This window comes from Promicromonospora sp. NPDC110617, assembly GCF_055598465.1.
In genome coordinates this window covers 1,145,555-1,203,225 of the sequence record NZ_JBVKBM010000001.1, presented here as the reverse complement: position 1 = coordinate 1,203,225, position 57,671 = coordinate 1,145,555, and the positions used below count along the sequence as shown (strand labels likewise).

At 72.7% G+C, this 57,671-nt stretch carries 45 protein-coding genes and 1 riboswitch (2 of these 46 running past the window's edge); of the genes, 24 read left to right on the top strand and 21 right to left on the bottom strand.

Annotated features, from left to right (window positions below):
* Together ACZ7LE_RS05170 and ACZ7LE_RS05165 are read left to right on the top strand one after the other, a co-directional pair.
* Positions 1-1,309, top strand: partial view of a DEAD/DEAH box helicase gene (locus ACZ7LE_RS05170; RefSeq protein WP_470402249.1) — the 3' portion only. The gene continues 359 nt to the left of window position 1, outside the view; the window shows 1,309 of its 1,668 coding nt (coding positions 360-1,668); its start codon lies beyond the left edge, outside the window; the stop codon is at positions 1,307-1,309.
* Between the two features lie 50 nt (positions 1,310-1,359).
* Positions 1,360-1,665: a DUF1905 domain-containing protein gene (locus tag ACZ7LE_RS05165; protein WP_470402248.1), complete on the top strand. Its 306-nt coding sequence runs from the start codon at positions 1,360-1,362 to the stop codon at positions 1,663-1,665.
* A 17-nt stretch (positions 1,666-1,682) separates the two neighbouring features.
* Here ACZ7LE_RS05165 and ACZ7LE_RS05160 read toward each other — a convergent pair whose 3' ends face one another.
* Both ACZ7LE_RS05160 and ACZ7LE_RS05155 read right to left on the bottom strand, forming a co-directional pair.
* Complete coding sequence (locus ACZ7LE_RS05160; protein ID WP_470402247.1) at positions 1,683-2,318, bottom strand: MarC family protein; 636 nt, start codon at positions 2,316-2,318, stop codon at positions 1,683-1,685.
* Positions 2,315-3,163 (bottom strand): PHP domain-containing protein, encoded by an 849-nt coding sequence (locus tag ACZ7LE_RS05155; protein WP_470402246.1) that lies wholly within the window; start codon positions 3,161-3,163, stop codon positions 2,315-2,317. The genes ACZ7LE_RS05160 and ACZ7LE_RS05155 overlap by 4 nt, the downstream gene beginning before the upstream one ends.
* 172 nt (positions 3,164-3,335) lie before the next feature.
* Here ACZ7LE_RS05155 and ACZ7LE_RS05150 point away from each other — a divergent pair, with 172 nt between their 5' ends.
* Positions 3,336-4,169 (top strand): alpha/beta fold hydrolase, encoded by an 834-nt coding sequence (locus ACZ7LE_RS05150; RefSeq protein WP_470402245.1) that lies wholly within the window; start codon positions 3,336-3,338, stop codon positions 4,167-4,169.
* Positions 4,170-4,181: 12 nt separating this feature from the next.
* The gene (locus ACZ7LE_RS05145) at positions 4,182-5,723 is read left to right on the top strand and encodes an aminopeptidase P family protein (protein ID WP_470402244.1); all 1,542 of its coding nucleotides are present in this window, start codon (positions 4,182-4,184) and stop codon (positions 5,721-5,723) included.
* Between the two features lie 109 nt (positions 5,724-5,832).
* On the opposite strand, the gene ACZ7LE_RS05140 is transcribed toward ACZ7LE_RS05145, so the two are convergent.
* The gene (locus ACZ7LE_RS05140; RefSeq protein ID WP_470402243.1) at positions 5,833-6,729 is read right to left on the bottom strand and encodes a YflT domain-containing protein; all 897 of its coding nucleotides are present in this window, start codon (positions 6,727-6,729) and stop codon (positions 5,833-5,835) included.
* A gap of 73 nt (positions 6,730-6,802) precedes the next feature.
* Here ACZ7LE_RS05140 and ACZ7LE_RS05135 point away from each other — a divergent pair, with 73 nt between their 5' ends.
* Positions 6,803-8,116, top strand: a complete 1,314-nt coding sequence (locus ACZ7LE_RS05135) for a magnesium transporter MgtE N-terminal domain-containing protein (RefSeq protein WP_470402242.1) — start codon at positions 6,803-6,805, stop codon at positions 8,114-8,116.
* A complete protein-coding gene (locus tag ACZ7LE_RS05130) occupies positions 8,109-8,627 on the top strand; it encodes a DUF1003 domain-containing protein (protein WP_470402241.1) in 519 nt (172 codons plus the stop codon). Before ACZ7LE_RS05135 ends, ACZ7LE_RS05130 begins: the two co-directional genes overlap by 8 nt.
* On the opposite strand, the gene ACZ7LE_RS05125 is transcribed toward ACZ7LE_RS05130, so the two are convergent.
* Entirely contained in the window at positions 8,582-10,516 is a 1,935-nt protein-coding gene (locus ACZ7LE_RS05125) for a hypothetical protein (RefSeq protein ID WP_470402240.1), read from the bottom strand. The two genes, ACZ7LE_RS05130 and ACZ7LE_RS05125, sit on opposite strands and share 46 nt — an antisense overlap.
* Positions 10,517-10,620: 104 nt before the next feature.
* Between ACZ7LE_RS05125 and ACZ7LE_RS05120 the strand changes: the two genes are divergently transcribed.
* The 9 genes from ACZ7LE_RS05120 (at position 10,621) to ACZ7LE_RS05080 (ending at position 22,901) form a co-directional block, all read left to right on the top strand.
* Positions 10,621-11,760, top strand: a complete 1,140-nt coding sequence (locus ACZ7LE_RS05120; protein WP_470402239.1) for an Mrp/NBP35 family ATP-binding protein — start codon at positions 10,621-10,623, stop codon at positions 11,758-11,760.
* A 266-nt stretch (positions 11,761-12,026) separates the two neighbouring features.
* A complete protein-coding gene (locus tag ACZ7LE_RS05115) occupies positions 12,027-13,016 on the top strand; it encodes an NAD-dependent epimerase/dehydratase family protein (protein WP_470402238.1) in 990 nt (329 codons plus the stop codon).
* A 61-nt stretch (positions 13,017-13,077) separates the two neighbouring features.
* The gene (locus tag ACZ7LE_RS05110) at positions 13,078-14,214 is read left to right on the top strand and encodes a Fic family protein (RefSeq protein ID WP_470402237.1); all 1,137 of its coding nucleotides are present in this window, start codon (positions 13,078-13,080) and stop codon (positions 14,212-14,214) included.
* Positions 14,215-14,357: 143 nt separating this feature from the next.
* Positions 14,358-16,298 (top strand): glycosyl hydrolase 53 family protein, encoded by a 1,941-nt coding sequence (locus ACZ7LE_RS05105; RefSeq protein WP_470402236.1) that lies wholly within the window; start codon positions 14,358-14,360, stop codon positions 16,296-16,298.
* A gap of 37 nt (positions 16,299-16,335) precedes the next feature.
* Positions 16,336-18,411: a beta-galactosidase gene (locus ACZ7LE_RS05100; protein ID WP_470402235.1), complete on the top strand. Its 2,076-nt coding sequence runs from the start codon at positions 16,336-16,338 to the stop codon at positions 18,409-18,411.
* A gap of 93 nt (positions 18,412-18,504) precedes the next feature.
* Positions 18,505-19,737, top strand: a complete 1,233-nt coding sequence (galK, locus tag ACZ7LE_RS05095; RefSeq protein ID WP_470402234.1) for a galactokinase — start codon at positions 18,505-18,507, stop codon at positions 19,735-19,737.
* 148 nt (positions 19,738-19,885) lie between these two features.
* Positions 19,886-20,962, top strand: coding sequence for a permuted SH3 domain-containing protein (locus ACZ7LE_RS05090; protein ID WP_470402233.1), 1,077 nt, complete (start codon positions 19,886-19,888; stop codon positions 20,960-20,962).
* Positions 20,959-21,720 carry an ABC transporter ATP-binding protein gene (locus tag ACZ7LE_RS05085; RefSeq protein WP_470402232.1) on the top strand — a complete coding sequence of 254 codons (762 nt, stop codon included), beginning with the start codon at positions 20,959-20,961 and terminating at the stop codon, positions 21,718-21,720. Before ACZ7LE_RS05090 ends, ACZ7LE_RS05085 begins: the two co-directional genes overlap by 4 nt.
* Positions 21,717-22,901 (top strand): ABC transporter permease, encoded by a 1,185-nt coding sequence (locus tag ACZ7LE_RS05080; RefSeq protein ID WP_470402231.1) that lies wholly within the window; start codon positions 21,717-21,719, stop codon positions 22,899-22,901. The genes ACZ7LE_RS05085 and ACZ7LE_RS05080 overlap by 4 nt, the downstream gene beginning before the upstream one ends.
* A 24-nt stretch (positions 22,902-22,925) precedes the next feature.
* Here ACZ7LE_RS05080 and ACZ7LE_RS05075 read toward each other — a convergent pair whose 3' ends face one another.
* The 5 genes from ACZ7LE_RS05075 to glyA all read right to left on the bottom strand — a co-directional run bounded on the left by ACZ7LE_RS05075 (position 22,926) and on the right by glyA (position 27,388).
* Positions 22,926-23,750: an exodeoxyribonuclease III gene (locus tag ACZ7LE_RS05075; RefSeq protein ID WP_470402230.1), complete on the bottom strand. Its 825-nt coding sequence runs from the start codon at positions 23,748-23,750 to the stop codon at positions 22,926-22,928.
* 47 nt (positions 23,751-23,797) lie between these two features.
* On the bottom strand, positions 23,798-24,280 hold the full coding sequence (locus ACZ7LE_RS05070; protein ID WP_470402229.1) for a VOC family protein: 483 nt from the start codon (positions 24,278-24,280) through the stop codon (positions 23,798-23,800).
* A 93-nt stretch (positions 24,281-24,373) separates the two neighbouring features.
* On the bottom strand, positions 24,374-25,009 hold the full coding sequence (locus tag ACZ7LE_RS05065) for a flavin reductase family protein (RefSeq protein ID WP_470402228.1): 636 nt from the start codon (positions 25,007-25,009) through the stop codon (positions 24,374-24,376).
* 212 nt (positions 25,010-25,221) lie between these two features.
* Positions 25,222-26,103, bottom strand: coding sequence for a bifunctional methylenetetrahydrofolate dehydrogenase/methenyltetrahydrofolate cyclohydrolase (locus tag ACZ7LE_RS05060; RefSeq protein WP_470402227.1), 882 nt, complete (start codon positions 26,101-26,103; stop codon positions 25,222-25,224).
* 4 nt (positions 26,104-26,107) lie between these two features.
* Positions 26,108-27,388: a serine hydroxymethyltransferase gene (glyA, locus tag ACZ7LE_RS05055; RefSeq protein WP_470402226.1), complete on the bottom strand. Its 1,281-nt coding sequence runs from the start codon at positions 27,386-27,388 to the stop codon at positions 26,108-26,110.
* Between the two features lie 98 nt (positions 27,389-27,486).
* A riboswitch (ZMP/ZTP riboswitch) is annotated at positions 27,487-27,573 on the bottom strand.
* A 198-nt stretch (positions 27,574-27,771) separates the two neighbouring features.
* On the opposite strand from glyA, the gene ACZ7LE_RS05050 reads away from it, so the two are divergent.
* The 3 genes from ACZ7LE_RS05050 (at position 27,772) to ACZ7LE_RS05040 (ending at position 30,536) form a co-directional block, all read left to right on the top strand.
* The gene (locus tag ACZ7LE_RS05050) at positions 27,772-28,641 is read left to right on the top strand and encodes a hypothetical protein (RefSeq protein WP_470402225.1); all 870 of its coding nucleotides are present in this window, start codon (positions 27,772-27,774) and stop codon (positions 28,639-28,641) included.
* 165 nt (positions 28,642-28,806) lie between these two features.
* A complete protein-coding gene (locus tag ACZ7LE_RS05045; RefSeq protein ID WP_470402224.1) occupies positions 28,807-30,105 on the top strand; it encodes an NAD(P)/FAD-dependent oxidoreductase in 1,299 nt (432 codons plus the stop codon).
* 38 nt (positions 30,106-30,143) lie between these two features.
* Entirely contained in the window at positions 30,144-30,536 is a 393-nt protein-coding gene (locus ACZ7LE_RS05040; protein ID WP_470402223.1) for a PPOX class F420-dependent oxidoreductase, read from the top strand.
* 1 nt (position 30,537) lies between these two features.
* Here ACZ7LE_RS05040 and ACZ7LE_RS05035 read toward each other — a convergent pair whose 3' ends face one another.
* A complete protein-coding gene (locus tag ACZ7LE_RS05035; RefSeq protein WP_470402222.1) occupies positions 30,538-31,047 on the bottom strand; it encodes a GNAT family N-acetyltransferase in 510 nt (169 codons plus the stop codon).
* A gap of 88 nt (positions 31,048-31,135) precedes the next feature.
* Here ACZ7LE_RS05035 and ACZ7LE_RS05030 point away from each other — a divergent pair, with 88 nt between their 5' ends.
* The gene (locus ACZ7LE_RS05030) at positions 31,136-31,735 is read left to right on the top strand and encodes a GNAT family N-acetyltransferase (RefSeq protein WP_470402221.1); all 600 of its coding nucleotides are present in this window, start codon (positions 31,136-31,138) and stop codon (positions 31,733-31,735) included.
* Between the two features lie 9 nt (positions 31,736-31,744).
* Positions 31,745-32,605 carry a formyltetrahydrofolate deformylase gene (purU, locus tag ACZ7LE_RS05025; protein WP_470402220.1) on the top strand — a complete coding sequence of 287 codons (861 nt, stop codon included), beginning with the start codon at positions 31,745-31,747 and terminating at the stop codon, positions 32,603-32,605.
* 136 nt (positions 32,606-32,741) lie between these two features.
* Here the strand turns inward: purU and ACZ7LE_RS05020 are convergent, their stop codons facing one another.
* The 5 genes from ACZ7LE_RS05020 to ACZ7LE_RS05000 form a co-directional block, all read right to left on the bottom strand.
* On the bottom strand, positions 32,742-33,632 hold the full coding sequence (locus tag ACZ7LE_RS05020; protein ID WP_470402219.1) for a carbohydrate ABC transporter permease: 891 nt from the start codon (positions 33,630-33,632) through the stop codon (positions 32,742-32,744).
* Positions 33,632-34,507, bottom strand: coding sequence for a carbohydrate ABC transporter permease (locus ACZ7LE_RS05015; protein WP_285103182.1), 876 nt, complete (start codon positions 34,505-34,507; stop codon positions 33,632-33,634). Before ACZ7LE_RS05015 ends, ACZ7LE_RS05020 begins: the two co-directional genes overlap by 1 nt.
* A gap of 4 nt (positions 34,508-34,511) precedes the next feature.
* The gene (locus tag ACZ7LE_RS05010) at positions 34,512-35,861 is read right to left on the bottom strand and encodes an extracellular solute-binding protein (protein ID WP_470402218.1); all 1,350 of its coding nucleotides are present in this window, start codon (positions 35,859-35,861) and stop codon (positions 34,512-34,514) included.
* A 228-nt stretch (positions 35,862-36,089) separates the two neighbouring features.
* Positions 36,090-41,654 (bottom strand): pullulanase-type alpha-1,6-glucosidase, encoded by a 5,565-nt coding sequence (gene pulA / locus ACZ7LE_RS05005; protein ID WP_470402217.1) that lies wholly within the window; start codon positions 41,652-41,654, stop codon positions 36,090-36,092.
* A gap of 119 nt (positions 41,655-41,773) precedes the next feature.
* Positions 41,774-42,220 carry a GNAT family N-acetyltransferase gene (locus tag ACZ7LE_RS05000; RefSeq protein ID WP_470402216.1) on the bottom strand — a complete coding sequence of 149 codons (447 nt, stop codon included), beginning with the start codon at positions 42,218-42,220 and terminating at the stop codon, positions 41,774-41,776.
* A gap of 126 nt (positions 42,221-42,346) precedes the next feature.
* Between ACZ7LE_RS05000 and ACZ7LE_RS04995 the strand changes: the two genes are divergently transcribed.
* Entirely contained in the window at positions 42,347-43,825 is a 1,479-nt protein-coding gene (locus ACZ7LE_RS04995) for an MFS transporter (protein ID WP_470402215.1), read from the top strand.
* Positions 43,826-43,841: 16 nt separating this feature from the next.
* On the opposite strand, the gene ACZ7LE_RS04990 is transcribed toward ACZ7LE_RS04995, so the two are convergent.
* The 4 genes from ACZ7LE_RS04990 to ACZ7LE_RS04975 all read right to left on the bottom strand — a co-directional run bounded on the left by ACZ7LE_RS04990 (position 43,842) and on the right by ACZ7LE_RS04975 (position 51,711).
* A complete protein-coding gene (locus tag ACZ7LE_RS04990; protein ID WP_470402214.1) occupies positions 43,842-44,453 on the bottom strand; it encodes a dihydrofolate reductase family protein in 612 nt (203 codons plus the stop codon).
* 104 nt (positions 44,454-44,557) lie between these two features.
* The gene (locus ACZ7LE_RS04985; protein WP_470402213.1) at positions 44,558-48,202 is read right to left on the bottom strand and encodes an ATP-binding cassette domain-containing protein; all 3,645 of its coding nucleotides are present in this window, start codon (positions 48,200-48,202) and stop codon (positions 44,558-44,560) included.
* Between the two features lie 136 nt (positions 48,203-48,338).
* Complete coding sequence (locus ACZ7LE_RS04980) at positions 48,339-50,549, bottom strand: NADP-dependent isocitrate dehydrogenase (RefSeq protein WP_470402212.1); 2,211 nt, start codon at positions 50,547-50,549, stop codon at positions 48,339-48,341.
* A 172-nt stretch (positions 50,550-50,721) separates the two neighbouring features.
* A complete protein-coding gene (locus tag ACZ7LE_RS04975; protein ID WP_470402211.1) occupies positions 50,722-51,711 on the bottom strand; it encodes a malate dehydrogenase in 990 nt (329 codons plus the stop codon).
* A 208-nt stretch (positions 51,712-51,919) separates the two neighbouring features.
* On the opposite strand from ACZ7LE_RS04975, the gene ACZ7LE_RS04970 reads away from it, so the two are divergent.
* Positions 51,920-52,882 (top strand): MIP/aquaporin family protein, encoded by a 963-nt coding sequence (locus ACZ7LE_RS04970; RefSeq protein ID WP_470402210.1) that lies wholly within the window; start codon positions 51,920-51,922, stop codon positions 52,880-52,882.
* A gap of 137 nt (positions 52,883-53,019) precedes the next feature.
* On the top strand, positions 53,020-54,234 hold the full coding sequence (locus tag ACZ7LE_RS04965; RefSeq protein ID WP_470402209.1) for a septum formation family protein: 1,215 nt from the start codon (positions 53,020-53,022) through the stop codon (positions 54,232-54,234).
* 55 nt (positions 54,235-54,289) lie between these two features.
* Here the strand turns inward: ACZ7LE_RS04965 and ACZ7LE_RS04960 are convergent, their stop codons facing one another.
* Positions 54,290-54,727, bottom strand: coding sequence for a DUF3017 domain-containing protein (locus tag ACZ7LE_RS04960; RefSeq protein WP_400538865.1), 438 nt, complete (start codon positions 54,725-54,727; stop codon positions 54,290-54,292).
* Between the two features lie 109 nt (positions 54,728-54,836).
* On the opposite strand from ACZ7LE_RS04960, the gene ACZ7LE_RS04955 reads away from it, so the two are divergent.
* Positions 54,837-56,231: an NAD(P)/FAD-dependent oxidoreductase gene (locus ACZ7LE_RS04955; protein ID WP_470402208.1), complete on the top strand. Its 1,395-nt coding sequence runs from the start codon at positions 54,837-54,839 to the stop codon at positions 56,229-56,231.
* Positions 56,232-56,455: 224 nt separating this feature from the next.
* Here the strand turns inward: ACZ7LE_RS04955 and purH are convergent, their stop codons facing one another.
* Positions 56,456-57,671 carry the 3' portion of a bifunctional phosphoribosylaminoimidazolecarboxamide formyltransferase/IMP cyclohydrolase gene (gene purH / locus ACZ7LE_RS04950; RefSeq protein ID WP_470402207.1) on the bottom strand. Its footprint extends 437 nt past the window's final position, so 1,216 of the gene's 1,653 nt are visible here — the last part of the coding sequence; the start codon falls outside the window, past its right edge — the gene reads right to left on this strand; its stop codon occupies positions 56,456-56,458.

Sequence of the window (57,671 nt, the reverse complement as noted above, 5' to 3'; positions counted from 1 at the left end):
GCCGCAGGCCGTCGTCGTGGTCCCGACCCGCGAGCTCGCGGTCCAGGTCGCGAACGACCTGGCCACCGCGTCCGCCAAGCGCAGCGTCCGCATCGTCCAGGTCTACGGCGGCCGCGCGTACGAGCCGCAGATCGACGCGCTGAAGTCCGGCGTCGACGTCGTGGTGGGCACGCCCGGCCGCATGATCGACCTGCTCAACCAGGGCCACCTCACGCTGCTGCGCGCGGCGACCGTGGTGCTCGACGAGGCCGACGAGATGCTCGACCTCGGGTTCCTGCCCGACGTCGAGAAGATCCTCGCCCGCACCCCCGCGCAGCGGCACACCATGCTGTTCAGCGCGACCATGCCGGGCGCCGTCGTCTCCATGGCCCGCCGCTACATGAAGCAGCCCACGCACATCCGCGCCGCCGAGCCGGACGACGAGGGCGCGACCGTCAAGAACATCAAGCAGGTCGTGTACCGGGCCCACGCCCTGGACAAGGTCGAGGTGCTGGCGCGGCTGCTCCAGTCCGAGGGCCGCGGCCGCAGCATCGTGTTCGCGCGCACCAAGCGCACGGCCGCGAAGGTTGCGGAGGAGCTGCAGTCGCGCGGCTTCGCCGCCGGCGCCATCCACGGCGACCTGGGCCAGGGCGCCCGCGAGCAGGCGCTGCGCGCGTTCCGCAACGGCAAGATCGACGTGCTCGTCGCGACCGACGTCGCCGCCCGCGGCATCGACGTCGAGGACGTGACCCACGTGGTCAACTACCAGTGCCCCGAGGACGAGCGCACGTACCTGCACCGTGTGGGCCGCACCGGCCGCGCCGGCAACACGGGTACCGCCGTCACGTTCGTCGACTGGGACGACGTGCCGCGCTGGTCGCTCATCGACAAGGCGCTGGAGGTCGGCTTCCCGGAGCCGGTCGAGACCTACTCGACGTCGCCGCACCTGTACGCGGACCTGAACATCCCCGAGGGCACCAAGGGCCGCCTGCCGCGGTCCGCGCAGCACCTCGCCGGCCTGGACGCCGAGGAGCTCGAGGACCTGGGCGAGACCGGCAAGCGCAACAGCGGCTCGCGCCCGTCCGGCGGGCGCTCCGGCGGCGGCCGTTCGGGCGGTCAGCGCTCCGGCGGGCGCCAGGGCGGCTCGCACGGCGGGTCGCGCTCCACGTCCCGGCCCGACGGCGAGGCCGTGACCGGGTCGAACGACGGCGCACCGGCCGACCGTCCGGCGTCGGGCGGGGACGAGGACGGCCAGCGCCGTCGTCGGAACCGCAACCGCCGCCGCACGCGCGGCGGGCGCCCGGCCGAGGGAACGCAGACCGAGTCCTGAGGACCGTGTCAGACCCACAGGTCACCCCGGTGACCTGTGGGTCTGACAGTATGGGGACGGTGCAGATCGAGTTCGCCGCTCCCCTGTGGCAGTGGCAGGTGCGTACCGACTCCTGGTGGTTCGTGACCGTGCCCCCGGAGCACTCCGACGAGCTGGCCGACCTCCCACTGCCACCCCGCGGCTTCGGCTCGATCCGGGTGCGGGTCACGGTCGGCGGGACCACCTGGACCACGTCCGTCTTCCCGAGCGACAGCAACGGCGGCTACGTGCTGCCGATGAAGAAGAAGGTGCGGGAGGCCGAGAAGCTCGTCCCGGAGAAGCCGGTCCAGGTCACCCTGGAGACGGTCGACGTCTGAGCCGGCCCGGCGGAGCCTCAGACCGTCCGCACGAACTCGATGACGCCGTTGGCGATCATCTGCACGGCGATCGCCGCGAGCAGCACACCCGCGATGCGGGTGACCAGGGTGACGCCGGAGTCCTTGAGCACGCGGTGCACGAGCCCGGCGAACCGCATCGCGGCCCAGGTGCAGATGCACACCGCGACGATGCCGACCCCGATCGAGGCGTAGTGCCCCACCGGCGACTCGCCGGCGCTCACGCCCTGCTGCACGAACACCATGGTGGCGACGATGGTGCCCGGCCCGGCCAGCAGCGGCGTCGCCAGCGGCACCAGGGCCACGTTCTTGGTCGACCCGCCGGAGTCGGTCTCGCCGGCGTCCATCTTGCCCATGAGCAGCTCGAGCGCCACGAGCAGCAGGAGCAGGCCGCCCGACGCCTGGAGCGCCGCGAGCGAGATGCCCATGTGCTCCAGCAGGAGCTGGCCGAACAGCGCGAACACCACGATCACGCCGAACGCCACGAAGATCGCGGTGCGCGCGGCCCGCTTGCGGTCCTGCGCCGTCATCCGCGAGGTGAGCGCGAGGAACACCGGCACCGTTCCCGGCGGGTCCATGATCACGAAGAGCGTCACGAACACCTCGGTGAACAGCGCGACGTCGAACCAGCTCACCCGAGCACCTCCAGGGCCCCCTGGTCCGCGATGGCCTCGAGCACGCCGGGCGCCGTGGTGTTCTCGCCGATCTTGTTCTGCTTGCCCGCCCCGTGGAAGTCGCTCGACCCCGTGACCAGCAGGTCCAGGGACTCGGCGAGGTCGCGCAGCCGCCGGCGTGTGTCGGGCGTGTGGTCGCGGTGGTCGACCTCGAGGCCCGCGAGCCCGACGGCGGCGAGCTCCTCGATCATCGAGTCCGGGACGATCCGGCCACGGGCGTCCGCCCCGGGGTGCGCGAGGACCGGCACCCCGCCCGCCGCGCGGACGGCGCGGACCGCGGCGACGGCGTCGGGCGCGTAGTGGCCCACGTAGTAGCGGGTGCCGGGCCGCAGGATGGTGGCGAAGGCCTCGTCCCGGTCGCGGACGACGCCCGCCGCCACCAACGCGTCCGCGAGGTGCGGACGGCCGAGGGTGGTACCGGGCTTCGTCTGTGCGAGCAGGTCGTCCCACGTGATCGGGAAGTCCTCGGCCAGCAGGTCCACCATGCGCCGGGCGCGCGACTCGCGGTCGGCGCGGGTGCGCTCGGTCTCGTCCAGCAGGTCGGGATGGGTGGGGTCGTGCAGGTAGGCCAGCAGGTGGACGCCGGTGCCCCAGCCCGTCGTCCCCGCGATCGCGGAGATCTCGGCGCCGCGCACCAGGCTCACGCCGTACCGGCCGGCGGCCTCGGCGGCCTCTGCCCAGCCCGACGTCGTGTCGTGGTCCGTGATGGCCAGCGTGCCGATGCCGGCGTGCGCGGCGACCTCCACCAGCCGCGCTGGCGAGTCGGTGCCGTCGGACGCGGTGGAGTGCGTGTGGAGGTCGATCACCCCCCAAGGGTAGAGATCCCCGGGCTGCGGGGAGGCACCGGGACGTGGTGAGGTGCAGCACGCCGCCCCCGCGGCGACAAGTCCGTGCGACAGCAAGCCCACACAGCACGTTCACGCGGTGTTCCGCCGTCGTACGCCGCGTGCCCAAGCCGGTCCCGCATCATCGAAGGCGATGAGCAGCAACCACGAGCCTGAGCACACCACCCCTACGAGCGTGGTCTTCGTGCACGGCATGCGCAGCTCCGGTGCGATCTGGGAGAACCAGGTCGAGCACCTGCGCGCGGCCGGCCACGAGGCCGTCGCGGTCGACCTGCCGGCCCACGGGTCGCGCCGCCACGACCGGTTCACCATGGACGGCGCCTTCGAGGCGGTGGACGACGCCGTCGCCTCTCTCCCGTCCGGTCCGGTCGCCCTGGTCGGCCTGTCGCTGGGCGGCTACACGTCGCTCGCCTGGGCCGCCCGGCCCGACACCACCGACCGTCTGGTGGGCGTGCTGGCCGCGGGCTGCACGTCCGACCCCAAGGGCAAGCCCGTGCGGCTCTACCGGGACGTCGCGCGGACCGTGGCGAACGCCGCCTACCTCTCCCGCCGCCTGACCGGCCGCGTCGTGCACCCGACCACGCACCGTGCGCGCCTCTCGGTGCCCGCGATGCCGTTCCGCCCGCTGCGGAGCGCCCCGGGTGGCGCGGACCTGCGGCAGATCGAGATCGCGCCGCTCCAGACCGCCGAGATGTACCGGCCCACCTGGGACGTCGTCACGGACGCCCTGACGCACCTCGCCGGGCGCTCCTCGGTCGCGAACGTGCGGGCCGCGCAGGTGCCGGTCTGGTTCGTCAACGGGGCGCGCGACGCGATGCGCATCGGGGAGCAGCGGCACCTCGCCGCCGCCCGCGACGGCGCCCTCGTCGTCGTCCCCGGCGCGGGGCACGACGTGAACACGGAGGCCCCCTCCGCGTTCAACCGGGTGCTCACCCGGGCGCTGGCCGACTTCGGACGGCGTGCGTGAAACACTGGGCGCATGAGCGAGCCCACGACCACTTCTCAGCCTGACGAGCAGGGGACCGCGGACCGCGGCTCCAACCGCTCGCACCGCCCCGCCTCGACCGCGTTCAAGAACTTCGTGATGTCGCAGTGGGCCCCGCGCGCCGAGCTCGGCCTGACGCCGTCGGACGCCGCGCCGTTCACCGTCGCCCGCCGCTCCGCGCTCTCGGAGCGCCTGCCCGGCGCGCGCCTCGTGATCCCGGCCGGCTCGCTCAAGCCCCGGTCGAACGACACCGACTACCGGTTCCGGCCGCACTCGGCGTTCGCGCACCTCACGGGTCTGGGCACCGACCGCGAGCCCGACGCCGTGCTGGTGCTGCACCCGGTCGAGGAGGGCACCGGCGACGCCGGCTCGAACCACCACGCCGTGCTGTACGTGCGGCCGCTGGCCCCGCGTGACAACGAGGAGTTCTACGCCGACGCGCGCTACGGCGAGTTCTGGGTGGGCGCCCGCCCGTCCCTGGCCGACATCGAGACGCTGACCGGCATCGAGGCCCGGCACATCGACGAGCTGGGCGACGCCCTGGCCAAGGACGTCGGCGACGGCGGCGTTCGCCTGCTCGTCGTGACCGGTGCGGACGACGCGATCGAGGCACTCGTCGAGGAGCTCCGCCTGGAGGCCGGCGAGACCGAGGACGAGCAGCTCCTCTCGGACGACGTGCTCGTCGAGGCCACCTCCGAGCTGCGCCTGGTCAAGGACGAGTACGAGATCGCGCAGATGCGCGAGGCCGTGGCCCGCACCATCGAAGGCTTCGAGGCCGTGGTCCGCGCGCTGCCCGCCGCCAAGGAGCACCGCCGCGGCGAGCGCGTCGTCGAGACCACCTTCGACGGGCACGCCCGCCTCGAGGGCAACGCCGTGGGCTACGAGACCATCGCGGCCTCGGGCGAGCACGCCACGACGCTGCACTGGATCCGGAACGACGGCGAGGTCCGGTCCGGCGACGTGCTGCTGCTCGACGGCGGCGTCGAGGTCGACTCCCTCTACACCGCCGACATCACGCGCTCCCTGCCCGTCGACGGCGAGTACACCGACGTGCAGCGCAAGATCTACCAGGCGGTGCTGGACGCGGCCGACGCCGCGTTCGCCGTCGCCAAGCCGGGCACCAAGTTCCGCGACATCCACGCGGCGGCCATGGAGGTCATCGCGGCCCGCCTCGAGGAGTGGGGCTTCCTGCCCGACGGCGTGACCGCCGCCGAGGCGCTGGACGAGGACGGCCAGCAGCACCGCCGCTGGATGGTGCACGGCACGTCGCACCACCTCGGCCTCGACGTGCACGACTGCGCGCAGGCGCGCCGCGAGCTCTACCTCGACGGCACCCTGGAGGCGGGCATGGTGTTCACCATCGAGCCGGGCCTCTACTTCAAGGCCGACGACCTCGCCGTCCCCGAGGAGTTCCGCGGCATCGGCGTGCGGATCGAGGACGACGTGCTGGTCACCGAGGACGGCTACGAGAACCTCTCGGCGGCGCTCCCCCGCCGCCCGGAGGATGTCGAGGCCTGGATGGCCTCGCTGCGCTGAGTCTGGGTACTTCGCACCAACTGACTTCGGTCGGTTGCCTTGAGACCGGTCAATTGATTGACCGGTCTCAAGGCAACCGACCGAAGTCACTGCCTGGGTGCGGAACGGCCTACTTCTGGTCGTCCGTCGGCGGCGCGTACGGGTTGGTCGGGGGCTTCGGGGCCTCGCCGGGCTCAGCCGGAGGGTCGGACGGGTCGTCCGACGGCGGGACCGGCGCGGCCGGCGCCACCGAGGTGTCCGACGGCGGGACCGGCGCGATCGGCGTTACCGAGTCGTCCGACGGCGGGACCGGCGCGTCGGCCGGCGTCGGCGTGCCCGCACCGCCCGCGCCCGCACCAGCCGCGCCCGGCCGCATCGCGCCGTAGCGGGGCTCGCCCGAGGGCGTGACCCAGCGCGGGTCCGGGGTCCGGGGCGTCGCCGGCGCGGGGGGCGCCGTCGGCGCGGCACCGGGAGCCGGGGCCGCAGGCGCGGTGGCTGCCGGGGCCGGGACCCCGACCGAGGCCGCCCCGCGGGCCTTGCCCAGGCCGCCCGGGGACTGCACGAGCAGCGCCCGCGCGTCGCTCGCGTGCTCGTGGCCGCAGAGGATCGCGTAGGTGGCGGCCACGATCTGCGACGACGACGTGAAGTCGCGCCGTCCGCCCGTGAACGAGTACGACAGGATCGAGAACAGCAGGCCGAAGCCCGCACCGAGCGCGATGCCGGCGAACATCACCTGAAACCCCGAGGAGCCCGCGAACAGCGTCAGCAGCAGGCCCACGAAGAACCCGAACCACGCGCCGGACAGGGCACCCGCGAGCGCCACCCGGCCGTAGGTGAGCCGCCCCGTGACGCGCTCGACCATGCGCAGGTCGGTGCCCACGATGGTGACGTTCTCGACGGGGAACTTGTTGTCGGAGAGGTAGTCGACCGCTTTCTGCGCCTCCAGGTAGGTGGAGTACGCGGCAACCTCGTCACCGGCCGGCAGGGTCGGGACCTTCGGGACGGCACCCGGGCGAGACATGCTCATACCCCATAGTCTCCCCTACCCGGACGATAGTGGCGAGGAGCGACGCCCCGACACGGGTCGTAGGCTGACCAGCGTGAGCGCCAGCACCAGGGTTTTCGTCGCACGTCTGGCAGGCACCGCGGTCTTCGATCCCATCGGCGACCAGGTGGGCCGGGTCCGTGATGTCGTCGTGCTGGTCCGGGCGAAGGGCGCGCCGCGGGCGGTGGGCCTGGTGGTCGAGGTCCCGGGCCGACGGCGGGTCTTTCTCCCGCTGACGCGTGTGACGAGCATCGACGCGGGCCAGGTGATCAGCACGGGCCTGGTGAACATGCGGCGGTTCGAGCAGCGGGCCATGGAGTCCGTGGTGCTGGGCGAGCTGCTGGACCGCCGGGTGCAGCTCAAGGACGGCTCGGGCGAGGTGACGATCGAGGACGTCTCGATCGCGCAGCAGCGCACGGGCGACTGGCTGGTGGACCAGCTCTTCGTCCGACGGCGGGCGACGCGCGGGTCGGCCCCGTTCCGGCGGGGCTCGACCCTGACCGTGCCGGTCGACGCCGTGCAGGACCTCACCAGCCGGTCGGCCGAGCAGGGCGCCGCGCGGCTGCTGGAGGCGTACGAGGACATGCGGGCGGCCGACCTCGCCGACGTGATCCGCGACCTGGGGACGGCACGGCGGCTGGAGATCGCCGTCGCGCTGGACGACGAGCGCCTCGCCGACGTGCTGGAGGAGCTCCCGGAGGACGCGCAGGTCTCCATCCTGTCGGGCCTGGACCGCGACCGTGCGGCCGACGTCCTGGAGGTCATGGAGCCGGACGACGCCGCCGACCTGCTGAACGAGCTGCCCGACGAGCAGGCCGCCCAGCTCCTGAACCTGATGGAGCCGGACGAGGCGGCCGACGTCCGCCGGCTGCTGGAGTACGCCGAGGACACGGCGGGCGGCCTGATGACCACGGAGCCCGTGATCCTGGGCGCGGACGACACGATCGCGACCGCCCTGGCCCAGATCCGGCGCTCCGAGCTGCCGCCCGCGCTCGCCTCGCTGGTGTTCGTGGTGCGGCCGCCGCTGGAGACGCCGACGGGGCGGTTCCTCGGCGTCGCGCACTTCCAGCGGCTGCTGCGGGAGCCGCCGCACGCGGCGGTCGCGTCGGTGCTGGACACGGAGACGGAGTGGCTGACCCACGACGCGTCGGTGGGCCGGGTGACGCGCCTGCTCGCGGCCTACGACCTGCTCGCCCTCCCGGTGCTGGACGCCCAGCGCCGGCTGCTGGGCGTGGTCACGGTCGACGACGTGCTGGACCACATCCTCCCGGACGACTGGCGCGGCAGCGACGACGAGCGCATGGAGGCGATCGCCGCGCAGTCGGCCCCGGCGCAGCGCGGCGGACGACGGGGGGCCGGCCGTGCCTGACCGTCTCGACACCCCGCTCGCGCAACGACGCGTCCCCCGGTTCCGGTTCGACGAGGAGGCCGTCGGCAAGGCCACGGAGGCCATCGCCCGGTTCCTGGGCACGCCGCGGTTCCTCATCTACCTCACGGTGTTCTGCCTGCTCTGGCTCGCGTGGAACATCTGGGCCCCGGAGAACCTGCGGTTCGACAGCGCGGCCAACGGGTTCACGGCGCTCACCCTGATGCTGTCGCTGCAGGCCAGCTACGCGGCGCCGCTGATCCTGCTGGCGCAGAACCGCCAGGACGACCGTGACCGCGTCACCGCGGAGCAGGACCGGCAGCGCGGCGAACGCAACCTCGCCGACACGGAGTACCTGGCCCGCGAGATGGCGGCGCTGCGGCTCGCCCTCTCGGAGGTCGCGACCCGCGACTTCGTGCGCTCGGAGATCCGCAACCTGCTGGAGGAGCTGGACGAGAAGGACCGGACTCAGGGCTCCACGTCGTCGTGGAGCACCACCCGCGACAGCTCGTAGGCGCCACCCGGCAGCTTCCAGTAGTGCAGCCTGCGGGCCGACGGCGTGTTCACCTGCAGCGACACCCGCCAGCACACGGCGCCGTCGTCCCGGTGCCGGAACGGGTCGTCCCCGCCGGCGCCCGTGCGGAGGCGGTGCACCTGCAGGCCGTTCATGTCGAGCGCGAGACCGGTCAGCACCATGACGAGCGTCCAGACCACGCGGTCGCGGCTCACGCCCTCGACCTCCGTCAGGGAGGCGAGGAATCGCGGGCCGAGCGTGTAGTCGGCCAGGGGGCGCCCGGCCTTCTCCGCCGCGGGGATCGCGCGGGCCCACTCGGTCAGCACCTCGAACCGGAGCTGCTCCTCGTCGTCGGCGAAGTACCGCTCCTCGGGTACCTCGACCCCGGCGTCGCCCAGCCGTCGGCGCAGGCGCGCGGTCTCCTGCCGGGCCTTGCGCAGGGCTGTGGCCTGCTGCTCCGCGCGGCGTTCGCTGCGGTCGAGCCGTTCGGTGAGCTCGCCGACGCGCCCCAGCAGGCGGTCGACCTCCAGCTCGACCTGGCGCCTCCTGACCTTGTCGTCCAGCAGCTCCTTCTCCAGCGCCCCCACCCGGGACCGGGCGGCGTCGAGGGACAGGCTGAGGTCGCGCGCTGCCTTGCCGGCCGGCTCCGGCGAGGCATCGGCCGCCGTCGGCGAGGGCAGGGCGTCGTGCCCGCCCGCGTGCCAGGCGGCCACGTCGCCGGGGGTCGGCTTCCGCTGGCCGTCGGCCGGCGTCGGCACCGGGCCGACGTCGGCGGGGCGCAGGCCGAACAGGTCCGCGGGGGTGGGCGGGCCCGACGACGGCGCGGGGCTGGTCCCGCCCAGATCGACGGGCTCGTGCGGCTCGGCCAGCGAACCCACCACCAGCGGGCCGTCGAGCCGGGCCAGCTCGGGCTCCGGCTCCGGGGGTTCGAGCCACGGCGGACCGCCGTCGAGCAGCGCGATCGCGGGGACGGGCCGGTCCTCGGACTCGTCGACGTCGTCCAGGCGCAGGGCCAGACCGTCCAGCGGCGCCGGCACCCGGCGGGCCAGGATCACCTCGCCCACCGTGAAGAGGTCGCTCAGCAGGTCCAGGTCGTTGCCGGTGATGTCGGCGCGGCGCACGCGCACGCGGACGCCGGGCGCCAGGGCGACGCGCACCGCATCGTCCTCGACGCTCTCCACCCGGCCCAGCACCACCTGCCCCACGCGGTAGGCGACGTGCACCGCCCGGCGCAGCGCATCGGCGTCGGGCAGCATGCCGCGCACGTCGAGGAGGCGGCGGACCGGGTCGAGCACACCCGTGACCCGCATCCCGGGCGCGAGCACGCGGGCGAGCGGCACGTCGGCCAGGACCAGCTCCTCCGCGACGGTGACCTGGCCGCCGTCGTCGGTGCTGACCAGGGCTCGCGTGCCGAGCACGCCCAGCACCCGGCCCTCGGTGGTCGCCGCGTCCGGGGCGGACCGCGCCGCGCCGACGATCCCGGCGCGCACCGCGAACCGCATGACGTCGCCGACCAGGCGTTCGCGCACGTGCGCGTCCTCGTCCGTCGAGTACGCGAAGTGCAGCGGCGAGCGCCGGGGCTGGTGCACCCACTCCAGCTCGGTGCCGTAGACGCGGGACGCGCCGCCGTAGACCTGCGTGTCGGGCGGCATGCCCGACGAGAACTCCCACGACACGTCGCCCGTGGGGATGACGACGACCTCGGCGAGCCCGGAGACGTCGTCGAGCACCCGCTGCGGGTCCACGAAGGGCACGGAATGGCCGGCCGGGGTCGAGATGACCACGACGGGCCATCGGCGACCCTGGCGCTGCAGCTCGGCGGCGAGCTCGCGTGCCTGGTCCTCGGAGGCGACACGCCGAACTCGCGCCGGCACGCGTGGCTCGGTCATCGGGCCTCCTCACCTCTGGTGGTGAGGCAGCGTACCGCCACCAACTGACGGGCACTGCAAGGACCATGCCGTGAGCGGGTCGAGGGCCCGCCTAAGATCGATTCATGACCGCAGTCGACTCCCCCGCGCTCGAGGCTCGTGTCCGCGACGCACTGACCGGCGTGCTCGACCCCGAGATCCGGCGCCCCATCACCGACCTGGGCATGGTCCGGTCGGTCGACGTCTCCGAGGGCGGGCACGTCGCCGTCGGCGTCGACCTCACCGTCGCGGGCTGTCCGATGAAGTCGACGCTGGTCAAGGACGTGACGGCGGCCGCGACGGCGGTCGAGGGCGTGTCCGGCGTCGACGTCGACCTGGGCGTGATGACGGCCGAGCAGCGGTCCTCGCTGCGCTCGATGCTGCGCGGCGGCGTGGGCGACCCCGTCATCCCGTTCTCGCAGCCGGGCTCAATGACCAAGGTGTTCGCGGTCGCGTCGGGCAAGGGCGGCGTCGGCAAGTCGTCCGTCACGGCGAACCTCGCGGTGGCCCTGGCCGCCGACGGGCTGTCGGTCGGCGTGATCGACGCCGACATCTACGGCTTCTCGATCCCCCGGATGCTCGGCGTGGACCGGCAGCCGACGCGGGTCGACAACATGCTGCTGCCGCCCATCGCCCACGGCGTCAAGGTGGTCTCGATCGGCATGTTCGTGCCGCAGGGCCAGCCCGTGGTCTGGCGCGGACCGATGCTGCACCGCGCGCTGGAGCAGTTCCTCGCGGACGTGTTCTGGGGCGACCTCGACGTGCTGCTCCTCGACCTGCCGCCCGGCACGGGCGACATCGCGATCTCGGTGGCGCAGCTCCTGCCGTCGTCCGAGATCCTGGTGGTCACGACGCCGCAGGCCGCGGCTGCGGAGGTCGCCGAGCGCGCCGGGTCGGTGGCGACGCAGACGTCGCAGGGCGTGGTGGGCGTGGTCGAGAACATGTCGTGGCTGGAGCAGCCGGACGGCACCCGCCTGCCGATCTTCGGCGAGGGCGGCGGCGAGCAGGTCTCGGCGCGGCTCACCCAGGTGATCGGCAAGAACGTGCCGCTGCTCGGCCAGGTGCCGCTCGATGTGGCCGTCCGCGAGGGCGGGGACGGCGGCACGCCGGTCGTGCTCGCCGACCCCGACTCCCCCGGTGCGAAGGTGCTGCGCGAGGTCGCCTCGGCGTTGGCGAGCCGCAAGCGGGGGCTCGCGGGGATGCAGCTGGGCATCAGCCCGGCGTGACGCAGCAGCGTCGGGCGGAACGCGGGCGGACGGAACGCGGGGCGGACGTTCGGTCCGGGGCTGCGGGACGTCGCCATCCGCGACTCCTCTTTGAGGCCCGGGTTTCTTCGCTTTCAGACGGCTGAAAGCGAAGAAACCCGGGCCTCAAAGGGGATCTGCTTCACGGACGTGCGCACCAGCCAGCTCCATCCCGGCTACGCCCGGCGAAGATTCGCCAGCAGCAGATAGACGTGCCCCGCCGCCCGCGATGCGGTTCGGTGGGCACCATGCGAATCCTGGTGCTCGGTGGAACCGTCTTCCTGTCCCGTGCGGTCGCGGCGGCCGCCGTCGCCCGCGGCCACGACGTCGTGTGCGCGGCGCGCGGCGTGAGCGGCACGGTGCCCGACGGCGCGACGCTGGTGCGCTGGGACCGGTCCGAGGCGGTGCCCGCGGAGCTGACGGACACGACGTTCGACGCCGTCGTCGACGTCTCCCGCATCCCCTCGCACGTGCGCCGCGCCGTCGCAGCCTTCCCGGACGCGCACTGGACGTTCGTCTCGACGGTCAACGTCTACGCCGACACGGCGACCGTGGGCGGCACCCCCGCGACGCTCCCCCTGCTCGACCCGGTCGAGACCGACGAGAACCCGGCATCCGGCCCCGAGGTGTACGGCGCCATGAAGGTGGCCTGCGAGAGCATCGTCCGCGCGGGGACGACGGCGGCCCTCGTGATCCGGCCCGGCCTGATCGTCGGGCCGGGCGACCCGAGCGGCCGGTTCACCTACTGGCCGGCCCGCTTCGCCCAGGCGGCCGAGGACGGCCTGCCGGTACTGGTGCCCGAGCCCGTGGACGACCCGGTCCAGCTCGTGGATGTCCGCGACCTCGCGGAGTGGATCGTGACGGCGGCGGAGCAGGGCACGACGGGCGACTTCGACGCCGTCTGCCCGCCCCTCCCCCGGGCCGAGCTGCTCGCGCACGTGGCCGACGGCGTCGGATCGGACCCGGATCTGGTCGCGGTCGCCCCCGGGCTCCTCGCGGAGCACGAGGTGAACCCCTGGTCGGGGCCCCGGTCCATCCCGTTCTGGGCCGCGGACCTGGTCGACGGCGGCTTCATGACGCACGACGTCACGTCGTCGCTGGCGGCGGGGCTGCGGATCCGGCCGTTCGCCGACACCGCCCGCGACACCCTCGCGTGGCTGCGCGACACCCCGGACGCCACGGTCACCGGCCTGACCCGCGACGAGGAGCAGGAGGTGCTGGCCGCCGTGCGGGGATGAGTGAGCACCCAGAGCGCGCGACGCATTGACGCAATGATTGCGTCATTACTAAACTGACTGCATGCTCTTCCCGACCCCTGCGCTCTCAGCCGCCGACCGCCACGTCCTCGACGACATCGACCGGTCGCGCGAGCAGCTACGCCTGCAGGTCCGGTCGACGCCGACGAAATGGACCGACGGCCTGCGGCGCTTTCTCACCGCCGACGCCGTTGCCGCGTCGAACTCGATCGAGGGCTTCCGCGTCTCGACAGTCGATGCGGAGGACCTCATGGATGGCGAGCGCGACGTCGATGTGTCGGAGGAGAACCGCGACGAGACGCTGGCCTACCAGCGGATGATGACCTACATCCAGTCGCTGCACGACGCACCCGACTTCAGCTACAGCAAGGGCCTGCTCAACGGTCTCCACTGGATGCTGCAAGGACATCACCACACACCGGCGCGACCGGCCGGCCAGTGGCGCAAGGGCTCGGTGTACGTCACCGATACCCGCGACCCAAGCATCGCCGTCTACACGGCACCCCCCATCGAGGAGGTGCCAGATCTCATGTCCGAGCTCGTGGACTGGCTGAACGACGAGGTCTCGACGCATGCCGTCGTCCGCGCCGCGATGGCGCACCTGCACCTGGTGTCGATCCACCCGTGGTCGGACGGGAACGGCCGGATGTCGCGCTCGCTGCAGACGTTGGTAACGGCCCGCGCGGGAGTGCTCGCCCCAGAGTTCTCGTCGATCGAAGCCTGGCTGGGTCGCCCCGGCAACACCTGGGAGTACTACCGGCAGCTCGGCGCGCGAGGGGCCACATATCTCCCCGACCAGGACGTCTCCGAGTGGGTCCGCTTCAATCTTGTCGCGTCCCATCAGCAGACCCAGTCGGTCCACCTGAGGCTCGAGAGGTCCACCCGCGTCCTCCAGCACCTCGACACGTTCGTGGACTCGCTGGGCTTGAGTCCGCGGGTCGTGAGCGCGCTGCACGACGTCGCGCTCTCGGGACGGGTGCGCAGGAGCAGGTACGAGCACTCAGAGCATCTGCAGGTCCAGCAGGCACAACGCGACCTGCGGGACCTCGTGGCAGCACGAGTGCTCGAACCGGTGGGCCGGACCCGTGCCCGCTACTACGTCGCGGGCGACACGTTCCCGCAGGCGGCACGGGAGGCAGCCGGTACCCCCTTCACACTCACGGACCCGTACGACAGGTAGTAGCTCCAGGACGACTCGCCACCGACGTCCCGAATGAGCCGGGAAGCGTATTCCCACACGCGCGCCGAGGACCTACCGTTGTGCTGGGTACTCCGGACGAACGGCCCTGCCGGGCCGTTCCCGACCTGGACAAGGAAGTCCTCATGACGCACAGCACACACCGGGCGCGGGTCCTCGCGGGCAGCGCAGCCCTGGCCGTCGCCCTGACGACGGCGGGCCTCGCCGTGGGGCCGGCTGCCGCCGGCTACGGCGAGGCCGTGATCGAGCCTGTCGAGACCGACCTGGCCGGCAAGTCGTGGGTCACAACCCGCGCCACCAGCAACGACGCTGCTTCCGGCCGGGCGACCGACGGCGACGAGAGCACCGCGTGGACGCCGTCGGCCCGCACCACGAAGAGCCAGGCCCTCACCCTCGACCTGGGCGGCGCCTACGACGGTCTGCACAAGATCGAGGTGGTCCTCGCGGACGCGACGCCGACTCGCTACGTCGTCGAGACCTCGACCGACGGCCGACGCTGGACGACGGTCGCCGACCACCGCGACGGCCGGACCGGCGCCGCCGGCACCACCGCCCTGGTCGACCGCGACGGCACCCGCTACGTGCGGGTCCGGTTCACCGACACCGCGCACCAGCACCAGCCCAGGAGCACACCGGGCATCGCCGAGATCCACGCCTACAACTACCTGCGCGACGACCTGAAGCTGGGCGCGGACCTGTCCTACGCCGACCAGGAGCGCGACCAGCCGTACTACCTCGACGCGGAGGCCGCCCTGGCCGGCGAGCCGGACCCCGGCCCGCACCTGCTCGACGTGGTCAAGGACCGCGGTATGGAGCACCTGCGCCTGCGCATCTGGAACGACCCGCGCGACGAGACCACCGGCGTCGAGACGGAGCCGGCCTATCAGGGGCCGGAGCGCTCGCTCACGGTCGCGCGCGAGATCACGGCACGCGACATGAGCCTCGGCATCGACTTCCACTACGCCGACAGCTGGGCCGACCCGAGCAAGCAGCCCAAGCCCCGCGCCTGGGCCGAGCTACCGTTCGACGAGCTGACCGGCCAGGTGCACGACTTCACCGCGGACTACCTGACCCGCCTGCGGGAGCAGGGCACCACCCCGGCCAAGGTCGCGGTGGGCAACGAGGTGATCAACGGGTTCCTCTACGGCAGCGAGGCACGGATCATCGGCACCACCGCGCCGCAATACTTCACGGACGAGGCCGACGTCTACCAGTCCCAGCCGGGCGGCGGCCTGCTGTGGGACTACTGGCGCAGCGACGACCCGGAGGAGCAGCGGCTGTACAAGGAGCAGTGGGACCGGTTCGCCACCCTCATGGCGTCCGGGATCGAGGCGGTGCGCGAGGCGTCCCCGGAGTCCGAGGTCGAGATCCACGCGATCGTGGACACCGGCCGCCTCGACAAGACCATGGAGTTCTGGACCCAGCTACTCACGAGGCTGGAGGCCGCCGACGCCGCCCCGGACGTGCTCGCCCTGTCCTACTACCCGGAGTGGCACGGCAGCCCCGAGGAGCTGGAGCACAACCTGCACACCATCGCGGCCGCGTTCCCCCACTACGCGCTCGACGTCGCCGAGACGGCGTACCCGGCGGAGAGCTGGCCGCCCGGCGACCCGACGCCGCTGCCCAACTCCCCGTTCCCCGTGACCGTCCAGGGCCAGGCCGACGCGATCCAGCGCGTCTTCCAGGTCGCCAACGACGTGCCCGGCAACCGGGTGCAGGGCGTGCTGGTCTGGGAGCCCGCGAACTGGCAGCCCATGTTCACCTGGGTCGAGACCGGCTCCGGCTGGTTCCCCGAGGCCAACGCGTCGCTCGACGTCTTCCGCGAGAGCGACGTCGCGCACGTGCTGCAGGACGACATCCGCGTGGTCACCCGGGTGGACGACGACGTGCGGCTGCCCCGCACCGTCGACGTGCTGTCACCGGGCGACCGTCGCGCGGCCCGCACCGCCGTCGTCTGGCCGGCCGTGCCCGACGACGCGACCGCCGCCCCGGGCACGTTCACCGTCGCCGGGACGACGGAGTACGGTCCGGTCACGGCGACGGTCCACGTACTGCCCGGCCGTTGACCGAGCTCCACCTGATACACCCCCTGAAAGGACCCTCATGCCTGAGACCTCCAGCTTCACCCCCGGACCGCGGTTCGACGGCTGGCTGACCGGCGTCGAGCAGATCGGCTACGGCGGCGACTACAACCCCGAGCAGTGGCCCGAGGAGGTCTGGGCCGAGGACGTGCGGCTCATGAACGAGGCCGGGGTGAACCTGGTCAGCCTCGGCATCTTCAGCTGGGCGCTGCTGGAGCCGCGCCCGGGCGAGTTCGACTTCGGCTGGCTGGACCGGATCATCGGGCTGCTGCACGACGGCGGCGTCCGCATCCTGCTCGCCACGCCGACGGCGGCCCCACCCGCCTGGCTGTACGCGGCCCACCCGGACGCCCGGGTGGTCGACCGGGACGGCACGCCGATGGGCCCGGGCGGCCGCGGGCTCATGGCACCCACCGCCCCCGCCTACCGGGAGGCCGCGCTGCGCATCACCACGGCCCTGGCCGAGCGGTACGGCAGCCACCCCGCGCTCGCCGGCTGGCACGTGCACAACGAGTACGGCGCGCCCGTCGCCCTGGACTACTCCGTCCACGCCCAGCGCGCGTTCCGCGGGTGGCTGCGCGAGCGGTACGGCTCGCTCGACGCGCTCAACGCCGCGTGGGGCACCGCGTTCTGGGGCCAGCACTACGCCGACTGGGAGCACGTCCAGGTCCCGGCGGCCGCCCCGGAGGCGGTCAACCCCGCGCAGCAGCTCGACTTCGCCCGGTTCTCGGACGCCGCCCTGCGGGCCTGCTTCATCGCCGAGCGGGACGCCGTCCGCGAGCACTCCTCGGCCCCCGTGACCACCAACTTCATGGCCGCGAGCTGCCCGGCCACGGACCTGTTCGCCTGGGGCAAGGAGGTCGACCTCGTCTCGAACGACCACTACCTCCGGGCGGCCGACCCGCGCGGCTACGTGGGGCTCTCGCTGGCCGCCGACCTCACGCGGTCGGTCGCGGGCGGCAAGCCGTGGCTCCTGCTGGAGCACTCGACGTCTGCGGTGAACTGGCAGCCGCGCAATGTCGCCAAGCGGCCCGGGGAGCTGGCCCGCAACTCCTTCGCGCACCTGGGCCGCGGGGCGGACGCGATCATGTTCTTCCAGTGGCGCGCCTCCCGCTCCGGCGCGGAGAAGTTCCACTCCGCGATGCTGCCGCACGCGGGCACGAGCTCGCGGGTGTGGCGCGAGGTGACCGAGCTCGGGGCGAACCTCGGCCGGTTGACCGAGCTGCGCGGCTCGACCGTCAGGGCCGACGTCGCCCTGGTGTGGGACTACGAGTCGTTCTGGGCGCAGGACCTGGAGTTCCGGCCCAGCGAGGGCGCGCGGCACCGAGAGCGCGTGGACGCCTACTACGACCGGCTCTGGCGGGACGGCCACACGGTCGACCTGGTGCGGCCGGGGCAGGACCTGTCCGGGTACAAGCTGGTCGTCGCCCCGGCGTCGTACCTGCTCCGGGCCGAGGACGCCGCGAACCTCACCGCCTACGTGGCGGGCGGCGGGTCACTGCTGGTGAGCTACTTCAGCGGCATCGTCGACGAGCACGACGCCGTGCACCCCGGCGGCTTCATGGCCCCGCTGCGCGAGGCGCTCGGCGTGTGGGTGGAGGAGTTCCTGCCGCTGCGCGCGGACGACTCGCTCACCGTCGCGTACCGGGCGGGGGCCGCGGGGGCCGGGGTCGCGACCAACGACACCACCGACCTCACGGGCACCGTCTGGGCCGACGACCTGGTCCTGGACGGCGCCGAGCCGGTAGGCACCTACGTCGACGGTCCCAAGCCGGGCGGGCCGGCGATCACCCGGCACCGGCACGGCGCGGGCACCGGCTGGTACGTCTCCACCTCGCTCGACGTCGACGCGCTCGCCACGGTCATGACCGACGTCTACGCGGGCGCGGGCCTGGCGCAGTCGGGCACCGTGGACGGGCTGGAGGTGGTGCGCCGCCACGGCGACGCCGCGATCTTCACCGTGGCGGTCAACCACACCGACGGCGACGTGAAGCTGCCCCTGGAGGCGCCCGCCACCGACCTGCTCACCGGGCAGGAGGTCGTGGGCGACACGGACGTGCCCGCCGGGGCGGTCCGGGTGCTGCGCCAGGGCGCCTGACCCGAGGTCACGCCCGTCCCGATGGCGAGCGCGCCGGTCTCGCTGCCTGACCGGCGGTCGGCCCTGCGCGCAGAGAGGGCAATAATCGGGTACGTGACCACCATCAACTGGCTCGAGGCCTGGACCGCCGAGGACGGCGCACACCGGGTCGACGAGCTCTTCACCCGTTCGTTCGACGGCTCCCCCGAGGGCGTCTGGTCCGCCCCCGGGCGGGTCAACCTCATCGGCGAGCACACCGACTACAACGCCGGGCTGTGCCTCCCCACGGCGCTGCCGCACCGCACCTACATCGCGCTGCGGCCGCGCGAGGACGACCTGGTCCGCCTGGTGTCGGCGCAGGCCGAGGGCGTCTGGGAGGCCCGCCTGTCCGACGTCGCGCCCGGCGCCCTGCAGGGCTGGGGCTCCTACGTCGCCGGTGTCGCCTGGGCCCTGGCCGAGGCCGGCCACAAGGTCGGCGGGTTCGACGCCGCCGTCGACTCGTGCGTGCCGTTCGGCGCCGGCCTGAGCTCCTCGGCGGCCCTGGAGGCCGCCGTCGCCGTGGCCCTCGACGCCGTGGCGGGCCTCGGCCTCACGGCGTCGGACGCCGGGCGCGCCGAGCTGGTCGACGCCACCCGCCGCGCGGAGAACGAGATCGCCGGTGCCCCGACGGGCGGGCTCGACCAGTCGGCGTCGCTGCGCTGCCGCGAGGGCTACGCCCTCCTGCTCGACTTCCGGCCGGGCCTGAAGCCGCTGGAGTCGGGCGTGCCCGTGCCGTTCGACCTCGAGACCGCCGGGCTCACGCTCCTGGTGGTCGACACCAAGGCGGAGCACTCGCACGTCGACGGCGAGTACGGCGCCCGCCGCGCCTCGTGCGAGCAGGCCGCGGAGCTGCTGGGCCTGGGCTCGCTGCGCGAGATCGCGCCGACGCTCGGCGGCATGGGCATCGACAAGGCGCTGGCCGCCCTCGAGCCCCACGACCCCGACGGCGTGCTGCGCCGCCGGGTGCGCCACGTGGTGTCCGAGATCGACCGCACCGCGCGGTTCGCCGACCTGGTCCGTGAGGGCCGCGCGGCCGACGTCGGCCCGTTCATGGTCGCCTCGCACGTCTCGCTGCGCGACGACTACGAGGTCTCCTGCCGCGAGCTCGACCTCGTCGTCGACTCCGCCATGGCGGCCGGCGCGCTCGGCGCGCGCATGACGGGCGGCGGGTTCGGCGGCAGCGCCATCGCACTGGTCCGCCTGTCCGACGTCGACACGGTCGCCCAGGCGGTCGCGGACGCGTTCGCCGACGCCGACCTGACGGCCCCGGTGTTCCTGCTGGCGCCGCCGTCGGCCCCTGCCGCCTGAGCACAGCAGCACCACGAGGGCCCCGTACCGTCAGGTGCGGGGCCCTCGCACGCAAAGGCTTGGCTTCACCCCGTACTTTCATCCCCTTTCGGCTGGTACCTGGACTAATGTCCACCGGGCTGCCCTGTCCCCGCCGCGAGGAGCCCCCGTGGGTGCTGTCCGCCAGTACGTCTTCCCCACCGCCCGGATCATCATCTGGGCCGTGATCGCCGCCGCGCTCGTGGTCCTGGCGCTCAAGGGCGCCGAGCTCGACCCGCCGGACGCGCTGCAGCCCACGGGTGAGATCACCGAGGCCGTGATCCCCGTCGAGAAGGGCTCCGTGACCAACGCGGTCACGGTGCCGGCGTCCGTGGTGACCGACCCGCCGGTCGAGATCAAGGCCACCGCCAACGGCGTCATCGCCGAGATCCAGGTCGACGACGCCAAGGTCGACAAGGGCACCCGCATGCTGTGGATCAAGAGCGAGGAGCCCGTCGAGCCCGTGGTCGAGGTCGACGAGGAGTCCGGCGAGGAGACCGTCACCGAGCAGGATCCCAAGGTCACCTGGACCTCGGCCCTCGCGCCGGTCTCCGGCACCGTCGACATCACGGCGCTGAAGGACCAGGCGGTCGCCGTGGGCGAGGTCATCGGCACGATCTCGCCCGGCACCCTCTCGGTCACGGGCACGCTGACCGCCGACCAGCAGTACCGGCTGGTCGGCGCCAAGGGCTCCGCGCAGGTGACGCTCAAGGGCGGGCCGGCACCGTTCACGTGCACGGGTCTGACGATCGGCGAGGCGCCCGGCGGCGCGGGCGCGACCGGCGGCGAGGAGGCGGCGGGCGCGCCCGAGGCGGCCACCGGCGCCGTCCACTGCTCCATCCCGCCCAAGATCAAGGCGTTCTCCGGCCTCGGTGCCGAGATCGAGATCACCAATGGGAACGCCAAGGACGTCGTCGTGGTCCCGATCAGCGCGGTGCTCGGCACCTCCCAGACCGGCCGCGTGTGGACCGTCAAGGAGGAGGGCGCCGAGCCCGAGCCCCGCGACGTGACCCTGGGGCTGACCGACGGGCTGCAGGTCGAGGTCACCAAGGGCCTGAAGGCCGGCGAGCAGATCCTGGAGTTCACGCCCGTCGACGACGGCACGGAGGGCGGCGTCGACTGCGACGACACCGCCGCGTACGACGAGGCGGCGATGACGGGCGACGGGGACGTCATGGTGGCGTTCGAGGAGGAGTGCTTCGGATGACCGGCACCCCGCTCGTCGACCTGCAGGGCGTGACCCGGCACGTCGAGCTCCCGGACGGGAGCACGCTGGAGATCCTCCGCGGGGTGGACCTGACGGTCGGCCCCGGGGAGCACGTGGCGATCGTCGGCCGCTCCGGCACCGGCAAGTCCACCCTGCTGAACATCCTGGGCCTGCTCGACTCGCCCACGTCCGGCGAGTACCTCCTGGAGGGCGAGCCCGTCGGCCGCCTGCGCAGCCGGGCGCTGGCCCGCCGCCGGGGCGACGACTTCGGCTTCGTGTTCCAGCAGTTCAACCTGCTGCAGGGCCGGACGGCGCTCGAGAACGTCGCCGCGCCCCTCCTGTACGCGCGCGGCAAGCAGTTCTGGAACCGCACCAAGCTGGCCACGCGGTCCCTCGAACGGGTCGGCCTCGGCGAACGCCTCGACACCCGGCCCGAGAAGCTCTCGGGCGGCGAGCAGCAGCGGGTCGCCATCGCCCGCGCGCTCGTGCGCGGGCCGCGCGTCATCCTCGCCGACGAGCCCACGGGGGCGCTCGACGTCGAGACCGGCCAGGCGATCATGACGCTCCTGGACGACGCCGCGAGCGACACCGGGTCCGCGCTGGTGACCATCACCCACGACCTGGCGATCGCCGCCCGCGCCGACCGCCAGTTCCGGCTGGCCGACGGCGTGCTGGTGCCCATCCACCTCGACGCGCCCGCGGCCGTGGCCGAGACGGCGCCCCTGTCCGCGCCCGAGTCCGCCGGACTTCCCGCATGACCGGGGTCGTGGGCGCGATCGTCGAGGCCTGGGACGAGCTGCGGATCCACCGGGTCCGTGTGCTCCTCGCGCTGATCGGCGTCGCCTGCGCCGTCACCGCGATCACCGGCATCACCGCCGCCGTGACGATGTTCGGCCAGGCCATGCAGGAGCAGAACGAGCGCATGTCGGGCCGCGACACCACGCTGGAGGGCTGGTCGATGGGGCCGGCCGAGGCCGGGATGACGGCTGCCGAGGTTGACGCGCTCGTCGACGCCGTGGCCGAGCGGCACAAGATCTCGTACCACTCCGTGCGGGCGACCACCGACCTCGCGGTGCGCGGCGGCGAGGCCGGAACCTACGTCGAGTGGTCGGCCGTCGACGTCGACAGCGGGATCATCACCCGGCAGGACCTCGAGGCCGGCCGGTGGTTCACCGAGTCCGACGCCGAGCGGCTGGCCCCCGTGCTCGTGGTGAACCAGGCCTTCCTGGACGCCTACGCCGACGGCGCCCCCGTGGCCACGCACCCGAAGGTGGTGCTCGAGGGCGAGTCCCCCGTGGCCGCGACCGTGATCGGCGTGGTGCCCGTGCAGTGGAACGACGAGGGGCCGCGCGCCATGATGCTGTTCGACCAGGCGGTGCGCTGGTTCCCCGACCGGGTGATGGCCGACAGCTACCGGTTCTGGGTGCCGCCGGAGCTCGCCGACCAGTTCGCCGAGGTGCTGCCCCGCGACCTGGCGGCGGCGGGCGTCCCGTTCGACGTGCAGCAGCCGATGGCCGACGCGGTGGTGATCGACCGCGTGCTGCAGTACCTGGTGCTCGGGGTCGGCGGGTTCGCGCTGCTCCTGGGCGGGCTCGGGCTGCTCAACATCGCGCTGGTCACCGTGCGGTACCGAATCCGGGAGATCGGCATCCGACGGTCCTTCGGGGCCACCAGCGGACGCGTGTTCTTCGGCGTCCTCATGGAGTCGGTGGTCGCCACGACCGTGGCGGGCGTGGTCGGCGTGGTGATCGCGGTGGCGGTGATCAAGAACATCCCGATCGACCGCATCTTCGGCCGACCGCTCGACGACCTGCCGGGCTTCCCGTTCGACGCGGCCCTGGTCGGCATGGCGTGCGCCGTCGGGATCGGCGCCCTGGCGGGCCTGATCCCGGCGATCTACGCGGTGCGGGTCAAGGTGATCGACGCGATCCGGTACTGAGGCCGCGCCGACCCGGCGGAACAGTCAGAGCTCGTAGGTCGCCACGACCGGGGCGTGGTCGCTCCAGCGCTCCGCGTAGGTGGGCGCCCGGTCGACCTCGACCTTGCGGCAGGCGCCCGCGAGGGCCGGGTTGGCGAGCTGGTAGTCGATGCGCCAGCCGGAGTCGTTGTCGAACGCGGCGCCGCGCCACGACCACCAGGTGTACGGGCCGGGGCCGTCGCCCGCGTGGGAGCGGCCCAGGTCCGTCCACCGGTGCTCGTCGAGCCAGCGCGTCACGTACGCGCGCTCCTCGGGGAGGAAGCCCGCGCTCTTCTGGTTGCCCTTCCAGTTCTTGATGTCCACGTTCTGGTGGGCGATGTTGAGGTCGCCCGCCACGACGGCCGGCACCTCCGCCGCGGAGAGCTCGGCGAGACGCGCCGTCACCTTCTCCAGGTAGGCGTACTTGGCCACCATCGTGTGCTCCTGGCCCGGGGTGGTGGACCCGGAGTGCAGGTAGGCGGAGACCGCCGTGAGCGTGCCGCCGTCTGGCAGGCGCACGTCGGCCTCCACCCAGCGGCCGGTGTCGGCGCCGGTCTCCGCGGCGCCGTCGGGCCCGTGGGCCGCGAGCCCCGTGCGGACGTCGCCGAGCGGCAGCCGGGACGCGACGAGCACCCCGGCGCGACCCTTGACCTCGCTCTCCGCGTGCGCGACGTGCCAGCCGTCGAGCACCTCACGGACGAGCTTGTCGGGCGCGCGCACCTCTTGCAGCAGCAGCACGTCCGGGGTGCGGGTGGCGATCCAGGACTCGATGCCGCGGCGGACGGCGGCACGGATCCCGTTGACATTGGCGGTGGCGACGATCAGGGGCACCGGGGAAGCCTAGCCGGAGCCCCTGACACGCCCCGATCACGGTCAGGTCAGGCGCCGTCGTGCGCCGCCTGCAGGGCCGCGACGTCGATCTTGCCCATCGTCAGCATCGCGTTCATCGTGGCGATCTCGGCCGGCGTCGCGTACGAGCCGCTGAGCCGCTCGAGCTCCTTGGGGATGACCTGCCAGGACACGCCGAACTTGTCCGTGCACCAGCCGCACGCCCCGGGCTCGCCGCCGTCGGCCGTCAGGATGTCCCAGTAGTGGTCGACCTCCTCCTGGCCCTCGACGGACAGGTAGAACGAGAACGCCTCGTCGAGGGTGCGGTGCGGCCCCGCGTTCAGCCCGATCACGGGCTGGCCGGCCACCGTGAACTCCACGACGAAGTCCGTGCCGGCCTCGGCACCCGGAGCGTTCTCCGGAGCCTTGATCACGCGCTCGACCGACGAGCCCGGGATGTGCTCGGCGTAGAACGCGGCGGCCTCGCCGGCCTTGTTGTTCCCGAACCAGAGATGGGTCCGCACGGTCACCATGATGTCCTCCTGAGTCGCTCGGGGGCGCCGTCGGCCCCGTCATCAACTCTTAAGACGCCGCGGCGCCGCGCAACTCATCGGGCGAGACCAGGGTCAGTGCGTCAGCACCCCGCCGTGCGGCATCTCCCACGCCTCGGCGAGACGGGACGGCCGGATCGCTGATCCAGCGCCGAAGAACTCGCAGAACTTCATGATCAGCGGGTCCCAGCCCACCGGGTCGACGTGGTGGGTGCCCGGCAGGACGAGCTCCTCGGCGACATGACTGCGCAGCACACGGACGTGGAACACGGTGGCCCCGGAACCGGACGTACCCAGCGGGGACTCCCGCTCGACGGAGCACTCGAGCTGGACCGGGCACTCCGCGACTCGCGGCGGCCGGACCAGCTCGGACGGCTGCCCGCTCAGGCCGGCCCGCGCGAACTTGTCCGGGACGAACTCGTACCCCATCGCCGTCTTGCGCGGCGGCACGTCCGGCCTGCCGGTGGTGAGCGCCAGCCGGTCCACGGCGTCGACCAGGCCGGACGGCACCAGGTTCAGGACGCACTCGCCCTCGCGCCGGAGGTTTGCCGAGGTCTGGGCGGAGTCGCCGAGGCCCAGTGCGCAGTGGTCGCCGAGCCACCAGGCGGACGACATGGGTGCGAGGTTGGCGGAACCGTCGGGGTTCCGCGTCGAGAGGAGCACGACGGGCGTGCCGAAGTACTTGACCTTGAGGTCGAGGGTCCTGTGCATGACCTCAGCGTCCCCTCGCCCGGCCCGCCCGGTCTGGCGGTTTTCGGCCGTCGCGACCCTCCGGCGCCGGTCAGAGGAGCGGCGCGCGTCAGAGGAGCGGCGCCGAACGTAGGAATGGTCGCCGCAAGAGAGCTCTTGCGGCGACCATTCCTACGTTCGGCGGCCAGATCGGGCCGGCGTCGCAGCCCAGATCGGGCTAGGTCAGACGAGCGTCACGCCAGCGAGCGCTCCGCCGACTCCACCACGTTCGCCAGCAGCATCGCCCGCGTCATCGGACCGACGCCGCCCGGGTTGGGCGACACCCAGCCCGCGATCTCGGCGGCCTCGGGCGAGACGTCGCCGACGACCCGCGACTTGCCCGTCTCCGGGTCGGTCTCGCGCGAGACGCCGACGTCGATCAGCACGGCGCCCGGCTTGACCATGTCGCCGGACACGATGCCCTTGACGCCCGCGGCGGCCACGACGACGTCCGCCCGCCGGACCAGGGCGGGGAGGTCCTGCGTGCCGGTGTGCGTCAGGGTGACCGTCGCGTTGACGGCGCGCCGCGTGAGCAGCAGGCCGATCGGGCGGCCCACGGTGACGCCGCGGCCCAGCACCACGATCTCCTTGCCGGCGAGCTTGATGCCGTGCCGCTCCACCAGCTCGATGATGCCGCGCGGCGTGCAGGGCAGCGAGGACGTGACGTCCTCGTTGACCCGGAGCACCAGGCGCCCCAGGTTGGTGGGGTGCAGGCCGTCGGCGTCCTTGTCGGGGTCGACGAGCTCCAGCACGCGGTTGGTGTCGATGCCCTTCGGCAGCGGGAGCTGGACGATGTACCCGGTGCAGGCCGGGTCCTCGTTCAGCCGCCGTACCGCGGCCTCGATCTCCTCCTGTGTCGCGGTCTCCGGGAGGTCCTCCCGGATCGACGCTATGCCGACCTCGGCGCAGTCGCGGTGCTTGCCCGCCACGTACCACTGCGAGCCGGGGTCCTCGCCGACCAGCAGCGTGCCGAGCCCCGGCACGACGCCGCGCTCGCGCAGCGCCGTGACGCGGTCCTTGAGCTCCGCCTTGATGGCGGCCGCCGTGGCCTTCCCGTCCAGGATCTGTGCGGTCATCGGCTCAGAGCCCCGGGTAGAGCGGGAACGCGGCGGTCAGCTTCTCGACCCGCGCCGAGAGGGCGTCGACGTCGGTCGCGGCGCCGTCCTTCAGGGCCGTCGCGATGATGTCGGCGACCTCGGTGAACTCGGTGTCGCCGAATCCGCGGGTGGCGAGCGCCGGCGTGCCGATCCGCAGGCCGGACGTGACGCGCGGGGGGCGCGGGTCGAACGGGACGGCGTTGCGGTTCACGGTGATCCCGGCGTCGTGCAGGAGGTCCTCCGCCTGCTGCCCGTCGAGCTGCGAGTTGCGCAGGTCGACGAGCACCAGGTGCACGTCGGTGCCGCCGGTCAGCACGGACGCGCCGGCCGCGGCGACGTCGGGCTGCGAGAGGCGCTCGGCGATGATCGACGCGCCGCGCAGCGTGCGCTCCTGGCGGTCCTTGAACGACTCGGTCGCCGCGACCTTGAACGAGACCGCCTTGGCGGCGATCACGTGCATGAGAGGTCCGCCCTGCTGGCCCGGGAACACCGCGGAGTCGATCTTCTTGGCGTACTCCTCCTTGGAGAGGATGAAGCCGGAGCGCGGCCCGCCGATCGTCTTGTGCACGGTCGAGGAGACGACGTCGGCGTGCGGCACCGGGGACGGGTGCAGCCCCGCCGCGACGAGCCCGGCGAAGTGCGCCATGTCGACCCAGAGCTTGGCGCCGACCTCGTCCGCGACCTCGCGGAACGCGGCGAAGTCGAGGTGGCGCGGGTAGGCCGACCAGCCGGCGATGATGACGTCGGGGCGGTGCTCCAACGCCTTCTTGCGGACCTCGTCCATCTCGATGCGGTAGGACTGCGGGTCCACGCCGTAGGCGCCGACGTCGTACAGCTTGCCGCTGAAGTTGATCCGCATGCCGTGCGTGAGGTGGCCGCCGTGGGCCAGCTCGAGGCCGAGGATCTTGTCGCCCGCGTTGATCAGGGCGTGCAGCACCGCGGCGTTGGCCTGGGCGCCGGAGTGCGGCTGGACGTTGGCGTGCTCGGCGCCGAACAGGTCCTTGGCCCGGGCGATCGCGAGGTTCTCGGCGATGTCCACCTGCTCGCAGCCGCCGTAGTAGCGGCGGCCCGGGTAGCCCTCGGCGTACTTGTTGGTCAGGACCGAGCCCTGGGCCTCCAGGACGGCGCGCGGCACGAAGTTCTCGGACGCGATCATCTCGAGCGTGTCACGCTGGCGGGCCAGCTCTCCGTCCAGGACGGCGGCGATCTCGGGGTCGAGCTCGGCGAGCGGGGTGGCGAGCGGGTCGGGGGTCGATGCGCTCATGGCTCCTCGATTCATGCGGGACGGGGAATGGTCGGACGGCGGTGGAGGGCACACGCGCCGTGACACGACTGGCCCGGGCGTGCACCTCTCACAAGGTGACCCAGGGCCCAGGCGAACGACCCGTCGTCGGCATGACTCGTCGCTCCCCGGTGGTGATCCACCTGACGCCAGTCGCGACCCGAAGATCGTAGCAGCGGCGACAGGAGCCCGTCCCGCGCGCCCGGCACGCGCGCGGCGAGCGCCCGACACGCGCCCGCCGTGCGACCGCCGCGCGTCCGCCACGCCCCCGGCGCGCACAAGGCCGCGCACCAGGAACCGCAGGATTGCAGCGAAAGTACCTGAGACCCTTTTGCGATTCACCCCGACGTCGCTACTGTGCCGCCATGCCCTCCCCCGTGTCACCGGACGCAGGTGTTCCGGAACACCAGCCAGACCCGCGCCGCCGCCAGTCCCAGCCGGGCCGGCACACCGGCCAGTTCGAACAGGTCCAGCGCTCCGGCCAGTTCCAGCCGGTCCAGCGCTCGAGCCAGTTCCAGCCGCGGACCGGTCAGTTCCCGGCCCGGTCCGGCGCGACGCCGCTGCCGCCGGGCCAGGCCCAGCCGCCCGGCCGCACCCAGCCACCCGGCCCGGGCCTGCCGCCCGGCGGGAGCGGCGGGGACGACAACGGGCGCGGCCGGCGCAAGGGCGGCATGCGGCGGGACTGGATCTGGTCCGTCGTCGCCTTCCTCGTCGCCGCCGGCGTGATCGTGGCCGTGGGCATCCACTTCTTCGGGCCCGACGGCACGGAGGACGCCGCCGCCGCGTGGGCGGTCGACGCGTGCGCCGGCCCGAACCCGTCACCCTCGGGGCCGGACGGGGCCGACACCTACCGCCCCCTGCAGTGCGACGACCCCGAGGCCACGGTCTCGATCCTCGAGATCCAGGACGCGGTGTCGTTGGCGCAGCTGCACTGCCCGGCCGGCACCGACGTCGTCTTCCAGAAGGACGGCCAGGCCGGTGGCGAGACGCAGGCGGTGTGCGCGCGCAACCTGGCCGACGACCACCCCGGGGACCCCGGCAAGGGCGGCGGCCAGCTCGTGAGCGGCGACTGCGTGGACGGCAGCGGGAGCGAGCTCGCCTGCTCGTCGGACGGCGCGCGCAAGGTCACCGCCCTCATCGTCAGCGGGATGGAGTGCCCCGAGGGCACCCAGGACAAGCTCGAGCTCGGGTACGACGCGACCCGCAGCTTCGAGACGGTCTGCCTCGCCGGCTGACCGCTCACCTGCGGCGTCATCCACCTCTCACCTGGCCGAAACCAGCATTCATCGGACATTGGCTAGATTTGCGGCATGGGGCACCGGCGGCAGACCGTCTTCGAGCGTAACGTTCCGGCCAGGTCTGTCGTCGACCATGCCCTGGCCACGACACGTCAAGCGGTCTTGTGGCAGGACGACCTGGGCCGGCCCGTCGCCTACCCCGCGCTGTCGGCCCCGGTGCGGGCCGACGTCGCCGTGGTCGGCGCCGGGTACGCCGGGCTGTGGGCGGCGCTGCGGGCCAGGCAGCGGCACCCCGGCGCGCGCGTGGTGCTGATCGAGGGCAGGTCGGTCGGCTGGGCCGCGTCCAGCCGCGACGCCGGGTTCTGCGGAACCCGGCTCACGTGCGGTGGGCGGCCCGACGCCGACGAGCGCGCCGCGCTGACCCGGCTCGGCCAGGAGAACCTGGCGGCCGTCGGGTCCGCCGTGGCCGGGCTCGGCCTGGACTGCCCGTGGGAGCGCACCGGCGTGGTCGACCTGGCCGTGGAGCCGCACCACATCGACCGGCTGCAGGAGGCAGCTGCCTCCGCTGCCCGGGTCGGCGCGCCGCACACCTTCCTCGACCGGGCCAAGGTGCGCGCCGAGATCGCCAGCCCCACCTACGAGGCCGGCCTGGTCCGCCCCGACGACGTCGTGCTCACACACCCCGCGCGGCTGGCCGCCGAGCTGGCGCGGGCGGCGAGCGCGCTCGGCGTCGAGGTCTTCGAGCACACGCGGGTGACCCGGCTGGTGCCACCGGGCCGGGGCACGGGCGGCGACGTCGTCCTGCGCACCACCTCGCCCGCGGGCGAGGCCGCCGTGCGCGCGGACCGCGTGGTGCTCGGGACGGGCGCGTTCCCGTCCCTGCTGCGGCGCTACCGCCGGCACACCGTGCCGGTGTACGAGTACGCGATCGCGACGGAGCCGCTGTCCGCCGAGCTGCTGGGCGCCATCGGCTGGCGCGGCCGGCAGGGGCTGCGGGACCTGGCGCGCCGGCCCCACCGCTACCGGCTCACCGCCGACGACCGGATCGTGTTCGGCGGGCACGACGCCGTCCACCACCCCGGCGGACGCATGCGGCGTGCCTCCGAGAACCGGCCCGCGACCTCCCGGCGCCTCGCCGAGCATCTCCTGACGACGTTCCCCCAGCTCGAGGGCGTCCGCCTCACGCACCGGTGGGGCGGCGCCGCCGGCACCCCCCACGGGTCCGGCCCGTTCCTCGGCCAGGCCGCGGGCGGCCGCGTGCAGCACGTGGCGGGGTTCGCCGGGCTCGGCGTCGTCGCGACGCACTTCGCGGCGGAGCTGGCGCTGGACCGGTTCGACGTGCTCGACGGCGCCCCGGGGACCGAGCGCACGGCGCTCCGCACGCTGCGCCGCGTCCCGGCCCCGCACCCGCCGGAGCCGCTCCGGTCGCCGGACGCACTTGGCCTGGGCCGCGATACCTGATTGGCTGCGGCGAACGCCCGACGTCGAAGGAGCACGAAGTGACCAAGCCCCCGGTCCCGGAGCACATCGCGAAGGTCCTCGAACGCCCGAACCACGCGGTCATGGCGACCGTCCGGCCCGACGGCGCGCCCGTGTCGGTGGCCACCTGGTACCTGTACGAGGACGGCCGGGTGCTGCTGAACCTCGACGGCACGCGCAAGCGCCTGGACCACCTGCGGGCGGACCCGCGCGTGTCCCTCACGGTGCTGGACGCCGAGAACTGGTACCGGCACGTCAGCCTCCAGGGCCGCGTGACGATCACGCCCGACGAGGGCCTGGCCGGCATCGACCGGCTCTCCGTCCACTACGGCGGCAAGCCCTACCCGAACCGCGAGAACCCGCGGTTCGACGCGTGGATGGAGATCGAGTCCTTCCATGCCTGGGGCTTCTGAGCTACTTCTCCTGCGACACCGGCTGCGCGCCCGCGGCGCCGAGCACCCGGCGCAGGTAGGTGTAGGTCAGGTCGCCCGCGGCCTTGTCGTACTGCTCCTCGTACCCGTGCTTGGTGTACAGCGCGAGGTTCTGCTTGGAGTCCTTGCCGGTGAAGACCCAGATCTCCGTGGTCTGCTCCGGCAGGTACGGGAGCACGGCGAACAGCATCTCGGTGCCGATGCCGCGGGCCTGCTTGTCCGGGGCCACGGCGAGGCGGCCGAGGGTCGCCTTCTCGCCCTCGATCTCGACGCGGACCGAGCCGATCATCCGGTGGCCCTCCCACGCGCCGATCGTCACCACGTCGTCCCGCGCCAGGTCCTCGCGCAGCTCGGCGAGCGTCTGGGTCAGCGGGGGGATGTTCGGGTCGTCGTACAGCTGGGCCTCGGTGACGAACGCGGCGCGGCGCAGCGTGAGGAGCTCGCCCGCATGGTCGTCCTCGACCAGGGCGATCGTCGTGGTGGAGTTGCTCATGGGTCCATGGTGGCAGAGGTGACGCGCCCGGGTCGACGGCGACCACGGTCCGGTCCGGCGTGTCGGTGACCCGGCGTAGGTTCGGGTCATGGAGCGCATCGAGGTGCGGCCCGCCGTCGGGCGGTACGACGACTTCTACGAGGTGGTGGGCGTCAAGAAGCCGGGTGGCAAGGGCTGCTGGTGCATGGCCTACCGGGACAGCAGGGTGGCGCAGGAGGACCGCCCCGGCTACATGCGGGACGAGTGCGCCACCGAGCCCGGCCCGGGCGTCCTGGTGTACGTGGACGACGTCGTCGCGGGCTGGTGCTCGGTCGCGCCCCGGTCCACCTACCGGCGGCTGATGAACACCCGCACCATTCCCTTCGTCGACGACCGGGACGCCTGGGTGGCGGTGTGCTTCGTGGTCCGCGCGGGGTACCGGAAGCGAGGGCTCATGCACCACCTCCTGGCCGGGGCCGTCGAGCACGCGCGTGCCCACGGGGCCGAGGTGGTCGAGGGCTACCCGGTCGACGTCGGTGCGGAGCGGGTCGACGTGATCAGCGGGTACGTCGGCACGGTGCACATGTTCGAGGCGGCGGGCTTCGAGCGGGCGGCCGAGACGGGCGGGGTGAGCGGCGGCCGACGGCGCTGGGTGATGCGCCGCGAGCTCTCGCGGGACGAGATCCCGCCGGTCGCCGCGCCGGGTTAGCCTGACCGCGTGAACGACGCGACCGCTGCCACCCACTGGATCCTGACCCTGTCCTGCCCGGACCAGCCGGGAATCGTGCACGCGGTGGCCGGCATGCTCGCGGAGCACGGGGGCAACATCACGGAGTCGCAGCAGTTCGGCGACCCGGCGTCCGGCCTCTTCTTCATGCGCGTGCAGGTCGAGTCGGCCGCGTCGCGCGAGGAGCTCACCGCCGCGATGACGCAGGTGGCGGGCCGGTTCCAGATGACGTGGACGCTCGACGTCGTGGGCCGGCGCATCCGCACGCTCGTCATGGTCTCCAAGGCCGCGCACTGCCTCGTGGACCTGCTGTACCGGGAGCGGTCGCAGCGCATGCCGATCGACGTGGTCGGCGTGGTGGGCAACCACCGCGACCTGGAGGACATCGCGGCCTTCTACGGCAAGCCGTTCCACCACGTGCCCGTCACCAAGGACACCAAGGCCGAGGCGGAGGCGACGCTGCGCGGCCTGGTCAAGCAGACCGACGCCGAGCTCGTGGTGCTGGCCCGGTACATGCAGATCCTGTCCGACGAGCTGTGCCGCGACCTCAGCGGGCAGGTCATCAACATCCACCACTCGTTCCTGCCGTCGTTCAAGGGCGCGGGGCCCTACCGGCAGGCGCACGACCGCGGCGTCAAGATCATCGGCGCCACGTCGCACTACGTGACGGGCGACCTCGACGAGGGCCCGATCATCGAGCAGGACGTCGAGCGCGTGGACCACTCCCGCACGGTCGAGGACCTGGTGGGCATCGGCGAGGACGTCGAGCGCCGCACCCTGGCCCGCGCCGTCCGCTGGCACGCGGAGCGCCGCGTGCTGCTGGACGGCCGCCGCACGGTCGTCTTCCGCTGACCGTGCTGAGGTAGGCGCAGCCGGCGCAGGTGGGCGCAGCCGGGTGGTCGGCAGAATGTCAGGTGGTCGGCAGTCCGAGCTGCCGACCACCTGACATTCTGCCGATCATCCGGGCCGGCCTACCCAGCCCAGCGGCTCAGCCCTTGACCGCGCCCGCCAGGGCGAAGGCCGAGCCCGAGATGCGGGTGACCAGCACGTACAGGCCGAGCACCGGCGCGGCGTAGAGCAGCGAGTACGCGGCGAGCTGCCCGTAGGCGACCGACCCGTACTGGCCGAAGAACGCGAAGATGCTCACGGCCGCCGGCTGCTTCTCCGGGGAGAGCAGGAGCACGAACGGGACGAAGAAGTTCCCCCAGGCCTGCACGAACACGAAGATGAACACCACGGCGATGCCGGGCCGCATGAGCGGAAGCACCACGCGGCGCAGCGCCTGCATCGCGGACGCCCCCTCGGTCCACGCCGCCTCCTCCAGCGAGATCGGCACCGAGTCCATGAAGTTCTTGGTCATCCAGATCGCCATGGGCAGTGAGGTCGCCGCCATGAAGAAGATGGTCCCCGGCAGCGAGTCCAGCAGGTTGAGCTGCACGAACAGCGCGTACACCGGGACCATGATCGCCGTGATCGGCAGGCAGGTGCCGAACAGCACCGAGTACAGGAAGTACTTGCCGAACCGCATGCGGTAGCGCGACAGCGGGTAGGCCGCGAGCACCGCGACCACCACCGTGATGGCCCCGGACCCCGCGGACAGCACGAACGCGTTCCACAGCGGCAGCCAGGTGAGCTCCGGCGTCATGATCGCGGCGAAGTTCGCTGTGGTCACGGCGTCGGGCAGCCCGAAGGAGAGCGTCGCCTGCGCGTCGAACGACGCGACGACCACCCATGCCATCGGGAGCACGAAGCACAGGGCGATCACGAGCAGCACCAGGTTCGCGGCCACCTTGGTCGCCGTGCCGCGGGGCGCGGCGAGCTGGCCCGCGCCTGCGCCGCGACGGGCCGGCGCGGCGGGCCTCGTCATCGTGTCCGTCATCAGTCCACCTCCGGTCGGAGCGCGCGGATGTAGATCACGGAGAAGATCCCGCCCACGATGATCATCACGGTCGCGATGGCCGTGCCGTAGCCGACCTGCGCGAACTTGAACGCCTCCTGGTAGGCCAGGATCGGCAGGGTCGAGCTGTCCGTGCCGGGTCCCCCACCGGTCATCACGTAGATCAGCGTGAACACCGACAGCGTCTGCAGCGTGGTGAGCATCAGGTTGGTCGAGATGCTGCGCCGGATGACCGGGAGGGTCACCCAGGCGAGCCGTTGCAGCCCGTTCGCGCCGTCGAGCTGGGCGGCCTCGGTGAGCTCGGGGGGTACCTCCGCGAGCGCGGCCGAGTAGACCATCATCGAGAAGGCCGTGCCGCGCCAGATGTTGGCGAGGATCACCGCGAGCATCGGGGTCGAGTAGAGCCAGTCCGGCCCCGTGATCCCGATGCCGCCGAGCAGCGTGTTGAGCGTGCCCTCGGAGTGGAAGAACGCGTACGCGGCGAACGCCGCCACGATCTCGGGCAGCACCCAGGCCGCCACGACGACCGTCGAGGCGATCGAGCGCACGGGCTTGACCGCCGACCGGAGCAGGCCGGCCAGGGCGATGCCCATCACGTTCTGTCCCACCACGGCGGAGAGGAACACGAACACGACGGTGAGCCACAGCGACTTGGGGAAGTCGGGGTCGCCGATCAGCGCCACGTAGTTGTCGAACCCGATCCACTCCGGGTTCAGAGCGGTGGGCCCGGTGAGCGCGGTGTTCGTGAACGAGCCGTAGAACGACCAGATCACGGGGCCGAGCATGAAGAGCGCGAGCAGGACGACGGCGGGCGCGAGCGGAACCACCCGCGCCACGCCGCGGGACGAGACGGCCATCAGGTCAGCCCTGGACCGTGTTCTCTTCGCCGACGATGCCCGTCACCGCATCGTCGTAGGCGGCAGCCGCCTCCTCCGGTGTCTGCTGGCCGGTCATCACGGCCTCCATCGCGACCATGATCTCGTTGGAGACCTTCGGGTAGTCCGACGTCGCGGGCCGGAAGTTGGTCACGTCGACGAGGCCGGTGAAGAACTCGGTGGTCGGGTTGGTCGCGGTGTACTCGGGGTCCTCGGCGACGTCGGTCCGGACCGCGATCTGGCTGTTCGCGACGTCGAACCAGAGGGAGTTCTCGCGGTTCAGGGCCATCGAGATGAACTCGAACGCGGCGTCCGGGTTCTTGGAGCCGGAGCCCATCGCGAGCGTCCAGCCGCCCGACATGCTGACCGCGCCGGGCGCGGCGCCGTCCTGCGTGGGCATGGGCGCGGTGCCCATCTTCTCCGACCACTCGGGCCACGGCGCGACGCCGGACTCGAGCCAGTTGCCCGCCACCCAGGAGCCGTCGAGCGCGATGCCGACCTTGCCCTCGGGCAGCCACTCGGCCTGCACGGTGTTGCCGATGTTGGTGTCGAGCGCCTGCTGCGGCGTGGGCGCGAGCCCCTCGGTGAACACGGTGGTGATGAAGTCGAGGCTGTCGACGAAGCCCTGCGAGCCGAGCACCCACTTGCCGTCCTCGTAGAGGGTGTCGCCGGTGCCGTACAGGAGCATCTCGAAGCCCTGCATCACCGCGGCCTCACCCTGCGGCTTGCCGGAGTACATGTTGAACGGGACGACGTCGGGGTCGGACTCCTTGATGGCCCGGGCCGCCTCCAGCAGCTCGTCCCACGACTTCGGCGCCCAGTCCTCCGGCAGGCCCGCCTTGGCGAGCACGTCCTTGTTGAACCACAGGCCGCGCGTGTCGGTACCCATGGAGACGCCGTAGGTCTTGCCGTCGTCGCCCGCGCCGGCCTCCTTGGCGCTGTCGACGAACTGGTCCCACTCGTCCCACTCGGCCAGGTAGTCGTCCAGCGGCGCCAGGTACCCGGCCTCGACGTCGGACTTGATCATGTACGTGTCCTCGTACATGACGTCCGGTGCGGTGCTCGGCGACCGGTTCATCAGGGCGAGCTTGGTGAAGTAGTCGTTCTGCTGCGCCTCGATGGGCACGAGCTCGACGGTGATGTCGGGGTTGGCCTTCTCGTAGTCGGCCTTGACGTCCTTGAACAGCTCGTCGGCCTGCGTGAAGTTGCCGAATTTCTGGTAGGCGATCTTGATCGTGGAGGAGTCCGAGCCGCCTCCGCCGGAGCCACAGGCACCGAGCGAGAGGGCGAGTGCCGCCGCGGTGACGGGTGCGATGAGGAATCGTGCCGTGCGCATGAAGCTCCCTTGCGTCGTGCGAGGCCGGCTACGTCGCCGGACCAACTGACGCACACGATTCACCCCAGGCGGGTCCGAGTCAAGGTCCACCGCCGAACAATTGTCAGCGCTGTCACCCCCCGCTGCCCGGGGGGGGAGACAGGTGAGCGGCTGCTCAGCAGGCGGGCGGTGACCGCAACTCCGCGAGTTACGGTCACCGCCCACCTGGTGAGCAGCCGCTCAGTGCGCTCAGCGGCCCCGGGGGTCCGTCAGGACCGCTACCGTGCGGGGCGGGACCGTGACCGTCCCGTTCCTGCGGTCCCAGGTGGTCTGCCGCACGACGGCGTCCGCCCCGCGCGCCTGGATGCGTGACAGCGCGTAGTCCCGGCCGGCGAGCTCCGGCACATCGACCGTGGCCGCGTCCGGCGACGCGTTGAACACCACCAGCACGCCGTCCAGCTTCCGGTCGACGTCGGTCCGGCCCGCCCGGTCGTCGATCGACATCGTGATGACGCCGGGGACGGCGTCCGGCCCGGAGCCGGGGAACGTCACCTTCTGCTCGATCAGGTCCGCGGAGCCCAGGCGGAACAGCTCGGTCGAGTGCCGCAGCTCCAGCAGCTCACGCGACTGGGCCGCCGCGAATCCGATGTCGTCGGCATCCGGCTTGAGCGCGGCGTCGGCGAGCAGGGGCCGCTGGTACGGCCACTTGTCCTCGTTGTCGGCCGCCATCGGCAGGCCGCGCCCGAACCCGTTGTCCTGCCCCGACCAGTCGATCGTGTTGAACCAGTCGCCCGAGTCGAACGAGTTGCGGTCCAGGGACTTGGAGCGCAGCAGGTCGGTGCCCGCGTGCCAGAACGAGGGCGACTGCGACAGCGCCGCCGTGGCCAGCGAGACCGTGTTCATCCGCACCCGGTCCGACATCGGGGTGTCCGCCGGCAGCTTCAGGGCGAGCAGGTCGAACAGCGTCTCGTTGTCGTGCGCGTCCACGTACGTGACGACCTCCTCCGGCGAGTCCGCGTAGCCCGCGGGCGCGCCCCGGTAGTCCAGCTCGTCACCCCGGACCCGCTCCCCGGTCGAGGTGGTGACCTCGTAGGCGCGCAGGTTGCCGGCCAGCCCGAGCTTCACCAGGTCGGTCTGGTGCGCCAGATCGGCTGCCTCGTCGGCGCCGCCGTCGTTGACCGACGCCGGGTCCTCCAGCCGCGCGTCCCGCCCGTTCGGGTCGGTGAACAGGCCGGTGCCGAAGCCCTGCGCGAACAGGGATGCCCCGTCGACGGGCGATCCGCCGTGGACGGCGTCGCGCAGGCGGTCGCTGAAGGTGCCGATGCCGGTGCCGCCGAGCTGGCCCTGCGTGGCCTGCTCGAACCGGGCGTTGCCCGCGACCTCGCCGAAGTCCCAGCCCTCGCCGTACAGGTACACGCTCGTGCCGTCCACCCCGTCGCGCCGCAGCGTGAGCTCGTCGAGCGCTGCCCGCACGGCCTCCATGTTCGCGCGCGAGTGGTGCCCCATCAGGTCGAACCGGAACCCGTCCACGTGGTAGTCGCGGGCCCAGGTGACCACGGAGTCCACCATCAGCTTGCTCGCCATGGCGTGCTCGGTGGCGACGTTCTGGCAGCAGGTGCTCGTCTCGACGGCGCCCGTGGTCGCGTTCAGCCGGTGGTAGTAGCCGGGCACCACGCGGTCCAGCACCGACTTCGGGTCCTGGCCCGACGCCGCCGTGTGGTTGAACACCTGGTCGAGCACCACCTGGAGCCCGGCGCCGTGCAGGTTGCCGACCATCGAGCGGAACTCGGCGACGCGCGCGCCGCCGTTCGCCTCGACCGCGTAGGAGCCCTCCGGGGCCATGAAGTGGTACGGGTCGTAGCCCCAGTTGAAGGCGTCGCTCCCCTGCACCTCGCCGACGGCGGCCTGCTGCTCCGTGCCATCGGGCGCGAACCCGGACAGGTCGCCCGTGGTGGCCTGGTCGGCCCGGTCCTCGGGGATCGACGCGATGTCGAACGTGGGCAGCAGGTGCACGGTCGTGAGCCCGGCGTCGGCCAGCGAGCGCAGGTGCCGCATGCCGTCCGAGCCCTTGACCCCGAAGGCACCGTAGGTGCCGCGCAGGCGGGCGGGCACGGTCTCGTCGGAGCTGGAGAAGTCACGCACGTGCAGCTCGTAGATGGTCTGGTCCACGGCGCGCTCCACCCGCGGCGCGGGCGTGCTCCGCCAGGCCCTGGGCTGCCACTCGGTGTCGTCGAGGTCGACGGCGACCGAGTGGGTCGAGTCGAGCGTGAGGCCGACCGAGTACGGGTCGGTCACCACGTTGGTCTCGACCTGGCCGGTGCTCGGCACGTACACCTCGACGGCGTAGCGGTAACGGGCGCCCCGCCAGTCGCCACGCCAGTCGCCCTTCGACAGGCTCAGGGACCGGGTGGCGCGGGCGCCGTCGAGCGTCCAGGCGCCGTCCTGCTGCCGGGTCATCGCGAAGGTGCGCGGCTCGGCGTCCAGCGAGCGGCCCGCGGGCCAGGCCTGGAGCGTCACGGCGCGGGCGGTGGGGGCCCAGAGCGCGAACGAGGCGCCCTTGCTGCCCTTGCCGCCGCGCCCGTGCCCGCCGTCGGGCCAGGTCACGCCCAGGGCGCGGTCGGTCGCGAACAGGTCGTCCAGCACGCCGGGGATCTGCACGCCGGTGGCGGCGGTCAGGGTGTCGCCGTCGTGCCGCGTCAGGCGCAGCGCCCCGGTGAGGGCCGACGTCGCCTCGGCCCGGGTCAGGCCCTCGGCCTCCAGGGCGAGGTACCCGGCCAGGTGCGGGAAGTCCTCGGCCACGTCGGCGGGCACGTCGCCCGGGGTCAAGGCGTACGACCCCGCCTCCGTCTCCAGGGCCCAGGTGTCCCCGGAGCCGAAGCCGGCGGCCGGGACCAGGACGAGGCCCTGCCGCACCCAGTGCGCGGCCTGCTGGCCCTCGCCGGGCGTGCCCGGGGTGCCGACCTGCACGGACGGTACCTTGGTCTCCGGGTCCCAGGTGAAGGTGACCGGGCCGCCGCCGGTCGAGTAGGCGATGTTGGCGCCGTCCCGCACGCCGTCGGCGCCGTAGTTCTCGGCCCAGGAGCCGTTGATCGCCACCTTGAACTCGTAGGAGCCGGCAGGCAGCTCGAACGTGCCGGTGTAGGTGCCGTCGTCGGCGAGGGTGAGGCGCGCGGCCTCGCAGTCCGGCGTCCAGTCCCCGGCGCAGCCCATCTCGCTGTTGTGCGAGCCGGGCACGGTGACCAGGTCGACGTCGGGGTCCGTGGGGTCGTCGACGACGCCGCTCACGTCCACGCCGACCGACGCGTACGAGCTGGCCGCGGTGCGGTCACCGTCCGCGTCGCGGGTGACCGCGCGGTACTCGACCAGCGTGCCCTGGGGCAGGTCGGCGCCGTTCGCGGAGACGTCGTGGAAGACGCGCGGGGATGTGTCCTCGGCGGTGCCGAGGTCGTGCCACTCCTCGGTGCCCACGGCACGCCAGGCGAACGAGGTCTCCGCCCAGGCGTCGTCGATCCCGGCGGCCACGGGGGCCACACCGGTCACCGCGGCGCCCGGCCGGGCGCTCGTCCCGGGGACGACGGCGGCGACACCGGCCGAGTCCGCGCCCACGGTGCGGTCCGCGACCAGCACGATCGCGGAGCGCGCCGGGACGGTCAGCGTGACCGCGCCGTCGGCGTCGGCCGTGACCGGGGTGTCGGTGCCGTACAGCGGGGCGAAGGTCGCGCCCGGAGTGAGCGTGTCGAACGTGACCGTGCGCTGCTGCGCGGCGTTGTTGGCGGCGACCAGGTGCTCGACCTGCTCGCCGCGGTCGACGCGGGAGAAGGCGTAGACCCCGGCGCCGTCCTCGGCGTAGCGCTCGATCTGGGCGCCGGTCGCCAGGGCCGGGTGCTCCTCGCGGAGGTCGGCCAGGGCGGCGATGTGCTCGTAGAGCGGCGCGTCGGTGGCGTAGCGGTCCACGCTGCCGGCCTGCTCGCCGGTGACCAGGGGCTGGTCGGCGTACTCGTCGACCTGCGTGGCGAACAGGGTCTGCCGGGCGTCCTTGTCGCCGCCGGTGCCCGCGAAGCCCTGCTCGTCGCCGTAGTAGACGACGGGCTGGCCGCGCGTGAGGTACATGAGCTCGTGCGCCAGCTCGTCGCGCTCCAGCGGGTTCTCGGCGCCCGCCAGCATGTAGCCGACGCGCCCCATGTCGTGGTTGCCGAGGAACGTCGGCAGGGCGGACGCGCTGCTGTGCGGCGTCGTGTACAGGTCGTCGGAGGCGTACAGGTCCGCGAGCCGCTGCGCGCTGTTGCCGCTGGCGTAGCTCGTGGCGGCCGACTGGAACGAGAAGTCGAGCACCGAGCTCATGTCGGTGCGGCGCACGTACGGGGAGGTCTTGGCGGCGTCGGCGTCGTACACCTCGCCGAACGTGAAGAACTCGTCCTTGCCCTGCGCCCGGGCGTAGTCCTGGATCTCGGTGGACCACTCCTCCCAGAACTCGAAGTTCACGTGCTTGACCGTGTCGATCCGGAACCCGTCGATGCCCAGGTCGATCCACGCCTTGTAGATCTCCTCGAAGCCGTCCACCACGCGCGGGTGCTCGGTCATGAGGTCGTCGAGGCCGCTGAAGTCGCCGTACGTGACCGACTCGCCCTCCCACGTCGAGTTGCCCCGGTTGTGGTAGAGCGTGGGGTCGTTGAGCCAGGCCGGGACCTTGACGTCCTGGTCGGCCGGGTCGACGACGGGCGTGTACGGGAAGCTGGTCGCGGCGTCGAGCTCGGGGAAGTCACCCGTGCCGGCGTGGTCGGCCGGGTCGAACGGGTTGCCCTCGGCGTCCCGGTACGGGGTGGTCGCCTGGTCCACGTAGTCGTAGGTGCCCTCGGCGTAGTCGACGACGTCGGCCGTGTGGTTGGTGATGATGTCGAAGTAGACCTTGAGCCCCCGGGCGTGGGCGTCGTCGATCAGCCCCGCCAGCTCGGCGTTGGTGCCCAGGTGCGGGTCGATCCGCGTGAAGTCCGTGATCCAGTAGCCGTGGTACCCGGCGCTGACGTCGGTGCCGGAGCCCTGCACCGGGCGGTTGAGGAAGCTCGGGGTGAGCCAGATCGCGGTGGTGCCCAGATCCTCGATGTAGTCGAGGTTCTGCCGCAGACCCGCGAGGTCGCCGCCCTGGTAGAAGCCCTTGTCGGTCGGGTCGAAGCCCGTCGTGAGCCGGTCGCCGTCGAGGCCGCCCTCGTTGTTGGCCGGGTCGCCGTCGGCGAACCGGTCGGTCATCACGAAGTAGAAGCGCTCGTCGCTGCCCGGCTGGCGCACGGGGTCGTGGACGAGGACGTCGTCCGCCTCCGTATAGTCCCCGGCCAGGGTGAGCGGGGTCAGCGCGGTGCGATGGGTCGTGTCGTCGTAGGTGACACGGACGCGGGCCGCGCCCGCGAGATGCAGGGGCGCGTTCTCGGAGCCGCCGTCGCGGCCGTAGGACTCGTCCCAGGCGTCGTCCAGGGCGACCTTGTACTCGTACGTGCCCGCGGGGACCTCGAACTCGGCCACGAAGGTGCCGTCACCCTGGGCGACGAGCTCCGTGGCGGCGCACGCCGGGTCCCAGTCGGCGGCGCAGCCGAGCTCGTCCTGGAGGCTGCCGACCAGGGCGGCGGTGCGGTCCTGGGCAGCCTCGGTGGAGGCCCCCGCGGCGGCGTGCGGCACGGCCCCGGCGGCAGTCGACGTCGAGGCCGCGAGCCCGAGGGAGGCCAGCAGGGCGACAGCGGCCAGCCCCGCACCCGCACGCTGCCGTGCGGCGGGCCCACGGGCCGGGTGGAGATGAGCCGGGCGCGGGCGCGCGGTGCGAGACATGGATGACCCCTTCGTCGTCCGGAACCCGTGTGGTCCGAGCGCGACTGTAACGCTTGCAGAACCTTGCAGCAAGCGTCCGGAGTGACCGATTCGTGCGGCCCGCGAAATGTCCGCCGCTGTCAGAGGGGAAGCTTGAAACCTTCGTGCGACTGCTCGTAGCCGAGGTTCCGGTAGAAGCGGTGCGCCTCGGACCGCTGCTTGTCCGACGTCAGCTGGGCCAGCACGCAGCCCCGCGCCCGGCCGCGCTCGTGGGCGTGCTCCATCATCAGGCGGCCGATGCCCTGCCCGCGCAGCGCGCTGTCCACCCGCACGGCCTCCACCAGGAGCCGGGAGGCACCGTTGCGGGAGATCCCGGGGATGAACGTGAGCTGCATGACGCCGATCACCGTGCCGTCGGACTCCGCGACGACCAGCTCGTTGTCCGGGCTCGCCGCGACGGCCTCGAACCCCGCGACGTGCGCCGGGCCGTAGGTGCCGGTCCGGGTGGCCGCGACGGCGTCGTCGGCGATGAGCTCGACGATCCGCTCGAGGTCGTCCCGTTCAGCTTCACGAAAGGTCAGTTCCATGGCGCCACCCTAGACATACGTGTCAGACGCTCAGGTCGCCCGGGTGACCTGAGCGTCTGACACGTCGCGCGGCAGGTCCGGCCGTACGATCTTGTCGTAACTGCATCCCCCGAGAGGCGCCTTCCCGTGACCACCTCCCCCGTGCCCGCGGCCGCAGGCGACAACACCGACGCCCCGCCGCGCAGCTCGTGGCTCGCGCTCGCGGTGCTCATCCTCGGCGTCTCGATGGCCCTGCTCGACACGACCATCGTCAACGTCGCGCTGCCGACGATCCGCGTCTCGCTCGACGCCTCGGAGGGCACGCTCTCCTGGATCATCTCCGGGTACGCACTGGCCTACGGCCTGGCCCTGATCCCCGCCGGGCGGGTGGGCGACCGCGTGGGCCACAAGTGGGTCTTCATCGTGGGCCTGGCCGGGTTCACGCTCGCCAGCCTCTGGTGCGGCCTGGCCCAGGGAGCCACGGAGCTGATCGTGGCGCGCGTGGTCCAGGGCCTGTGCGGCGGCATCTTCTTCCCGGCCGTGACGGCGCTGATCCAGCTCATGTTCACCGGCCGGACCCGCGGCAAGGCGTTCGCCGTGATGGGCGCCGCCATCGGCTTCTCGACCGCGCTCGGGCCGATCATCGGCGGCCTGCTCATCGAGGCGTTCGGCGAGAACGAGGGCTGGCGGTCCATCTTCTTCGTCAACCTGCCGCTCGGCGTGATCGCGGTGGTCGCGGCATTCATACTGCTGCCGCGGATCGTCGTCGGGGGCGCCGCGCGCGGCGTCGACGTCGTGGGGCTGCTGCTCGTCTCGGTGGCGCTCGTCGCCCTCCTGGTGCCGCTCATCGAGGGCGAGGACGCCGGCTGGCCGTGGTGGACCTTCGCATCCCTGGCGGGCGGCCTGCTGCTGCTCGTCGCGTTCGCGTTCTGGGAGCGCCGGGTCGTGGCCCACAGCGGCAGCCCGTTGGTGCCGCCGCACCTGTTCTCGCACCCCGCCTTCACCGGCGGCGTGATCCTCGCGCTGGTCTACTTCGCGGCGTTCACCAGCATCTTCTTCACCATCTCGATCTTCTGGCAGTCCGGGCTGGGCCACTCCGCACTGGCCTCGGGTCTGGTGTCGGTGCCGTTCGCCATCGGGTCGATCGCGGGCGCGTCGCAGAGCGAGCGGCTGTCCCACCGGCTCGGCCGGACCGTGCTCGTGATCGGCACCGGCATGGTCGCCGTGGGCCTGGTCTCGGTGTGGCTCGTACTCTGGCTGGTCCCGACCGGCGACCTGACCCACTGGCACCTGGCGGGCCCGCTGTTGCTCGGCGGCATCGGCAGCGGCCTGTTCATCGCGCCGAACGCGCAGTTCATCGTCGCCACGGTGGACCGCGACGAGGCGGGCGCGGCGTCGGGCGTGATCGGCACCATGCAGCGGATCGGCTCGGCGGCGGGCATCGCCGTCGTCGGCTCGGTGCTGTTCGGGGCGCTCGACTTCCCGCCCGGCCGCCCGACGCCGGAGGTCGTCGCCGACGTCTTCGCTCACGGCGCGACCCTGGCGATGGCGACCAGCGCGAGCCTCGCCGTGGTGGCGTTCCTGCTGGTGTTCGTGCTGCCGCACCGGGTGGAGCCGCCGCGGTGACGGCGGCTCCGCGGCGTCACTCGTCGGGAAGCTGGCCCACGGCCTCCTCATAGCCGCCCGTCGGCGGGTTCGGGTCCGGCGTGTAGACCAGGTGCAGCAGGCCCGTGCGGAAGGGCGTGGCCGACAGGAGCTTCATGGGCCGGGACGGGTCGCCGTCCTGGAACAGCTTCAGACCCCCGCCCGCGGTGGCCGGGTGCACGAACAGGTGCAGCTCGTCGAGCAGCCCGGCGTCGAGCAGCTGCCGCACCACCGAGATGGAGCCCGACAGGCCGATCGTGTTGATCGAGGGGTCGTTCTTCAGCGCGGTGACGGCCTCGACCAGGTCGCCCTGGAGCTGCTCGGAGTTGCGCCAGGTCAGGTCGAGCGGGCTGCGCGAGGCGACGATCTTGCGGATGTCACCGATCCGCTTGGCGAACCCGGCGTCCTCGCCGCCGGCCTCCTCCCGCTCCGGCCAGGCGCCCGCGAACGAGTCGTAGGTGACCCGCCCGAACAGGAAGACGTCGGTGTTGTGCGTCTCGTCGACCGCCGCACCGAGCTCGTCGTTGAAGTACGGGAAGTGCCAGTTGCCCTTGTCCGGCTCGACGACGCCGTCGAGCGCCATGAACAGGCTGGACACGATCTTCGCCATGGGGGATCTCCTCGTTCGTGCCGCACCGCGGCTCTCCCCCGGTCCGACGACGGCGGACGGGCAGACTCATCGCCACCTCGGCAACGAGTCTGCCCGCGTCCCGATCAGCCCGCGAGGTGGCTCCACCGCGGGGCCAGACCCGACCACGGGCCGACATCGGCCACCGCGCCGTCGACCAGCACGACCACGCGGTCGGCACGGGCGAGCGCCGCACGCTTGGACGTCGCGCCGACCACCGTGGTGCCCCGCTCCCGCAGGGCGGCCCACAGCTCGATCTCGGTCGAGGCGTCCAGCGCGCTGGAGACGTCGTCCGCCAGCAGCAGCTCGGTGTCCGCCGCCAGCGCCCGAGCGAGCGCGAGCCGCTGCACCTGGCCGCCCGACAGCCGGACGCCGCGGTGCCCCACGAGGGCGTGCGGGCCACCGGCGTCGCGCATGTCCTGCTCGAGGCGCGCGCCCTGGACGGGGCCGTCGATGTCGCGGGCGTGGTCGAGCTGCACGTTGTCGGAGAACGAGCCGGACAGCACCCGCGGCACCTGGGCCACGTGCGCCACCTGGCCGGGGCGCAGGAACGCCTGGGCGTCCGTCACCTCCGTGCCGTTCCACCGGACCTGACCGGTGTGCTCCATGAGCCCGGCCAGCGCGGAGAGCAGCGACGACTTGCCCGAGCCGACCTGGCCGAGCAGCAGCACGAGCTCGCCGCGGCGCACCTCGAGGTCGACGTCGGAGACGCCGATCGTGCCGTCGTCGTGCACCGCGGTCAGGCGGCGCAGCTCCAGGCGGTCGAGGGGCTCGCGCGGCGCCGGCTCCGGGGCGGGGGCAATGCCCGTCACGAGGTCCACACCCTGCTGGCGCGAGACCAGGTCGGTGCCGCCCGCGAACCGGGCGGTCGCGACCTGCCAGGCGCGGGTGCCGGGCGCCTCGGTGACCACGGCGCCCGCCACCACGCCGAACCAGGCGAAGCCGGTCACGGCGTTGGCGACGAGCAGCGTCGTGGCCAGGTCCCACGTGCCGGTCAGCAGGAAGCCCCAGGCCACGACGACGCCGATGTAGAGGGTCACCAGCGGCACCGAGTCGAGCACGGCCTGCACCCGGTGCTCGAAGATCGCGGCCTTGACCCGCCCCGAGTCCACCTCCCCGAGGTGGCGGCGGACGTCGGGCGTGCGCGCCGCGAGCTTGACCGTGCGCGCCGAGTCGAGCGCCGAGACGAGCGCCCTGCCGAACCGCGCACGGGCCGCCGAGGACCCGGCGGCGGAGCGGCCGGCGATCGGCCGGCCGATGGCCGAGGCCGCCGCGGAGACCACCATGACCGCGAGCAGCACGGCGCCGGCGGTCCAGGTGCCGCTGATCAGGGCCGTGACGGCCACGATCGCGAGGCCGTTGACGAAGTCGACCCAGCGGTCGGCGTACCGCACGAACCGGTCGGCGTCCATGGACCGGGCCACCACCTCGCCGGGCGGCGTGGCGGGCAGCCGGTACTGCCGGGTCTGGCCGTGCATGACCGACATCCGGATGCGCAGCAGCACCTCGACCCACCAGCGCGGGTACACGCCCAGCGCACGGGAGATGAAGAGCGGCTGCAGGAGCAGCAGCACGGCGAGCGTGACCAGGAGGCCGACGGGGAGCTCGCCGGTGCCGACGACCTCGACCGTGCGGCCCCACAGGAACCCGCTGACGGCGCCCTGGGCCGCCACCAGGCTCGCCAGGAGGAACAGGACCGCGCCGAACAGGCCCCACTTCGGGCGGACGAACAACGCGTGCAGGACTCCGCGCGCGAGACTCGGGCCGTCCCCGGGCGGGGTCAGGTCGGGCGGGGTCCCGGTCCGTCGGCGGCCGCCGACAGCGTCGGGCGGGGCGGCGTCGGGCTGGGCCGTGCCGGTCGTGGTGACGTCGGGCCCGGCCGTGTCGGCCTCGCCGTCCGCGGACGCCGTGACCGTCTGGGCACGCACCTCGGCGGCGACGGCAAGCGTGGGCTCGGCCGCGGAGCCGTCCAGCGACCCGTCGCTCGCGCCGGCCTCCAGCAGCGAGCGGAACGGTCCGGGCGTCCGGGCGAGCGTCGCGCGGGAGCCCTGCTGCACCACGCGGCCGTGGTCGAGCACCGCCACCAGGCCGGCACGCTCGATGGTGCCGAGCCGGTGCGCGATGAGCACGCCGGTACGGCCCGAGAGCAGTCGGTCGGACGCAGCGACCACGCGGGCCTCGGTGAGCGGGTCCATGCGCGCCGTGGCCTCGTCGAGCACGACGAGCTGCACGTGCCGCACGAGCAGCCGCGCGAACGCGACGAGCTGCTCCTCCCCCGCGGACAGCGTGGTGCCACCGGGGCCGAGCAGCGTGTCGAGGCCGTCGGGCAGGCCGGCGGTCCAATCGGTCAGGCCGAGCTCGCGGACCGCTGCCTCGATGTCGGCGCGCGGCACGTCGGCGAACAACGCGATGTTCTCCGCGAGCGTGCCCGCGATGATCTCCGTGCGCTGCGTGACCACGCCCACGGCGCCGCGCAGCTTCTGCAGGTCGAGGTCGCGCACGTCGGCGCCGCCGAGGAACACGGAGCCCCGCTCCGGCTCGACGGCGCGCGACAGCAGGGCGGCCAGCGTCGACTTGCCGGAGCCCGTGCGCCCCACGAGGGCCACGGTCTCGCCGGCGGGGACCACGAGGTCCACGCCGCTCAGGGCGAACGTGTCCTCGTCGTAGGCGAAGGTCAGGTCGCGCAGCTCGAGGCTGAGCGGCCCCTCGGGGAGGTCGTCGCCGCCCTCGGGCTCGGGCTCGACCTCCAGCATCTGCCGGATGCGCAGCACCGCGCCGAGGCCTTCCTGGATGTCCGGCAGGTGGTGCACCAGATTGTCCATCTGCCCCACGAACATCGCGGTGACCAGGAACAGCGTGACGAGCTGCTGCACCGACAGGCCGCCGCCGGCCGCGACGACCGCACAGGTGACCGCGGTGCCGGCGAGCAGCGCGTACATCACCAGGCCGGCCCGCCGCAGCAGCCGCTCCTCGACGCGCACCACCTCGCGGAACTTGCGGTGCACGGCCGCCGAGAGCTGCGCGACGCGGCGCACGGCGAACGCCTGGCCCAGGCTGGTGCGCAGGTCGTTCCGTGCGGCGACACCCTCCTCGAAGGCCGCGGCGTGGTCGGTCCAGGCGGCCTCCTCGATCACCTTGCGGCGCGCGATCTCACCGAGCAGGGGCCGGGTGAGCAGGGCGACGATGCCGCCCAGCACCGGGAACAGCAGCCAGGCCGGCCACCAGGTGATACCGGCGATGATCCACATCGGCACGACGCCGACCACCGTGCGGCCGGCGCCCCAGAGCTGGCGGCGCACCAGGGTGCCGACGGCGTGCGTGTCGTCGTCGACGCGGTCGAGCACCTCGCCGACCGCCTGCTCGGAGAGCGTGGCGAGCGGCTGCCGCAGCGCCGCGCTGAGCAGGTCGCTGCGGAGCTTGCCCTCGGCGCGGTCCACGACGCTCGCCCAGGTCACCTGGCCGACGCCGTCGAACACCGCGCCGCCGACGACGCACACGGCGAGCAGCACCAGCCCGAGGACGGTCGCGTCGGCGGCCATCCGGCCGGCCGCGACGGTCCCGAGCGCCAGGCCGACGGCGCCCGCGGTGAGCGCGAGCAGCGCGACGACCGCGGCCGGGCCGCGCAGCCGGCGCCAGTCGAGCCGGCGCGCGGGGTCGGTCGGCATCGGCGCAGGACGAGGCGACGCCTCGGGAACGGGCGTGGTCTCAGGGGTGCGCGGTGCGTCGATCATCGTTTCCCGAGGCTACGTCGAGACACCGACAGTCCCCGCCTCTTTTTCCACGGGAGCGACCAAGGTCACGTCAACGTGTCAGACCCTCAGGTCACCCGGGTGACCTGAGGGTCTGACACGTACGAGAGGACCGGCGTCAGAGGGACGCGAGGGCCTCGTTGAAGGTCGTGCTCGGGCGCATCACCGCGGACGCCTTGGCGTCGTCCGGACGGTAGTAGCCGCCGATGTCGGCCGGCTTGCCCTGGACCGCGACGAGCTCCTCCACGATGGCCTGCTCGCCCGTGGCCAGCGCCTCGGCGAGGGGCTTGAACGTGGCGGCCAGCTCGGCGTCGTCGGACTGCCCGGCCAGCTCCTGGGCCCAGTACAGGGCCAGGTAGAAGTGCGAGCCGCGGTTGTCGATCGTGCCCAGGCGGCGGCCCGGGGAGCGGTCCTCGTTGAGGAACGTGCCCGTGGCGCGGTCGAGGGTGTCGGCCAGGACCTGGGCCCGGGCGTTGTCCTCGCGCACCGCCAGGTGCTCGAAGGACGCCGCGAGCGCGAAGAACTCACCGAGCGAGTCCCAGCGCAGGTAGTCCTCCTCGACGAGCTGCTGCACGTGCTTCGGCGCGGAGCCGCCGGCGCCCGTCTCGAACAGGCCGCCGCCGTTCATCAGCGGCACGATCGAGAGCATCTTGGCCGACGTGCCGACCTCGAGGATCGGGAACAGGTCGGTGTTGTAGTCGCGCAGCACGTTGCCGGTCACCGAGATGGTGTCCAGGCCCTGGCGGATGCGCGCGAGCGAGAACGCCGTCGCCTCCGCCGGGTCCATGACGTGCAGCTCGAGGCCGTCGGTGTCGTGCTCCGGGAGGTACTGCTCCAGCTTCTGGATCAGGTTGGCGTCGTGCGCGCGGCGCGAGTTGAGCCAGAACACGGCGGGCGTCTCGGACAGCCGGGCGCGGGTGACGGCCAGCTTGATCCAGTCGCGGATCGAGGCGTCCTTGGTCTGGCAGGCGCGCCAGATGTCACCGGCGTGGACGGCGTGCTCGATGAGCACGACGCCGGAACCGTCGACCACGCGGACGGTGCCGTCCGTGGCGATCTCGAACGTCTTGTCGTGCGAGCCGTACTCCTCGGCCGCCTTCGCCATGAGGCCGACGTTGGGCACGGAGCCCATCGTGGCCGGGTCGAGGGCGCCGTTGACGCGGCAGTCGTCGATGACGGTCTGGTAGATCCCGGCGTAGGACGAGTCGGGGATCACCGCGAGGGTGTCGGCCTCCTCGCCGTCCGGCCCCCACATGTGGCCGCCGATGCGGATCATGGCGGGCATCGAGGCGTCGACGATGACGTCGGACGGGACGTGCAGGTTGGTGATCCCCTTGTCAGAGTTCACCATGGCCATCTTCGGACCGTCGGCCAGCGCGGCGTCGAACGCGGCGCGGATCTCGGCGCCGTTCGGCAGCGACTCGAGGCCGGCGAAGATGCCGCCCAGGCCGTCGTTCGCGGACAGGCCGGCGGCCGCCAGGTCCTGGCCGTACTTGTCGAAGACCGGCTTGAAGAACGCCTTGACCACGTGGCCGAAGATGATCGGGTCGGAGACCTTCATCATCGTGGCCTTGAGGTGCACCGAGAACAGGACGCCCTCGGCCTTGGCCCGCTCGATCGACTCGGCGAGGAACGCGTCCAGCGCGGCGGCGTCGAGGAACGTGCCGTCCACGACCTCACCGGCCAGCACCGGCAGGGACTCCTTGAGCACGGTCACGGTGCCGTCGGCGGCGACGTGCTCGATGCGCAGCGTGTCGTCGGCCTCGACGATCACGGACTTCTCGTTGGAGAAGAAGTCGTCGTGGCCCATGGTCGCGACGTTGGTCTTCGAGTCGGCCGCCCAGGCCCCCATGCGGTGCGGGTGCGCCTTCGCGTAGTTCTTGACCGAGGCGGGGGCGCGGCGGTCGGAGTTGCCCTGGCGCAGGACCGGGTTCACGGCGGAGCCCATGACGCGGCCGTAGCGCTCGCGCGCGTCCTTCTGCTCGTCGGTCTCGACGCTCTCCGGGAAGTCCGGCAGGTCGTAGCCGAGGGCCTGCAGCTCGGCGACGGCCGCCTTGAGCTGCGGCACGGACGCCGAGATGTTCGGCAGCTTGATGATGTTGGCCGCCGGGTCGTTCGCCAGCTCGCCCAGCTCGGCGAGCGCGTCCGCCTGGCGCTGCTCCTCCGTGAGCCGCTCCGGGAACTGGGCGATGATCCGGCCGGCGAGCGAGATGTCGCGGGTCTCGACGTCCACACCGGCCTTGGCCGCGTACGCCGAGACGATCGGCAGGAACGAGTACGTCGCCAGAAGCGGGGCCTCGTCCGTGTGGGTATAGATGATCTTGGACATGGGTGTGGCTGACTCCCCGGGATGTTGGAATGTGCCGATCTCTCGACATCAAGATACCTGAGGGTCCTGCGCACTCCTCAATTGCGAGACACACCTCACGCGCTACGTCTCGTTGGTCGAGCTTGTCGAGACCTGGTCCGGGGTCTCAACAAGCTCGACCAACGGTTTAGGGTCAGATGAGGCCCAGGGCCCGGACGGCGTCGCGCTCCTCCACGAGCTCGGCGACGCTCGCGTCGATCCGGCCGCGGGAGAACTCGTCGATCTCGAGGCCCTCGACGATCTTCCACTCGCCCGTGCCGTCGGACGTGACCGGGAACGAGGAGACGAGCCCCTCCGGCACGCCGTACTCGCCGGAGGACCACAGGCCGGCCGAGGTCCAGTCGCCCTCGGGGGTGCCGAGCGTCCAGTCGCGCACGTGCGCGATCGCCGCGTTGGCCGCCGACGCCGCCGACGACGCTCCGCGCGCCTGGATGATCGCGGCGCCGCGCTTGGCGACCGTCGGGATGAAGTCGTCGATGAGCCAGGCGGTGTCGGCCGCGACGTCGGCGCCGGGACGGCCGCCGACCTCGGCCCGGAACAGGTCCGGGTACTGCGACGCGGAGTGGTTGCCCCAGATGGTGAGCCTGCGGATCTCGCTGACGGGGGTCCCGGTCTTGGCCGCGACCTGCGAGAGCGCCCGGTTGTGGTCGAGCCGGGTCATCGCGGTGAACCGCGTCGCCGGCACGTCAGGGGCGTTCGAGGCCGCGATGAGGGCGTTGGTGTTGGCGGGGTTGCCGACCACGAGGACCCGGACGTCGTCCGCGGCGCCGTCGTTGATCGCCCGACCCTGGGGGCCGAAGATCCCGCCGTTGGCCTCCAGCAGGTCGGCGCGCTCCATGCCCGCGCCGCGGGGGCGGGCGCCGACGAGGAGGGCGACGTTGACGCCGTCGAAGGCCTTGACCGGGTCGTCGAAGATCTCGACGCCGGCCAGGTTCGGGAAGGCGCAGTCGTCGAGCTCCATGGCGGTGCCCTCGGCGGCCGCGACGGCCTGCGGGATCTCGAGGAGTCGGAGCCGTACTGGCGTGTCCGCGCCGAGCATCTCGCCCGCGGCTATGCGAAAGAGGAGCGCATACCCGATCTGGCCAGCGGCTCCGGTGACGGTGACATTCACGGGTTCAGTCATGACCCCACTCTTGCATCGACCGACCCGCCTCGCCCAGCCCCTGGGCCGATCCGTGTCTTGCCTGGTACCAGCACCCGGGTACGGTGAAGAAAATACCCGCGCGTATTCAGGTTTTGCTCAGGCGGGTAATGGCAGGATGTGCGCGACATCGCACTGCACGCCGCCATGACGCGCACCGAACGGTGTGCCACCGAAAGGATCTGACTTCATGTCCCAGGACCTCGCCGCGACCAGCGGCGTCACCGAGGTCGAGGAGCGGTCGCCCAGCCTGCTCTCCCGCCTGCTCGCCGAGACCTTCGGCACGTTCCTGCTGACGCTCGTGATCGTGGGTGTGCTCGTCTACAGCCCGCTGAACACGGTCGGCGGGCTCGGCGTGGCGCTCGGTGGAGGCTTCGCCTACATCGCGGGTGCCGCAGCCGTCGGCCGCGTCTCCGGTGCGCACTTCAACCCGGCGATCTCGCTGGGCGCCTGGCTCAGCGGCCGCATCTCGGTCAGCAACATGTTCAGCTACTGGGGCGCCCAGCTCGTGGGTGCGATCCTGGCGGCCGCCGTGGTGTTCGCGACCGTGCCCCAGGCGCTGCTCGCGCTGGTCGGCAAGGAGAACGTCTCCGACATGTTCGACTCGGCCGTCAACGGCTTCTCGGAGCACTCCCCGCTCTACCTGCAGACGCAGGGCCAGGCCCAGTTCGACTGGCTCCCGGCGCTGATCGTCGAGGTCATCATCTCCGCGATCCTCGTCGGCGTGTACCTCGGCGTGCACGACCGCCGCAGCAAGATCGGCTACGCCCCCGTCGCCGTTGGTAGCGCCATCGCCGCGCTGACCCTGGTCTCGTGGTTCGTCACCAACGCCGGCATGAACCCGGCCCGCTCCACGGCCGCCGCGCTCTTCGCGAACAACTGGGGCGGCGACGGCTCCGGCCGCCAGCTCTGGCTGTTCTGGCTCGCCCCGCTGGTCGGTGCCGCGCTCGCCGCCCTGTTCTACCGCGCGTTCGCCTCGGTCGAGCCCGAGGAGCTCGAGCTCGACGAGGAGGACGACGACGAGGACGACGAGGACGAGGTGACGGAGCCCGTCGCGACGACGTCCACCCCCGCGGCCGAGGCCACGGAGGAGAAGGCCACGGTCGAGACGCCCGAGACCGAGTCGGAGAAGAAGGCTGACGACAAGGCCTGATCCCACGCACGACCCGCACGACGCCGGGGCCGCACCTTCCGTACGGGAGGTGCGGCCCCGGCGTCGTACCGGCGGCGGGCTGACCGGATGAAACCGTCGCTTCCGGGACACAGCCCGCACCGCTACGATCCCGGATCATGGCCGACACCACGCAGACCTCCCGCGGCGCGACGGAACCGGCCGACACCGAACCGGGGGCCGTGGTCGGGCCGGAGGCCCCGGACGAGGACGTGAGCTCGGACGGGAAGCCGGGCGACACGGCGCGGTCCGACGACGGGAAGCCCGACGAGGACGTGCCGCCCGACAAGAAGTCCGACGACGAAGAGCCCGACGGCAAGGAGCCGGACGGCGAGGAGCCGGACGGCAAGGAGCCGGACGAGGACGACAAGCCGGACGACCGCACCGAACCGGCCGACACCGAGAACATCGGGGACCCCGCCGACCCCAACGAGCTGCCCTACCCGACGCGCGTCGGCTGGGTGGTCGCGGCGTTCCTGTTCTTCTGGCCGCTCGCGATCCCCGCGCTCGTGCAGTCGATGCGCACCGCCGAGGCGAACGGCACGGGCAACGTGCGGCGCGCGAAGAAGTCGTCGGTGCGCACCCTCGACTTCGCCCTGGGCGCGGTCACCCTGGGCGTGCTCGGGATCGCGGGCCTGTGGATCGCCGTCGCCGCGGCACCCACCTACGCGTCGGCGCTCCCGCCCGGGTTCGTCTCGGCCGCCAGGGCGTTCGTCCCGCCGGCGCTGGCGGGTCCGCTCGGCATCGAGCAGCCCGACGACGGCGCCGTGCTCGCGGAGCCGACGCCGTCCCCCACGCCGACCGACGACCCGTACGCCACGGCCGACCCCTACACCGAGGACCCGTACGCCGACCCGTACGCCGAGGACCCGGACGCGCTGCCCACGCAGGAGACCGGCGGCGAGCTGGAGCCGGACGAGGCGCCCACGCCGGACGCCGACACCGAGGCGACCGCCGGGGCCGAGATCCCGGACCTGCAGGTGGGTGACTGCATCGACACAGCGGCGACGTCGGGCCAGACCACGCTGTACCGGATCCCGGTGGTGCCCTGCACCACGGCGCACGGCGGCGAGATCTACGCGGAAACGACGGCGCCCGACAGCCTCGCCGAGAACGGCGCACCCCCCACGCAGCAGGCGCTGTGGGACGCGGCGGACGCGTACTGCTACCCGCAGTTCACGAAGTACGTGGGCCTGCGGTGGGCCAAGTCGGAGCTGCTCTACTGGCCGATCGCGCCGTCGGAGGAGAGCTGGGCCGAGGGCGACCGGCGCATCCTCTGCGTCGTGGAGTCGGAGCAGCCGGTGACGGGCTCGCTCGAGGGCGCCGACCGCTAGGTCGGCCCCGGCGGCAGAGGCCGGGCGTCAGATACCGGAAGTCAGAGGCCCGGCGTCAGATGCTCGGCGTCGCGACGGCGAGGGCGCCGATCAGCACTGCGGTCGCGCCGTACAGGATGATGTCGATGGTCCGGGTCCGGATGACGAGGCCGACGGGGCTGTCGAGCACCGCGCGGAAGATCGCGCAGACCACGAGGACCACCCCGATGCCGATCGCCCCGGCGCGTGCGCCGGCGATCAGCCCGAGCAGCACGGAGATGCCGACACCCGCGAGGACGAGCCAGATCGCGAGGTTGCTCCGCTGCGGCTCGGCCGGACTCATGTCGGAGTCCTCGCCGCTGGCTGGCTCACTGCGGTCGAGCTCCTGGCTGGTCGTCGTGGTGGCCGTCATCAGGTCGGCCGGTCCGGTGCGTTCGAGCGTAGCGGTTCCGACCGAGCCCGGCTCGAGGAGGCTCGTGGCGCCGGGGGTAGTCCGCATCTCACTGAGATCCACGGGACGAGGGTACAACCGAAACGTCGCGATTCTGCAGGACCGTGACCTGCTTGCAACCTGACACAAAGCACATTCCCAGGTTGGCGGCCTGCGAGCTACCGTGAGGTCCATGCCGTCCCCTTCAGGTCAGGTCCCCAGCAGCGTGGTCGTCGTGGGTGCGGGGCTGGCGGGCGCGCAGGCCTCCGCCGCGCTCCGGAAGCACGGTTTCGAGGGGCGCCTCACGGTGCTCGGCGCGGAGGGTCTGCCGCCGTACGACCGCCCGCCGCTGTCCAAGGAGCTGCTCAAGCGCACGGAGCCGGTCTGGCTTGCCGACGACCTCGGGATCGACCTCACCGCCCTCGCCGACGACCTGCGGCTCGCCGACCCGGCGACCCGCCTCGAGGTGGACCAGGAGCGGGTGACGGTGCGGACGGCGTCCGGCGACGACGTCGTGGCCGACGCCGTGGTGCTCGCCACGGGCAGCACCCCGGTGCGCCCTGCGGGCTGGGACGCCGCGATGACCCTGCACACGGCCCCGGACGCCGAGCGGCTGCGCGCGGCCGTCGTGCCCGGGATGCGGCTCGTGGTGGTCGGCGCGGGCTGGATCGGCGCGGAGGTGGCGGGCGTCGCCGCGGGCGCCGGCGCGCGCGTCACGGTCGTCGAGGCCGGCCCGGTCCCGCTGGAGCGGCAGCTCGGCCGCAGGGTGGGCGGTCTGCTCGCCCCCTGGTACGACGACGCCGGGGTCACCCTGGTCACGGGCGTCGCCGTCGAGAAGGTGCTGCCCGGGCCGCCCGGCGGCACGCCCGGTGGCGGCAGCGTCGTGCTCGCCGACGGCCGGGTGCTGGAGGCCGACCTGGTGCTGGCCGCCGTGGGGGCGCGTCCCGCGTCCGCCTGGCTCGCGGGCTCCCTGCCGCTGGAGGGGAACGGCGGGCTCCGGGTCAACCGCGCGGGCCGGTTCATGGGCATGCACTCCCCCACCGACCCGGCGGGGCGCCTGCACCTCGACGCGCTGCGCCGTGTCTGGGCCGTCGGCGACATCGCGACCCGCGAGCACCCGGTGTTCGGGCCAGTGCCGGGCGGGCACTGGTCGGCCGCCCTGCACGACCCCGAGGTGACGGTCCGGGCCCTGCTCGGGCTCGACGAGCGCGCGGCGGAGCCTGAGCACGTGCGCGAGCGGCTCGGCCTCGCCCCGATCCCGGCGCACGCCCCGTACGTGTTCTCGCAGCAGCTCGGGCACGACCTGGCGCTGTTCGGGGTGCCGTCCCCGTTCGACGACGTGGTGCTGCGCGGCACCCCCGCGGCGTCGGGCGGCTGGGGCGCCCTTTACCTGGAGAACGCGCTCGACCGGCACCCGCGCCGCACCCCGGACGGCCACCGGGTGGCGACCGTCCGGGCGATGCTGCTGGTCGACTCCCCACGCGAGGTGGGGCAGCTGCGCAAGCTGATGAACCGCGGGGTGCCGCTGGAGGTCGACCTGGACCGCGCGCTGGACCCGGCGGTCAAGCTCAAGGACGCCGTCGTCTGAGCCGGAGGCGCAGCGGAGGGTGCGGGCCGAGGAACGAGGCACGCGCCCGCAGCGGAGCCGCAGGCTCAGACGACCGACAAGCAACGTCTGAGCGGGAGGGCCGGCGTCAGCCCTCTCCTTTGAGGCCCGAGTTTCTTCGCTTTCGACAGCAGCAAAGCGAAGAAACCCGGGCCTCAAAGAGGATGAGCCTGGTCGACCGACGGAGCGCTCGACCGTCGATGTGCTCAGTGCGCGAAGTGGCGCGTGCCCGTCAGGTACATCGTGACGCCGGCCGCCTCGGCGGCCTTGACGACCTCCTCGTCGCGGATCGAGCCACCCGGCTGCACAACGGCGGTGACCCCGGCGTCGAGCAGCACCTGGAGGCCGTCCGCGAACGGGAAGAACGCGTCGGAGGCCGCGACCGCGCCGCGGGCGCGCTCGACTGGACCCGACTCGCCGTCGGCCAGGGTGTTGGCGCGCTCGACCGAGAGGCGGCACGAGTCCACGCGGTTCACCTGGCCCATGCCGATGCCGACGGCGGCGCCGTCCTTGGCCAGGAGGATCGCGTTCGACTTGGCGGCGCGCACGGCCTTCCAGGCGAACGCGAGGTCGGCGAGCACCTCGGGCGACGCCGCCTCACCGGTCGCGAGGGTCCAGTTCTCGGGGGCGTCGCCGTCGGCCTGGAACCGGTCCGTGGCCTGCATGAGCAGCCCGCCCGAGATGGGCCGGGTCTCCACCGAGCCGCCCGGCGCCTCGGGGACCACGAGCAGGCGGATGTTCTTCTTGGCCTGGAGGATCTCCAGCGCCTCCGGCTCGAAGCCAGGGGCCACGACGACCTCGGTGAACACCGGGGCGATCTGCCGCGCGGCGGCGGCCGTGACGGTACGGTTGGCCGCGATCACGCCGCCGTAGGCGCTGACCGGGTCGGTCGCGTGCGCCCGGGCGTGCGCCTCGGCGATGTCGCCGCCGACGGCGATGCCGCACGGGTTGGCGTGCTTGATGATCGCGACGGCGGGGCCCTCGTGGTCCCAGGCGGCGCGCCACGCGGCGTCGGCGTCGACGTAGTTGTTGTAGCTCATGGCCTTGCCGTGCAGCTGCTCGGCCTGGGCCAGGCCCGTGACGCCGTCGCCGCGGGTGTAGAGGGCGGCGCGCTGGTGCGGGTTCTCGCCGTAGCGCAGCACGTCGGCGCGCTCCCAGGTGCCGCCGACCCAGGCGGGGAAGCCGGAGTGCTGCGGCTCGCCGTCGACCGTCACCTCGTCCGTGGGCGACACGACGCTGCCCATCCACGAGGCCACGGCGACGTCGTAGGTGGCGGTGTGCACGAAGGCCTCCGCGGCGAGCGCCTTGCGCTGGGCGTAGGTGAACCCGCCGGCGCGGACGGCGTCGGCCACGGCCGAGTAGGCAGCGGGGTCCACGACGACGGCGACGGACGGGTGGTTCTTGGCCGCGGCGCGCACCATG

What these genes read in the sequence shown, in the direction of transcription:
- ACZ7LE_RS04990 (WP_470402214.1), bottom strand. Translation starts at nt 44,453, where the DNA reads ATGGCGAAGATCGTGTCCAGCCTGTTCATGGCGCTCGACGGCGTCGTC.
- ACZ7LE_RS04980 (WP_470402212.1), bottom strand. Translation starts at nt 50,549, where the DNA reads ATGTCCAAGATCATCTATACCCACACGGACGAGGCCCCGCTTCTGGCG.
- ACZ7LE_RS05000 (WP_470402216.1), bottom strand. Translation starts at nt 42,220, where the DNA reads ATGGAACTGACCTTTCGTGAAGCTGAACGGGACGACCTCGAGCGGATC.
- ACZ7LE_RS05060 (WP_470402227.1), bottom strand. Translation starts at nt 26,103, where the DNA reads ATGACCGCACAGATCCTGGACGGGAAGGCCACGGCGGCCGCCATCAAG.
- ACZ7LE_RS04965 (WP_470402209.1), top strand. Translation starts at nt 53,020, where the DNA reads ATGGCCGACACCACGCAGACCTCCCGCGGCGCGACGGAACCGGCCGAC.
- ACZ7LE_RS05035 (WP_470402222.1), bottom strand. Translation starts at nt 31,047, where the DNA reads ATGAGCAACTCCACCACGACGATCGCCCTGGTCGAGGACGACCATGCG.
- ACZ7LE_RS04955 (WP_470402208.1), top strand. Translation starts at nt 54,837, where the DNA reads ATGCCGTCCCCTTCAGGTCAGGTCCCCAGCAGCGTGGTCGTCGTGGGT.
- ACZ7LE_RS04970 (WP_470402210.1), top strand. Translation starts at nt 51,920, where the DNA reads ATGTCCCAGGACCTCGCCGCGACCAGCGGCGTCACCGAGGTCGAGGAG.
- glyA (WP_470402226.1), bottom strand. Translation starts at nt 27,388, where the DNA reads ATGAGCGCATCGACCCCCGACCCGCTCGCCACCCCGCTCGCCGAGCTC.
- ACZ7LE_RS05085 (WP_470402232.1), top strand. Translation starts at nt 20,959, where the DNA reads ATGACCGGCACCCCGCTCGTCGACCTGCAGGGCGTGACCCGGCACGTC.
- ACZ7LE_RS05010 (WP_470402218.1), bottom strand. Translation starts at nt 35,861, where the DNA reads ATGCGCACGGCACGATTCCTCATCGCACCCGTCACCGCGGCGGCACTC.
- ACZ7LE_RS05145 (WP_470402244.1), top strand. Translation starts at nt 4,182, where the DNA reads ATGAGCGAGCCCACGACCACTTCTCAGCCTGACGAGCAGGGGACCGCG.
- ACZ7LE_RS05165 (WP_470402248.1), top strand. Translation starts at nt 1,360, where the DNA reads ATGGGGACGGTGCAGATCGAGTTCGCCGCTCCCCTGTGGCAGTGGCAG.
- ACZ7LE_RS04985 (WP_470402213.1), bottom strand. Translation starts at nt 48,202, where the DNA reads ATGATCGACGCACCGCGCACCCCTGAGACCACGCCCGTTCCCGAGGCG.
- ACZ7LE_RS05100 (WP_470402235.1), top strand. Translation starts at nt 16,336, where the DNA reads ATGCCTGAGACCTCCAGCTTCACCCCCGGACCGCGGTTCGACGGCTGG.
- ACZ7LE_RS05015 (WP_285103182.1), bottom strand. Translation starts at nt 34,507, where the DNA reads ATGGCCGTCTCGTCCCGCGGCGTGGCGCGGGTGGTTCCGCTCGCGCCC.
- ACZ7LE_RS05110 (WP_470402237.1), top strand. Translation starts at nt 13,078, where the DNA reads ATGCTCTTCCCGACCCCTGCGCTCTCAGCCGCCGACCGCCACGTCCTC.
- ACZ7LE_RS04975 (WP_470402211.1), bottom strand. Translation starts at nt 51,711, where the DNA reads ATGACTGAACCCGTGAATGTCACCGTCACCGGAGCCGCTGGCCAGATC.
- ACZ7LE_RS05115 (WP_470402238.1), top strand. Translation starts at nt 12,027, where the DNA reads ATGCGAATCCTGGTGCTCGGTGGAACCGTCTTCCTGTCCCGTGCGGTC.
- pulA (WP_470402217.1), bottom strand. Translation starts at nt 41,654, where the DNA reads ATGTCTCGCACCGCGCGCCCGCGCCCGGCTCATCTCCACCCGGCCCGT.
- ACZ7LE_RS05125 (WP_470402240.1), bottom strand. Translation starts at nt 10,516, where the DNA reads ATGACCGAGCCACGCGTGCCGGCGCGAGTTCGGCGTGTCGCCTCCGAG.
- ACZ7LE_RS05120 (WP_470402239.1), top strand. Translation starts at nt 10,621, where the DNA reads ATGACCGCAGTCGACTCCCCCGCGCTCGAGGCTCGTGTCCGCGACGCA.
- ACZ7LE_RS05150 (WP_470402245.1), top strand. Translation starts at nt 3,336, where the DNA reads ATGAGCAGCAACCACGAGCCTGAGCACACCACCCCTACGAGCGTGGTC.
- ACZ7LE_RS05140 (WP_470402243.1), bottom strand. Translation starts at nt 6,729, where the DNA reads ATGAGCATGTCTCGCCCGGGTGCCGTCCCGAAGGTCCCGACCCTGCCG.
- ACZ7LE_RS05105 (WP_470402236.1), top strand. Translation starts at nt 14,358, where the DNA reads ATGACGCACAGCACACACCGGGCGCGGGTCCTCGCGGGCAGCGCAGCC.
- ACZ7LE_RS05065 (WP_470402228.1), bottom strand. Translation starts at nt 25,009, where the DNA reads ATGCACAGGACCCTCGACCTCAAGGTCAAGTACTTCGGCACGCCCGTC.
- ACZ7LE_RS05030 (WP_470402221.1), top strand. Translation starts at nt 31,136, where the DNA reads ATGGAGCGCATCGAGGTGCGGCCCGCCGTCGGGCGGTACGACGACTTC.
- ACZ7LE_RS05080 (WP_470402231.1), top strand. Translation starts at nt 21,717, where the DNA reads ATGACCGGGGTCGTGGGCGCGATCGTCGAGGCCTGGGACGAGCTGCGG.
- ACZ7LE_RS05050 (WP_470402225.1), top strand. Translation starts at nt 27,772, where the DNA reads ATGCCCTCCCCCGTGTCACCGGACGCAGGTGTTCCGGAACACCAGCCA.
- ACZ7LE_RS05070 (WP_470402229.1), bottom strand. Translation starts at nt 24,280, where the DNA reads ATGGTGACCGTGCGGACCCATCTCTGGTTCGGGAACAACAAGGCCGGC.
- ACZ7LE_RS05020 (WP_470402219.1), bottom strand. Translation starts at nt 33,632, where the DNA reads ATGACGGACACGATGACGAGGCCCGCCGCGCCGGCCCGTCGCGGCGCA.